Annotated in this window: 23 protein-coding genes, 1 rRNA gene and 1 pseudogene; 20 read left to right on the forward strand and 5 right to left on the reverse strand. The window is 54.8% G+C overall.

Going from position 1 to position 42028, the window contains the following annotated elements:
• Window positions 1–810 precede the first annotated feature (810 nt).
• The 13 genes from lepA (at window position 811) to MXE41_RS10755 (ending at window position 23183) form a co-directional block, all read left to right on the forward strand.
• A complete protein-coding gene (gene lepA / locus MXE41_RS10695; RefSeq protein WP_246978855.1) occupies window positions 811–2622 on the forward strand; it encodes a translation elongation factor 4 in 1812 nt (603 codons plus the stop codon).
• A gap of 460 nt (window positions 2623–3082) precedes the next feature.
• Window positions 3083–4039, forward strand: coding sequence for a signal peptidase I (gene lepB, locus MXE41_RS10700; protein WP_246978842.1), 957 nt, complete (start codon window positions 3083–3085; stop codon window positions 4037–4039).
• A 342-nt stretch (window positions 4040–4381) separates the two neighbouring features.
• A complete protein-coding gene (rnc, locus tag MXE41_RS10705) occupies window positions 4382–5086 on the forward strand; it encodes a ribonuclease III (RefSeq protein WP_246978843.1) in 705 nt (234 codons plus the stop codon).
• A gap of 242 nt (window positions 5087–5328) precedes the next feature.
• Window positions 5329–6234, forward strand: a complete 906-nt coding sequence (era, locus tag MXE41_RS10710) for a GTPase Era (RefSeq protein ID WP_247100483.1) — start codon at window positions 5329–5331, stop codon at window positions 6232–6234.
• 560 nt (window positions 6235–6794) lie between these two features.
• Entirely contained in the window at window positions 6795–9743 is a 2949-nt protein-coding gene (recO, locus tag MXE41_RS10715; protein WP_247100484.1) for a DNA repair protein RecO, read from the forward strand.
• A 294-nt stretch (window positions 9744–10037) separates the two neighbouring features.
• Window positions 10038–11591: a 23S rRNA (uracil(1939)-C(5))-methyltransferase RlmD gene (gene rlmD, locus MXE41_RS10720; protein WP_247100485.1), complete on the forward strand. Its 1554-nt coding sequence runs from the start codon at window positions 10038–10040 to the stop codon at window positions 11589–11591.
• Between the two features lie 333 nt (window positions 11592–11924).
• A complete protein-coding gene (gene relA, locus MXE41_RS10725) occupies window positions 11925–14303 on the forward strand; it encodes a GTP diphosphokinase (RefSeq protein ID WP_247100486.1) in 2379 nt (792 codons plus the stop codon).
• A 386-nt stretch (window positions 14304–14689) separates the two neighbouring features.
• Window positions 14690–16336: a CTP synthase gene (locus MXE41_RS10730; RefSeq protein WP_246978848.1), complete on the forward strand. Its 1647-nt coding sequence runs from the start codon at window positions 14690–14692 to the stop codon at window positions 16334–16336.
• A 401-nt stretch (window positions 16337–16737) separates the two neighbouring features.
• Window positions 16738–17040, forward strand: coding sequence for a septum formation initiator family protein (locus tag MXE41_RS10735; RefSeq protein ID WP_246978849.1), 303 nt, complete (start codon window positions 16738–16740; stop codon window positions 17038–17040).
• Window positions 17041–17725: 685 nt separating this feature from the next.
• A complete protein-coding gene (locus MXE41_RS10740; protein ID WP_247100487.1) occupies window positions 17726–19213 on the forward strand; it encodes a 2-C-methyl-D-erythritol 4-phosphate cytidylyltransferase in 1488 nt (495 codons plus the stop codon).
• A 252-nt stretch (window positions 19214–19465) separates the two neighbouring features.
• Window positions 19466–19942: a 2-C-methyl-D-erythritol 2,4-cyclodiphosphate synthase gene (gene ispF / locus MXE41_RS10745; protein WP_247100488.1), complete on the forward strand. Its 477-nt coding sequence runs from the start codon at window positions 19466–19468 to the stop codon at window positions 19940–19942.
• Window positions 19943–20221: 279 nt separating this feature from the next.
• Window positions 20222–20851, forward strand: coding sequence for a YqaA family protein (locus MXE41_RS10750; RefSeq protein ID WP_246978852.1), 630 nt, complete (start codon window positions 20222–20224; stop codon window positions 20849–20851).
• A gap of 778 nt (window positions 20852–21629) precedes the next feature.
• A complete protein-coding gene (locus MXE41_RS10755; RefSeq protein WP_247100489.1) occupies window positions 21630–23183 on the forward strand; it encodes a peptidoglycan DD-metalloendopeptidase family protein in 1554 nt (517 codons plus the stop codon).
• Between the two features lie 262 nt (window positions 23184–23445).
• Here MXE41_RS10755 and mutS read toward each other — a convergent pair whose 3' ends face one another.
• From mutS to MXE41_RS10780, 5 genes are all read right to left on the reverse strand, one after another.
• Window positions 23446–26742, reverse strand: a complete 3297-nt coding sequence (gene mutS, locus MXE41_RS10760; protein WP_247100490.1) for a DNA mismatch repair protein MutS — start codon at window positions 26740–26742, stop codon at window positions 23446–23448.
• 548 nt (window positions 26743–27290) lie between these two features.
• Window positions 27291–28286, reverse strand: a complete 996-nt coding sequence (locus MXE41_RS10765; RefSeq protein WP_247100491.1) for a flagellin — start codon at window positions 28284–28286, stop codon at window positions 27291–27293.
• 199 nt (window positions 28287–28485) lie between these two features.
• Window positions 28486–29481, reverse strand: a complete 996-nt coding sequence (locus MXE41_RS10770) for a flagellin (protein WP_247100492.1) — start codon at window positions 29479–29481, stop codon at window positions 28486–28488.
• A gap of 181 nt (window positions 29482–29662) precedes the next feature.
• Window positions 29663–30634 (reverse strand): flagellin, encoded by a 972-nt coding sequence (locus MXE41_RS10775; protein ID WP_247100493.1) that lies wholly within the window; start codon window positions 30632–30634, stop codon window positions 29663–29665.
• 194 nt (window positions 30635–30828) lie between these two features.
• Window positions 30829–31803 carry a flagellin gene (locus tag MXE41_RS10780; RefSeq protein WP_247100494.1) on the reverse strand — a complete coding sequence of 325 codons (975 nt, stop codon included), beginning with the start codon at window positions 31801–31803 and terminating at the stop codon, window positions 30829–30831.
• 401 nt (window positions 31804–32204) lie between these two features.
• Between MXE41_RS10780 and MXE41_RS10785 the strand changes: the two genes are divergently transcribed.
• The 7 genes and pseudogenes from MXE41_RS10785 to MXE41_RS10815 all read left to right on the forward strand — a co-directional run.
• The gene (locus tag MXE41_RS10785) at window positions 32205–32747 is read left to right on the forward strand and encodes a CinA family protein (protein ID WP_247100495.1); all 543 of its coding nucleotides are present in this window, start codon (window positions 32205–32207) and stop codon (window positions 32745–32747) included.
• Window positions 32748–33394: 647 nt separating this feature from the next.
• Window positions 33395–34600, forward strand: a complete 1206-nt coding sequence (gene recA, locus MXE41_RS10790) for a recombinase RecA (RefSeq protein ID WP_281503596.1) — start codon at window positions 33395–33397, stop codon at window positions 34598–34600.
• 307 nt (window positions 34601–34907) lie between these two features.
• Window positions 34908–35423 (forward strand): regulatory protein RecX, encoded by a 516-nt coding sequence (locus MXE41_RS10795; protein WP_247100496.1) that lies wholly within the window; start codon window positions 34908–34910, stop codon window positions 35421–35423.
• A 461-nt stretch (window positions 35424–35884) separates the two neighbouring features.
• Window positions 35885–36856: a 23S rRNA pseudouridine(1911/1915/1917) synthase RluD gene (gene rluD, locus MXE41_RS10800; protein WP_246978995.1), complete on the forward strand. Its 972-nt coding sequence runs from the start codon at window positions 35885–35887 to the stop codon at window positions 36854–36856.
• A 22-nt stretch (window positions 36857–36878) separates the two neighbouring features.
• Window positions 36879–37742 (forward strand): peptidoglycan editing factor PgeF, encoded by an 864-nt coding sequence (gene pgeF, locus MXE41_RS10805; RefSeq protein WP_246978994.1) that lies wholly within the window; start codon window positions 36879–36881, stop codon window positions 37740–37742.
• An 846-nt stretch (window positions 37743–38588) separates the two neighbouring features.
• Window positions 38589–41132, forward strand: a pseudogene (gene clpB / locus MXE41_RS10810) (ATP-dependent chaperone ClpB); the annotation flags it as partial.
• 808 nt (window positions 41133–41940) lie between these two features.
• Window positions 41941–42028, forward strand: a 16S ribosomal RNA gene (locus tag MXE41_RS10815); the annotation flags it as partial.

The raw sequence follows: 42028 nt of genomic DNA on the forward strand, positions 1-42028 counted from the left end.
CAGCCTCAAGCAGCTGATTAATAGAATCTTTGTTTAAAGTGACCTGAATCTGGTTTGCCATAAGGTTCCTCCGTTCAGGTCATTATACTTAAGAAATACAAATCATTTTAATTACCTACAGTTCCTAACCATCTGCGTACCTTTGCAGCATGGCCTCAGGGCCATTACTACAAGCAAGGCGGATTTGAGTCCACCATAGGCGCAGGCGCATATCGCCCATCGCACAGTATTACAAGAATCAGGAAGGGCAGCTCATAACAGCTCATGACTCTGTCCTGATAGCACTGGCCCCGCTGGCGGGCCTGACTGAGGCTCCCGCATGGGGGCCTTTATTGTCTGGAAGCGGCCTGGTCAGCTGTGGCGATCGTCCGGGTAAATCGGTTAAAATAAAGGGTTGAGTAATTTTTTGGCATATGCCTGCTCTCACCGCAGCTTAAGGGCAGTACAGCTCATCACTCCCTGAGATGCCCCGGGCCTCCGCCATAGCTCATCATGGCGACCTGCCTCAACAGAGGCCCCGGCCCTGATGTCGGCCCCTGCCACGACAGTGGCACAGGCCCGGTGGTGGCTCCAGCCACGTCAGAGGTGCCTGCCGCCATGGCTGTGCCTGCAGCAGTGGCGGAGCCACTGTGACGGCGCCGGCCGACACCGGCAGGGTCAGGGCGCAAAGCATGACAGCAGTGAAAGCTTTGAGAGCAGAGACAGAGATCTCATCACAGGACCGGCAAGGTTCCGGTCAGAGTGCCGCTGAGGCAGTCATTGAGGGCCCGGCCAGAAGCCCGCTTATATCTGGAAATTTTGAATCTTATTATGGCTGATACTTTCGACCAATCTTTAGTGCGCAATTTCTCCATTATTGCTCATATTGACCACGGCAAGTCCACCCTGTCTGACCGTTTCATTCAGGTATGCGGCGGCCTTACTGACCGTGAGATGCAGGCCCAGGTGCTTGACTCCATGGATATTGAGCGTGAGCGCGGCATTACCATCAAGGCTCAGGCTGTTACCCTTAAATACAAGGCTCAGGATGGCAAAATCTATGAGCTTAACTTCATTGATACCCCAGGCCATGTTGACTTCTCCTACGAGGTGTCCCGTTCCCTGTTTGCCTGTGAAGGTGCTCTGCTGGTAGTTGACGCCGGTCAGGGCGTAGAGGCTCAGACTCTGGCCAACTGCTATCAGGCCATTGAGCTCGACCTTGAGGTTATCCCTGTTTTAAACAAGATTGATCTGCCAGCTGCCGATCCGGAAAAAGTTATTTTCGAGATCGAGGATATCGTGGGTCTTGATGCCCATGATGCCTGCCGCTGCTCAGCCAAGACCGGCATTGGCGTTGAGGATGTGCTTGAGCGTCTGGTGCAGTCCATTCCAGCTCCAAACGGCGATCCTGATGCCCCTCTGCAGGCCCTGATCATCGACTCCTATTTCGATGACTATCTGGGCGTAGTATCTCTGGTACGTGTCAAGAACGGCACTCTGCGCAAGGGTGACAAGATCAAGGTTATGAGTACCGGTCAGACCTGGGATGTGGAGCGTCTTGGTATCTCCACTCCAAAGCGTGTCGATGTACCGGTTCTCAACTGCGGTGAAGTAGGCTGGGTTATCTGCGGCATCAAGACCATTCACGGTGCCCCGGTAGGCGATACCATTACCCATGCCCGCCGTGAGGCCCCTGAGGCCCTGCCTGGTTTCCATAAGGCCAAGCCACAGGTTTATGCCGGCATGTTCCCTGTAGACACCGAAGACTATAACGCCTTCCGTGATGCCCTGGACAAGCTGTCACTCAACGACGCCTCCCTGTTCTTCGAGCCTGAAAACTCCACAGCTCTGGGCTTTGGTTTCCGCTGCGGCTTCCTTGGCATGCTGCACATGGAAATCATCCAGGAGCGTCTTGAGCGTGAGTACAATCTCAACCTCATCACCACTGCTCCTACCGTAATTTACGAAATCGTACTGACCTCAGGTGAAATCGTTCACATTGACTCTCCTGCAGCTCTGCCACCGGTAAGCAATATCTCCGAAATCCGTGAGCCTATTGCCGAGTGCCGTATGCTCATGCCATCAGAGTATGTCGGTGCTGTTATGACCCTGTGTCAGGAAAAGCGTGGTGTGCAGACCTCCATGGTTTACCACCATGACCAGGTTGCCCTGACCTATGAGCTGCCAATGAGCGAGGTAGTGCTCGACTTCTTTGACCGTCTCAAGTCAGTATCACGCGGCTATGCCTCTCTTGACTACAGCTTCAAGCGCTTTGAGCGCGGCGATCTGGTACGTGTGGACATTCTGATTGCCTCCGAGCGCGTAGACGCCCTGGCCATCATTGTTCACCGCTCCATTTCCCAGTCACGTGGCCGTGCCCTGGTGGAGAAGATGAAGGAACTTATTCCTCGTCAGATGTTCGATATCGCCATTCAGGCTGCCATTGGCGGACAGATTATTGCCCGCTGTACCGTAAAAGCCATGCGTAAGGACGTGCTTGCCAAGTGCTACGGTGGTGATATCACCCGTAAGCGCAAGCTGCTTGAAAAGCAGAAAGCCGGTAAGAAGCGCATGAAACAGCTTGGCCGCGTAGAGGTTCCACAGGAGGCCTTCCTTGCTATCCTCAAGGTAGGCAAGGAATAGCAGGCCAGCTCAGGCCCACTGCCCCTCGGGATCTGGCCTCATGGCTGCCCGCCGGCCCTGCAGACCAGCCGGCCCTGCAGGCCAGCCCGCCTACCATGGCATATGCCATGGCGCGAGCATGGGCCCGCCATGCTCTGCCCCGTCCCTCCATGGTATGCTCTGCCTGACAGGGCCTTGCCGGTCCGGTTTTACAGTCTCATGAAGTGGGACTGTGCAGGACCTAATAATGCTGAGGCATAATCTTCTGACATGAACTCATCATGAGGGCCTCATATTGAGCCCCCCGTTATGAGCCCCGTCATGAGGGGCATTGTCAGGGGCAGGACCTTTTTTCAGGCTGACATGCTTTCAGACCTGTGAGCGTGCAGGCTGATGGGCTTTCGGGGCTGACAGGCCCAGTCACTTAAAAATACAGACGCAGCAGAGCCGCCGAGCTCTGCCAGTGCTGCAGATTGATTTTATGAATACTTTTTCCCTAATCCTGGTCATAGCCACGGTAATCACAGGTATTGCCTATGCTTATGACTACCGCAAGCTGCGTCCGGGACGCCTTGAGGCTCTTAAAAACGCCCTTGAGGCCTGTCCGCAGCTGTCCCGCAAGGATCAGCGCCGCATCAAGGAAGGTACAGGTGCCGTTACCTCAATAGGATCACTGTTTCCGGTAATACTCTTTGTTTTCCTCTTCCGTGCCTTTGTTTTTGAGCCTTTCCGCATTCCGTCAGGCTCCATGGAGCCAACCCTGCTGCCAGGCGATTTCATTGCCGTGTCCAAGTGGTCCTATGGCATCCGCAATCCTCTGACCAATGGAGTATGGATTGAGACCTCCAAACCTGAGCGTGGTGATGTGGCCGTGTTCAAATACCCTGAAGATCCGTCCATCGATTACATCAAGCGTATCGTTGGTATGCCAGGCGACGAGGTTATCTTTGACAACAAGCGTGTCTACATCCGCAAGGCCTGCAATATTGCCTCAGTAAGCCCTTCAGAGGTGCGCTCTGGTGAGGGCGGCACAGCCTGTGAGGACCCTCAGCCTCTGGAGCTCACTCCGGCTGGCACCCTTACTGTGGACGGCGGCACTTTCCAGGAGGAATACCTGGTCTTTGACGAAAAGCTCGGTCAGGAAGCTCACAGAATTCAGATCAACCCTCGTGTACCTGATCTGTCTCAGTATTTCTACCGCCAGAAGGGCACCATGAGAGGCTCATGGGTAGTTCCAGAGGGCCATTACTTTGTTATGGGTGATAACCGTGACAACAGTAAGGACAGCCGTTTCTGGGGCTTTGTGCCTGAGGAGAACCTTGTGGGCAAGACAGTGGCCGTCTGGCTGTCTCTTGAGTTTGACAGAGATGAAAGCAGCGCCCTGCCATCATTCATTCCGTCAGCCGTACGTTTCTCCCGTGTAGGCGGACTTAAATAACAGGACGGTTATACCGTCACCGCTGCGCCCGCATGTGCCCCAGACCGGGAACATGCGGGCGCGGCCATAACAGCGTCCATCCCGGGCCGGCCAGCAGCTGCTGCCGCTGCCACTGGCAGCGTCAGCCGCCGCAGGATTACAGCCCGGGATGAACGTCTTAGCTCACCTTTTGACAGTATCAGTGGGCACCCTATAGTCACTCTACCCATAATCCTGACAGGGGCACGATTTACCTGCCCTTGCACAGCCTCAGACTGATGAGCACAGCATGGGGCAGATCAGGGGGCATTATGGTCACAGGGGTGGTTATAGGGTGGGCACTTTTTGCAAACAGGCAAAGAGATGACAACAGACATAAATTTTGTTTACCGCATCCAGCACCTGGAACAGACCATTGGTTATGCCTTCCAGGATATTTCCCTGCTGGAGCAGGCTCTTACTCACCGCTCCTTTGGACCTCATCACAATGAGCGTCTTGAATTTCTGGGCGACTCTATCCTGGGCATGATCATAGCCAAAGAGCTTTTTGCTCTTTTCCCTGACAGTCCTGAGGGTGATCTGACCCGCATGCGCTCAGTACTGGTACGTGAGACCACCCTTGCCGAGATGGCCCGTGAATTTAAGATAGGTGACTGTCTGCTGCTGGGCCCGGGTGAGCTCAAGTCTGGCGGTTCCCGTCGTGACTCCCTGCTTGCCGATGCCGTAGAGTCCATCATTGGCGCTATCTTCATCGACAGCAATGAGCAGTTTGAAATTGTCCGTCACCTGGTGCTCAGATGGTTCGACAGGAGACTGCAGGCCATCAACCCTAATGTCTCCCAGAAGGACCCAAAGTCTGCGCTCCAGGAGCTGCTGCAGTCCCAGCACAAGGAGCTGCCGGTCTACCGCATTGAGAACATTGTGGGCAGTGATAACAACCAGGTATTTGAAGTATCAGTTACCGTTCAGGACATCAAAATGGTATTCAGAGGCAAGGGTTCTTCACGCCGCCGCGCAGAGCAGAAGGCAGCCAGTTCCGTGCTTGAATACCTGGCAGCACACAAGTAGCAGTATTCAGGCTGACCGCATTCGACTGGCCGTATTCAGCTGACCGCACTGAGCTGACCTTATTCAGCTGACCGCATTCGCCTGGCCGTTATCAGCTGACCTTATTCAGGCTGACCGTAACCGCCCAGGGCCCGGCAGGGCCGGGCAGACACCAGGGCTGTGCCGTGCTGCGGCACAGCCCTGGTATTGAGCCGCAAGTGAAAGTAGCGGCTGAAACTTTTGATTATTTCCGGAGAGGAAGTTTGGAACAGAGCAAGTTTGGCTTCGTAGCTATTGTCGGACGCCCTAATGTTGGCAAATCTACCCTGATGAATCACCTTATTGGTCAGAAGATTTCCATCACCTCCCGCAAGCCTCAGACTACCCGTAACCGCGTTCTGGGTATTGATACTGACGGCATCTACCAGACTGTGTACGTGGATACTCCAGGTCTGCACAAGGTAGAAAAAAGGGCCATTAACCGTCTGATGAACAGGGCTGCCGAGTCATCCCTTGGTGATGTTGAGCTTATCTTATGGGTTATCGATGCCACCTTCTGGACTGATGATGACGAAATGGTGCGCACAAAGCTCGAGGGCTCTTCAGCTCCTGTGGTCCTGGTCATCAACAAGGTGGACAAGCTTGACGACAAGGAAAAGCTGCTGCCTCTGATTGAGCGTCTCAAGGACAGCCTCAGCTTCAGGGAAATCGTTCCGGTATCAGCTCTTAAGGGCAGCAATCTTGAGGTGCTCAAGGACATGATCCGTCAGGCTCTGCCTGAGGGACCTCACTGCTACAGCGAGGACAGCATTACTGATCGTTCCACCCGCTTCATGGTTGCCGAAATCATCAGAGAAAAGCTGATGCGCCAGATGGGCGATGAGCTGCCTTACTCAGTAAGTGTTGAGATTGAGGAGTTCAAGGAAGATGAGCATGGTACCACCCGCATCAGTGCCGCTATCCTGGTAGAGCGCACCGGTCAGAAGAAAATGGTCATTGGCGCCGGCGGCAGCCGCATCAAGCTTATCGGCTCCGAGGCCCGCCACGACATAGAAAAGCTCATCGAAGGCAAGGTCTTCCTGTCACTGTTCGTCAAGGTCAAGGCCGGCTGGGCCGACGACGAGCGTGCCCTCAAGAGCCTTGGTTACGCCGACTTCGAGCAGCACTGATCACCGCGACAGCTGCCCGGCCCGCCCGGCTGCGCCGCGCTGCAGCTGCCACGGCAGCCAGCCAGGCCGCAGCAGCGTCCTTAGCCAGACAAAGCCAGACCAGGAGTCTGGCTTTGTCATTAATGGCAGCAGCCAAAGCATCCAGGCATCCGGCCCTTGCCTGGCACGTTCCAGGTGCCCATGAGCCAGGGACAATACTGATAAAATAGCGAAAAAACTGCCCGGCGCAGCTCTTTGTGGTTATCATATGCCCCTGAGTCTGGCAGTCCTTGCTGCAGCCGTGCAGCCTGGCGCTCAGGGCCACACGGCACAGCCCATGGAGGAACATCACAGGGATGAACGGACCCGGGCGGCCCAGCCCAGCCCAGGGCCACCTGAGGCCAGACAAGGCCTCCCTCAGGCGCGGGCGCTGCAGGAGCAGCTGGCAGGGGCGGCAGTGAACTGCGCAGCGGACGGGCCGGTAAGGCCGGGGCGCAATAGACAGGTGGTGCTTTAGCGGCACCGGGATCGGGGACCACAGCGGTCAGCACAAGGCATGAAGAAAGGCAGGAACTGGAGTTATGGCCACAATAATTGAAAATGAGCCCTGTTATATCTTCAACAGCAGGGAATATCAGGAGAGCAGCCTCATAGTAGAGGCCATTTCCCCTAATTATGGCGCCATGACTGTTATTGCCCGTGGTGCGGCTAACAAAAACTCTCCGCTCAAGGGCGTGCTTCAGCCTTTTGTGCCTCTGAATCTGACCCTGGTGCAGGGCCGGGGCGACATGTATTTTCTGCGGGACTATGAGCGCAGCAATGAGGGCTTTTCCTACCCTATGCCGCTGATGTTCTGCGCCATGTATGTCAACGAGCTGCTCCATCATCTGTACCGCTCCCGTGACGGTGACGTCAAATTCTTTGGTACCTACATTGGCACTCTGGAGGCCATTTCCCAGCGTAAGGCCGTGGAGAGCAGCCTGCGCCGCTTTGAGTTTGAGCTGCTGGCACAGCTGGGCTACTCACTGAGCCTCTGGGATGATCAGGGCCGCATGCTCAAAACCCGCGAGACCTACCGTTTCTGCTTTGGATCGGGCTTTGTCCGCTACAATGAATACCTTTTTGAAAAGGCCATGAACATGGGCCGTAATGGCAGCCGCAGCTCATCGTCTTTTTCCTCATCCCCATCCTCCTGGAATGATGATTCATCGGGCTATGACGGCTACGACAGCCATGCTGACGACAGCGATGACGGTCTGATGTTCTCCAAGTCCCGTGTCAGGGGCCGTCGCATGGAGAGCACTCCACGCAATATGAGCTATGGCCATGCAGGCCACATGGGCTATGAAAACAGGGCCGCTGCAGTAAACACAGAGCAGGACGAGCTGCTGCAGAAGTACTACACCTGTGCCGGTGATTTCATGGGCCCGGTATTAACCGGCGATGAGATTCAGGACATCATCAGCTTTGCCCACAAATTTCCAGACTCCTCCAAAAATGCCAAGGCTCTGACCTCTGCCATTATCAACCGTCTGCTCAATGGCCGCGAAGTGGTGAGCCGCCGCATGTACCGCGAATACAATCAGCTGCGCGCCAGCAAGGCCGCCGCCAAAGCTGCAGCTGATGCCGCCGCAGCAGCGGCACAGCCAGTCTGCGTCGCCTGCGCCCCGCAGCCTCAGCAGACCACGGCCCAGGCTCCGGCCGCTGACAGCTCCGCACCTGCAGCTGCCTTACAGCCTGCAGCCGCTCCGGCAGCTGCAGAACCGGCAGCCCTGACGCCGGCCTCGCAGCCGGTGCCACCAGCTGCTTCCGCATCAGCTGCAGCACCTGCTCCGGCACCGGCTGCCGACCAGGTGCCACCGCCTGCCTGGAGCCTTGCTCTTAATGCCCCAGGTGCAGCTGACGTACCGCCTCCTGCCTGGAGTCTGGCGCTGCACACTCCTGCACAGCCACAGCAGCAGGAGCCACAGGCACCAGCACCAGCTGCAGCACTGGCACCAGAATCAGAACCAGCTGCAGCTGCCCAGGGCTCTCAGATCGCTGAGCGCGGCCCGGCAGCCAATCCTGTAATTCAGGCCGCCATGAACTTTGCCAGCGGCCAGAGCAATCCGTATTTTGAGCAGGGAGGCGAGGGGGCCCGTCTGATGGAGGACATTGTGCCTTCCGGTGGTCCACGCTATGTCTCCCAGTTTGCCTCCCGGGCAGCCCAGTCAGATGATGACTATGAGGACATCCCTGAGTTTGAAAAAGGTCAGGCGCACTCACCGCAGCTCAATATCGACCAGGGCCAGGAAGCGTCAGCAGTCACTGCCTCTCAGGACAGCAGCCTGAACCTGAGCGATCCGGCCCAGGCCGCCTCCCAGGACAACGATAAGGACAACAGCCAGGCACCAGCTGACTCCCAGACTGACAGCTCAGCTGCACAGAGCAGCACAACAGCCATACTGGACATGGACGCCAGCCCTGCCGTTGTCGACCTGTCAGCAGATGAGCCGTCTTCATTGCAGGTAACCCCGGTCACAGGCGCATCCAGTGTCCAGGACGAACCACTGCCAGAGCCAGCTGCCGCAGCATCCGATGAAGCTGCATCTGAAAGTGCTGAGCTGGATGAACCAAAGCCAGAGTCTGCTGCCGAGGCTGCCGCAGAAGACACTGAGTCGGATGAGCCACAGCCAGAACCAGCTGCCGAAGCAGCAGCCGACAGCACCTATCCGGACGAGCCTCAGCCAGAGCCAGCTGCCAAAGCAGCAGCCGACAGCACTGAGCAGGACGAACCTCATCCAGATCCAGCTGTCGAAGTAACAGCCGACAGCTCTGAGCCGGATGAGCCACAACCAGAGCCAGCTGCCGAAGTAACAGCCGACAGCACTGAGCTGGATGAACTACAGCCAGAGCCAGCTGCCGAAGCAGCAGCCGACAGCACTGAGCAGGATGAGCCACAGCCAGATCCTGCTGCCGAAGCATCCGACGAAGCAGCATCTGACAGTGCTGCGCAGGACGAACCACAGCTTGAGCCTGCTGCCGACGCTGCAGCTCATGGCACTGGTCAGGATGGGGACCTTCCTGAGGTGCCGGTCAAAAAGGTCGCTGGCAGTCGTGCGCGCAGGAAGACAGCTCAGTCGTCTGCTGCTGCAGGACGCAGTCGTAAGAGCTCTGCGGGTACTGGTCGACGCGTTGCTGGCGGACGTGGTGCCGGTGCGGGCGCTGAGGACAGAATTGCCAAATCCTATGGCGATGTGTCAGGTGGTGACGGCTTCAGTGCCGTCGATGGCGTAATGGACATGCTTGAGGATATCAGTACGGGCGGTGATATGCCCGGTTCCATGATCTCAGGCCAGGACAGTTTTGGCGATGTGTTTGCCGGAACTCTCTTTGAGGTGGAACAGTATTCTGCCGACGACTCCGTTAGCAGCTCTGACAGTGCAGCAGGGGCTGACGCCGGGTCTGCAAGTGGCAGCTCAGCCCGTAAGGCAAGGAGTGCCGGTGGCCGTACTGGACGTGGAGCTGCACGCAGGGCAGGCGACAGGTAGGCATGGCGCCTTGGGCCTTGCGCCCTGGGGCCGGGGCCTGGCGTTTGCCGGGTCTGCAGGTGACGCGCTGGGCCACTGGGCCGGGGATGGCGGGACGGGGATGATTTGGTGTGAGCGGCGCGGGCCGTTACAATAGACGGGCAATTTTGCCTGAAGACTTTGATTTACAGGCCTGAGACAGTGGGTTTCGGGTCGGGCCGTCTGCAGGGCCGGATGTTCCGGAGGCAGGAGCGGGCGGGCGGACTGCAGACTGTGCTGCAGCCTGATTAAGATTTATTTTTGATTGAGCACGTTATGGTTAGTTTTTATAAAGCAGAAAAGAAGACTGGTGCAGCCAAAGCTCTGGAGCTTAAGTGCGAAAGCCTTGATATCCAGGGTCGCGGTGTCTGTAAAAAGGATGGCATGGTCTATTTTGTTGATAACCTCATGCCCGGTGAAAGCGCCCGTGTAGTTCCTGAATCAGGCAATGCCATTATTGCCGGTTCCCTGGCCTCCAAAGACAAGTCCCGCTCCGGCCGTGTGTCCAAGTATCTTGAGACCTCACCCGAGCGCCGTGCTCAGTCCTGTCCGCTGCAGGATCAGTGCGGCGGCTGCCCTCTGGAGCATTTGCCTCCTGCCATGTCACTGCAGGCTAAGATTGAGGGTATTGGCTCTCTGCTCTCACGCAGTGTGGCTCAGGGTACCCTGACCTCCAGCTCAGCCAAGGCCAGCAAGTCTCAGGGTTCATCACGTCTGGGCCGCAACAGCACCATCAAGCAGGTTCTGGCTCAAAAGCAGGCTGCAGCCAAAAATGCCGCCCGTCTCAAGGAGCTCAACGAGCTCAGCCGTCAGGCAGCTGATGCCATTGCCAGACCAGTGTTCTGCATCAGCGGTGAGGAAACAGGCTATCGTCGTGCCTGCCGACTGGCCATACGTGCTGACCACGGCAAGATGCACCTTGGTTTCCGTGAGGGCCGTACTCAGGATCTGGTTCCTGTTACCTTCTGTGAAGTTCTGACTGAGCGCAACAACAGCCTGCTTGAGCCTTTAAAGGGCCTTGTAAACGCCATGACAGCCCGTAAGAACATTGGCCATGTTGAGCTGCTGGATACCGATGGTGCCGCAGGCGTACTGCTGCGCATGACCTGTGTGCTGGGCGCTGATGATGAGCAGCTGCTGCGTGACTTTGGCAAGGAGCATGGCACTGTCATGTCCGTGCTGGAGCCTTATAAGCAGCTTGATGACACTGAAGTAGTGCGCGAGCGTGTTATTTATGAGGATGAAGAGCATCAGCTTTATGTCATGTCCCATGACTGCCGCATTGCCTGCTCACCATCATCCTTCGTGCAGGTTAATGGCGCCATGAATCAGGCCATGGTAGAGCAGGTTCTCAAGGAGATTGCTCCAAATCCTGACATGAAGGTGCTCGACCTGTTCAGCGGTCTGGGCAATTTCTCCCTGCCAGTGGCCAAAGCAGGTGCTCAGGTAGCCGGTGTTGATATCGTCTCTGACATGGTGCGCCGTGCCAATGACAATGCCGCAGCCAACGGCATCGACCATGAGCGTGCCCGTTTTTACATTGCCGACCTTGAAGAAGCCTTTGAAACTCAGCTGTGGGCCAAAGAAAACTATGACGTGGTGGTCATGGATCCGGGCCGCATGGGCGCAAAGCGTGCCGTGGGCTACATGAGCAAGATTAAGCCTGGCAAGATTGTCATGATTTCCTGCAACCCACTGGCCGCCTCCCGCGACACCACCACTCTGGTCAGTGCCGGTTACACCTTGCAGTCATGGGGCGCTATCGACATGTTCCCACGCACCTCCCATCTGGAAATCATGCTGGTCTTTACCCGCAACGAGGGCAAGTAACAAAGCCCTGAGGCAGCCTGGTACCTGGAACGACTGCCAGCGGGCTGGCCTGCCCAGACATGGCCATGCCATGACGGATATGCACTACCATTGTGCCCGGACATGCCCTTTGAGGGGGCATGAGTGTTGCGTCCCGTCATGGTCAGGGCCGCTGGCGCCCTGATATGATAAGCTCATAGGCACTGGACGCCTGCGGCCACGGTGCGGCGGCCGCAGCAGCGCAGCAGCGACGCTGCCGCGCCAGTGCCCGGCCCCTGCAGCTGCAGCAGCGCGGCTGCGCACATCATCAGACATATGCTCATTTGACAACTGTCAGCTAACAGGAGTTTTCCCATGGTTGCTTTACGCGATACCCACGAGGCCTCTTTTGATTTTGAGCCCTGGGCTGCCGGCCTTAATCTGCCCCAGGAGCACAAGGAAAAGCTGGCCCACTGTCATGAGTATGTAATCAAATGTCTGGAGGCCCATAACAGCAAGGTGGCTCAGAGCCATGGCGGCAACGGAGGCAATGGTGCCGGCAGCGGCCAGGGCGGACGCGGCAGCGCCACGCAGCCTGATGACAGTGCTGCCTCTTTGCCTCAGGGCAATCTCAACGGACGTATGCGTTCTGGCATTATTGACCCTCGTTCGCTTACCAATCTGTCAGCTGAAATCATTTCCATTCTCATGACCTTGAATATGGATCTCGATTCGCTGATGGTGGCTTTCCTCTACCCTCCATTTGAATCCCGTGCTCTTGATCTTGATGATGTCGAGGAAGTTTTCGGTCCGGGCATACGCAAGCTGCTGCTTAAGGTCAAGGACATGGAGGCTATCCGTTTCCTGCAGAATTTCAACTCCAACAAGAGTGCTGAAACTCAGGTAGACCGTGTACGCCGCATGATGCTCTCCATGGTCGATGACGTACGTGCCGTGGTCATCAAGCTTGCTGAGCGTATTGCTGTTATCCGCGCAGCCAAGTATGCCGATGATGAGACCAAGCTGGCCATTGCCCGTGAGATTGCCAATATCTACGCTCCTCTGGCCAACCGTCTGGGTATTGGTCAGCTCAAGTGGGAACTTGAGGATCTGGCCTTCCGCTTCCTCCATCCTGAGGACTATAAGGAAATTGCCCGGGACCTTGGTGAAAAGCGTGTCGAGCGTGAGCGTTATATCGAGAATTTCGTAGCCGAGCTCAAGCAGCTTCTCAGTGACAACGGCATCAAAAATGCCGAGGTCTATGGCCGTCCAAAGCATATTTACAGTATCTGGCGCAAAATGCAGCGCAAGCATCTGCCTTATGAGGAGCTATATGATGTGCGCGCCGTGCGTGTCATGGTCGAGCGCATCGAGGACTGCTATGCTGCCCTGAGTATTATTCACTCCCGCTGGGAACACATTGAAAAGGAATTTGACGACTATATCGCCAATCCTAAGCCTAACGGCTATCAGTCCATTCACACCGTAGTCTATGGCGACGGCCATAAAGCTGTGGAAATTCAGATGCGTACCAACGACATGCATCAGATGGCTGAGCTTGGTGTGGCTGCGCACTGGAAGTACAAGGAAGGTGGCGGCCTTGGATCAGGTGTGGAGCAGCGCATCAACTGGCTGCGCAAGCTGCTGGCGTGGCGTGATGACATGGTCGAATCCGGTGCTCTGCTCGATGAGTTCCGCAAGCAGGTCTTTGAGGACCGTATCTACGTGTTTACTCCGCGCGGTGAGGTGGTGGATCTGCCTACCGGTGCCACTCCGCTGGATTTTGCCTATCAGGTGCACACCATGATTGGCCACCGCTGTATCGGTGCCAAGGTGGATGGCCGCATTGTGCCTTATACCTACAAGCTCAAGACCGGCGAGCAGGTGGAAATCATCACCCAGAAAGAGCCAAATCCAAGCCGCGACTGGATTAATGCTGATAATGGCTATCTCAAGACCTCACGAGCCCGTGCCAAGGTGGTTAACTGGTTCCGCAAGGTTGACTATGACAAAAATGTCCAGGCCGGTGACGATATCATCGAGCGTGAGGTCACCCGTCATGGTATTGGTCTGAACAAGGATCAGGTAGCAGCTTTCCTCAAGGAAAAGATTGCCCGCTTCAATGTCAGAACAGTAAATGACATTTATGCCGGCGTTGGTGCCGGTGACATCAAGGTCAATCAGATCATCTCCTTCCTTGAAGAACGTGTCTTCAAGCGCAATGAGGCTTCCAAAAATCTTGAGCTGACCTCGCTTATCACCGAAAAGACCAGCCAGCAGCTGCGTGAGCGTCATGCCAATAACAAGGGCCGTATTGTGGTCAACGGTATTGGTACCATGATGACCCATATAGCCAAATGCTGTCAGCCAATTCCTGGCGATGAAATCATTGGCTTTATTACCCAGGGACGCGGCATTTCCATTCACAAGGCCAACTGTGCTCAGCTGCGCGGCCTGATGAAGAAAAACCCTGAGCGTGTGGTTTCAAGCCAGTGGGGCGAGGAGGCCAGTGCCACTGGCTTTACCGTCACCATCAAGGTAGTGGCCTCAGATTACTCAGGTCTGCTGCGTGACGTCACCACTGTCATTGCCAATGAAAAGATCAATGTCACCGGCGTGCGCTCACACACCGACAGGGCCAAGGATCTTTCCATCATCGACATTGACCTCATGCTGGTTAATCTGCCAGCCCTGACCCGTGTGCTGACCAAATTAAACGAAATCAAGCAGGTACGCTCAGCCTCCCGCGTCTGATGGCCTCACCTGTAAGGCCATAGTCGCGTAAGGCAAGTCCCGGCCCCGGGCTCGTCAGCGCTGCTGCTGCGCCCGGGCTGCGACCGTCCTGCCCATGTCAGTCAAACAAACGCACCGCCCCAGGTGCGTTTTTTATTGGCGCAGCGCAAGGCCGGCGGCCCGGCGCGCGCCTTGCGGTGCCATGCAGAGCCTGAGGCGGCCGTGGCCGGGGACCGGCAGGTGCGCCGCCATGTGTGGCAGGGGCGCCGCCGGGGCGCATGCCGGGTGCGTGCACCGGTGCCGGACCTTTGGCAGTGGCGGGTATTAAGGCCGAAAAATAAGCAATTTTACGGGGGCCGGTATGCTATAATGACCGGTCAAATTTTGCATCTACTTTGGAGCGATTCATGTCAGCTAATTCTTCTTCTGCCAAGCTTATATTCGTTACCGGAGGCGTAGTTTCTTCCCTTGGTAAGGGCATTGCAGCTGCATCTCTGGCAGCAGTACTGGAGGCTCGTGGTCTTAAGGTGACCATGATGAAGCTGGATCCTTACATCAATGTTGATCCGGGCACCATGAGCCCAATTCAGCATGGTGAGGTATTCGTTACCGAAGATGGTGCCGAGACCGATCTTGACCTTGGTCACTATGAGCGCTTCATCCGTACCAAGATGTCTCACCGTAACAACTTCACCACCGGTCGTATCTACTCTGACGTGATCCGCAAGGAGCGCCGTGGTGACTATCTGGGTGCTACCATCCAGGTAATTCCACACATCACTAATGCCATCAAGGAGCGTATCCTTGCCGGCGCTGAGGGCAATCAGATTGCCATTGTGGAAATTGGCGGTACTGTAGGTGACATCGAATCTCTGCCATTCCTCGAGGCTATCCGTCAGCTGGCTGTGGAAATCGGCCGTGAAAACGCTCTGTTCATGCATCTGACCCTGGTTCCTTATCTGGAGACTTCAGGTGAGGTCAAGACCAAGCCTACCCAGCACTCTGTAAAGGAGCTGCTGTCCATCGGTATTCAGCCTGATATCCTGATCTGCCGCTCTGACCGTATCATTCCTGCTCACGAGCGTCACAAGATTGCCATGTTCTGTAATGTTCAGGAGCGTGCTGTAATCTCCCTCAAGGACGTGGACTCTATCTACAAGATTCCAGCCCTGCTCAAGAGCCAGTACCTCGATCAGCTGGTAGTGGATCGCTTCCACATCGACTGTCAGGAAGCCGATTTAAGCTCCTGGGAGAATGTGCTTTATCAGCAGGCCAATACCGTGGGTGAAGTTACCATTGGTATGGTGGGCAAGTACATTGAACTGCCTGATGCCTACAAGTCCATTAACGAGGCCTTAAAGCATGGCGGTCTGAAGAATCAGCTGTCAGTTAACATCAAGTACATCGACTCTGAGGACGTAGAGTCCCGTGGTGAGGAGCTGCTGCAGGATGTAGATGCTATCCTGGTTCCAGGCGGCTTTGGCAGCCGTGGTGTTGAGGGCAAGATCATTGCTGCCCGCTATGCCCGTGAGAACAAAATCCCATACCTTGGTATCTGCCTTGGTATGCAGGTGGCCATTATCGAGTATGCCCGTAATGTTGCCCACATGGACAAGGCCAACTCCACCGAGTTCGATACAACCACTCCATACCCTGTAGTAGGCCTTATCACCGAGTGGATTGATGAGGACGGCAATGTTGAGGTTCGCTCTGACAAGTCCGACCTTGGTGGCACCATGCGCCTTGGCGGTCAGTTATGCCATCTCAAGGCCGGTACCCGTGTCCGTGAGCTCTATGGCAAGGATGATATTGTCGAGCGTCACCGTCACCGCTATGAGGTTAACAACAAGCTGGTTTCCCAGCTTACCGATGCCGGTCTGCAGGTAGCCGGTCTGTCTACCGATAACAAGCTGGTCGAGATTATTGAAATCCCTGACCACCCATGGTTCATCGGTGTTCAGTTCCACCCTGAGTTCACCTCCAATCCTCGCGACGGCCACCCATTATTCCGTGGCTTTATCGCCGCTGCCCGCAAGCATCAGGAGCAGAACTGATATCCTGATGGCAGGTAGCCGCAGCGCCCCTGCCCCGGACCAAAAAAAACGCAGCTTCGGCTGCGTTTTTTATGCCCGTCCGACAGGCAGCCATGGTCCGCCAGCCCGCAGCTGTCGGCCTTGTGGTAAAAATGCTGTGCAGGGCGTAATCTGCAGTGCAGGTCGTGGCATAATATGCGCGCACAGAGCGTGGAGTATTTAGCTCTGAAAAGTCTCAGGCTGCCCGCCAAAAAATGAAAGGCCGGCCAGCCCGGACGGCACATCATCTGCCCGGCATGCGCCCCTGCGCACACGCAACCGCGTGCCTGTGCGCCCCTGCGCACGTGCAACCGCGCACGCCTGCGCGCCCTTGCGCACGTTCACGCCCACAGGCAGTGTCTGCTCATTTTCCGGAGGTCCCTGTGAAAGTCATAGCCTGTGTTCTGGCTCTGGTAGGCTGTTTTCTGGTCTACGATCTGTTCTTTGGCCACAATGGCATCAAGCAGTACAAGACTGTAGCCATGCAGCTGGAAAAAGAGCAGGAAAAAGCCCTTTATCTGCAAAAGCGCAATCAGGCCGTAGCTGATCAGATTAACGATCTCAAGCAGGGCTCCATAGCTGTCGAGGAGCTGGCCCGCTCCGAGCTGGGCCTTATCCGTCCTAATGAGCGCTTCTACCGCGTTCTTGCCAGCGAAGAAAAGATTCGCTCCATGCCGCTGCGCTAATCACCTCCCAGTTACACACGGCTGAGCACAGCTGAGCTGTGCCGCCGCGCCGCGCTGCAGCCTCCCGCCGCTGCGCGCCCGCGCGCATCCTGCCGCCCCGTCTCCTGCAAAGTCTGCCCGCAATCATCCCAGGCCCCTGGCCTTTGCCCATCTCAACCCGCCCCATTCCCGCCTGACCTGCAGGTCACCCATACGCTCACATATTTTTACTTGCACATCAGCCCCAGCCACAGTGCCAGCACATATGGTAACGGGGCCTTTTAAGGCCACATTATGGTAAATATGAGCATACACAGTGGCCATACCTCAGTGAAGCATGTTATTTTGATGATACTGTGCCCTTATGAGGCATGAGCCGTCTGTCCTGGCGGGCGCTGTCGCATGCCCGGCTCACGGCCTGCCTGTGCCACGGGCTACTGTTGCCACTGGCCATCAGGGGCCATGAGCTTTGGCTACGGGGCGGCAGCGGCAAGCAGCTGTGGACATGGGACGGCAGCGGCAAGCAGCTGTGGACATGGGCTGGCAGCGATCAGTGGACGTAGCCCGTGGCACGGCGCCATGATTGTGGCCAGGGGCTGCACTTCACACGCAGGTTGGAGAGGATGCCGACCTGGCTTAGTTTTCACATTGTCTTTCAGGCTCAGACAGTTGAGTTTAATGCCCTCAGGGGCTGACAGGGGGTGCCATGGGTATCATTACCAGATTTCACCGCAACGACGACCGTACTTACGAATTTTCCGCCTGGTATGCTACCGACGATGAGGCTGAGATGGAGACCTGTCCTCCAGGACGCCCTTATATCATGCGCAAAACCGGCCTGAGCGATGAGCAGGTCGACTCCATGATCACGAGGCTGACCCGCAACGGACAGATGAGCCTATTTACCGGTGACTGTCTGAAAATGGACCAGGCCCTGCGCAATCTGACCTCGACCTCACCATACGGGGGCTCTTCAGGCCCGGTGATAGGTGAGCTGCCCAGGGCCATGACCAGCCTGCCCCCAGCAGTCCAGAAAAAGCTCTGGAATTTCTACGCCCTTGAGTCCGTGCCCGGCACCGAGTCTGATCCCGGCACTAAGAGCGATGCCGCCCAGCCAGCCGCTGACTCCCGGCCATCTGACACAGCCCCGGACGCAGCACCGGACGCGGCTGCGGAGACTTCCGCCCCGGCAGATTCAGCTGCACCTGCCCCTGAGGGCAGTGCTGCAGCTGACAGCGCCGATGGCGCAGCCAGTGCCAGCAGCGCTGACCAGGCAGTGCCTGAGGTCCTTGATAAGGATGATTTGAGCGATGAGCTCATCATGCCGGCCAATACTCTGTACCCTTTCTTCTATCACTACGGCATGATTGATGTGGTGGTGGCTGCAGCCGGTGTGGGGGCGCGCATGAATGCGGGCATGCCCAAGCAGTACATGATGCTGGGCTCACGCAGCGTGCTTGAGCATACTGTGCTCAGACTGCTGTGCTGGCCGCTGGTACGCAATGTTATCCTGGTGGTCTCACCTGAAGATGAGTACATCAAAAGCTCACTGCTGACCAGCCTTGACCGTCTGCGCATTGTCCATGGCGGCAAGGAGCGCTCCGACTCGGTTCTCTGCGGCCTTAAGGCTGTAAGCTCCCGCTGGTGCATGGTTCATGATGCCGCTCGTCCTTTCTTTACCTGTCACGATCTGGAAAATATGCTTATTCAGACCATGCAGGTCATTGAAGACTGCAGACTGTCAGGCATGAGTGCTGAGCAGACCGTATGCGGATCAGTGCTGGCCTGCCGGGTGGCCGACACCATCAAGCACAGCCAGCCGGTGCAGCCTGCATCGTCCCCGGCAGCTGACGCCGCCGACGGCGCCGCCGCTGCCGCCTCAGCCGCTGCCGCCTCAGCCGCTGCGGCGGGCGCTGCAGCCAGTGCCCTTGCTGTGGAGCGCACCGTTGATCGCAGCGTGCTGTGGCGAGCCCAGACTCCGCAGCTGTTCCTGACAGCTGATCTCATTGAAGCCATTGAAAGCTGCAATGAGCAGGGTCTTGCCATTACCGATGAGGCCTCAGCCATGGAAAATACCGGTCACCGCGTGCTGCTGGTCGAAGGCTCCTCCCTGAACTTCAAGCTCACCGAGCCATCCGACTTTGTCATGGCTCAGGCCCTGATTAATATCTGTCTGCCTCAGCAGCAAAGCTGATGGCAGCAGGGGCAATGCAGCTCTGTTCCAAGCAGGGCCAGGCGCGGCCATGGCCTTCCCAGGTACATACCAGGGCCCGGCCTTGCGTCACAGGGCGGCCCCAGGGCGCCCCGTAACGGGATGATAAAACGGCAGAGTCGCTCTGCCTGACCGCCCCGCTGCTGTGCGGGGCTTTATTTTGCCTGGCAGGTGCTGCACACCGGGTGGCGCAGTCAGGCTCACGTAATCACATGCTCAGATAAGGAACTGTTTATGAGAATTGGACATGGATTTGATGTGCATCGCTTTGGCGGTGAGGGCCCATGCATGCTCGGTGGCGTAGCTGTGCCTCATGAGCAGGGTCTGATTGCCCATTCTGATGGTGATGTGGTGCTCCATGCTCTTTGCGATGCCCTGCTCGGCGCTCTGGCTCTGGGCGACATTGGTCAGCTCTATCCTGACAATGATGAAAAGTTTGAAAATATCGACAGTCGTATTCTGCTGCGTGATGTGTACAAGCGTGTTACCGACATGGGCTATGTGGTGGGCAATATCGACATTACCATCATTGCCCAGGTGCCAAAGATGCTTCCTTACGAGCCGCAGATGCGCGCCAATATTGCCTCGGATCTGAGCGTTGATATGAGCAAGGTCAGCGTCAAGGCCACTACCACCGAAAAGCTGGGTTTTGTCGGCCGCAAGGAAGGCATTGCCTGTGAGGCTGTAGTACTGCTCGATAAAAAGCGCTGATCGCCAGCCTCAGGCAAGTCCGCCGGCGCGCATGCTGCAGCCGACGGCCTGGCCAGGTCCGGCATGCCCGGCGCCACAGACAGGCCCGTCCTGGCAGAATATACTGCCCGGCCGGGCCTGACTGTTTTAAGGGCTATGGCTGAGCGAATTGAAAAATGGCGGACATGCTCATATTCAACTGGGTTTTATGATTTAGAATAGGTGCGCTGTCGGGCCTGCAGTTGTGGCTGGCCTGCCATATCTGGTTAGCATTTCTGACTGTGCTCGTAGGTATATCCCGTGAAGTTGAATCTTTTTTCCGGCCTTTACGAAATCTGTATCAAACTTGCCAAGCATCGTAAAGCTCCGCTCTTTCTTGGCTTGAACAGCTTTATTGAATCCATTTTCTGGCCTATCCCTCCTGATGTCATGCTGGCACCAATGTGCCTTGCCCGTCCTGAGCGTTCCCTGTATTACGCAGCCATTACTGTTATCACCTCAGTGCTTGGTGCGGTAGTGGGCTATTACCTTGGCTACTTCATTTATGATCCGTGGATTGCCGACTTTATCAGATGGCTCAACTACGAGGCCTCCATGGAAAAGGTTCGTGAATGGTTCACGATGGAGTACGGTATTCTGATGATCTTCATCGGGGCCTTTACCCCTGTGCCTTACAAGGTCATTGCCGTCACCACAGGTGTGGTTGCCGCCGAAAGCGTGGCCAGCACCGGCTCCGTCGGCATGCTTACCATTATCAATTTCGTCCTTATCTCCCTGGTGGGCCGTGGTCTGCGCTTCTTCCTTGAAGCCGGTATCATCATGTACGGCGGTGAGAAGATGGAGCACGCCATTCGCCGCTATATCGATTACATCGGCTGGGCCTGCGTCATCCTGCTGGTGGGCTATATCGGCTACAAGATGATGATTTAGGCACACTGGTCTGAGATGAGACCATAATAATTTGTACAGTATCAGCAGCCGGCAGCAGCCGGTGCCCGGGCGGCCCTCAAGGCCGCCCTTTTTCATGTCCGCAGCTGCCTTGCCTGATCCACGCGGCCGCTGCTGCAGCCACGGGATCGGCCTGGCTGCCGCTGCCACCGGCATATCCCGGCTGCGGCGACGGCGCGTGGCGCACGCCGGAGCTGTCAGTGTGGACCGGAGCGCGCCCGGGCTGTGATTGCTGATGGGGCATTGGGGCTGATATGGACAGCTAAATAGCGATAATTGTATAAAGTAGGGGTGCTATCTTGATATACTGATCAGATCGCACAAGATCAACAGCGGTAATTCATCAGTATGAATAGCTGCCAGGCTGTCCGGATGACATGGGAGTATGCCCGGTCAGGCTGCTGCCAGGGTGCTGAGCATGAGGTTTAATGCCCGGTACCTGCAAAGCGGGAAGATCTGCGATATTTCCTGGAGAGCATGGGGAGTTTGTGAACATATGCAGGCGTATTGCACCCTGTTCATGGACCGTCAGGTTCTCTGCACCTGGTGTTGAACAGGACCAGCATAAAGGCCCGGCTGTCTTGGGGCAGCTGACAGGCCATTGCTGCATATAATCAGCACAGGTGCTGCCAGGCTGCAGCACAGCGCCTCCGGCTCTGACCGTAATGCTGTGTGCAGATTTTTGATGGAAAATGTCCTGACCTGTATCCGAAGAGTTGCAAGGAGAGGGCCGATAAAGTTGATGAAAACAATGATTAGCATGACCTTACTTTCTGTATTAGTGTCTTTAGTCACAGGATGCGAGACCTCTAATCAGAATTACAGCCAGGGCCGCGTCGTTGATGTGACCCGCGCTCAGGCCACAGTGAACTCTGCTGCCCAGCAGGCACAGCGTGCTGTTAACAACACTGCCCCTGTGCTCACCGATGTTCCTTTAGAAACCCCAGTTGAGTCTCCGGCTGTATCAGCCCTCCCTTCTCAGTCCACAGGCTATGACACAGTCATGCCTGTAGAGGACAACATTGTTACCTACACTGGCAACAGCCTTGCCGGTTACGATGATGTCCAGGGCGGCTCCCTTATCGGTGGCGTACCTGATGGTCCTCTGCCAGAGGTAACCGCTGGCACCGCCACCGCTGGTACCGCCTCCAGCGCTCTGCCACAGGGTGACCTCATTGCCCAGAACAGTACCCCGGCTGCCGCTGCCGGAGCTGCAGGCACCGGCTCCCCTTCTCAGCTGGCATCAGCTGCCCAGCCATCTGACTCTTCAGGCAACTGGCTGCTTGTTGACAGCGCTGAGGCCTCAAAGGACGTATCCAATTCAGCCGCCATGCAGCGCTCCATCGAGACCCGTGCTGCCGCTCCAGCTGCCTCCACCACTGCCGTGGGTGCTCCTGAGGCCCGTGCTGGACAGGTCAAGGCTCTGGGCCCTCTGCCTGAGCGCTATGTAGTTATCAAGGGCGATACCCTGTATTCCATCGCTTTCCGCTATGGCCTTGATTACCACGCTCTTGCCCGTATCAACAATATCGAGCCACCATACAATCTGGCCCTTGGTCAGGTACTGCTGTTAAAGCTGCAGTCCCAGCGTGCTCCAAGCTATGTAGTACAGAAGGGTGATACCCTCTACTCCATTGCCCGCAAGAACAATCAGTCTGTATCTTTCCTTGCAGGTGTTAACAATCTTGAGCCTCCATACAATCTCACTGTAGGTCAGAGAATTCTGCTCAGCCGTGAGAACTCTCAGGACACCAGCCGTCCTCAGCCAGCCCGCCCGGCTGAAGTACCGGTAGCAGGTCAGCAGTCTCAGATTGCCCAGACCACTCCTCAGAAGGCTCCATCCGCCACCCAGCCTGGCAAGCCTGCAGCTCAGGCTCCGGCTGTTAACAAGGTTCCACCTGTAGCCCAGACTCCTGTTGTTAATTCCAAGACCCGCAAGGTAGCCGGTGTTACCTGGTCATGGCCAACATCAGGCAAGGTTATCGAGCAGTTCTCCACTGCCGAGCAGGGCAACAAGGGTATCGATATTGCCGGTAACCGTGGCCAGGCCATTCTGTCTGCAGCTGACGGTCAGGTAGTTTATTCAGGCAACGCTCTGCGTGGCTTTGGTAACCTCATTATCATCAATCACAATAATGAGTACCTGTCAGCCTATGCCCACAATGACGTCATGCTGGTCAAGGAAGGTCAGAAGGTAAAGCGCGGTCAGCACATTGCCCGCATGGGTAATACCGATGCCGCCTCACCACGTCTGCACTTTGAAATCCGCTACCGTGGTCAGTCCGTAAATCCGGTCAGCTACCTGCCAAAATAGCCCAAGTAAGCACGTCCCTTGCGGGGCCGTGCTTCCAGCTTCGGCACAACAAAAAAGCTCCTGCCACCGCAAGGTGACAGGAGCTTTTTTGTTGCCCGGTTCCAGGCGTAGCCCTATGGCCCAGTTGCCCGGCCCCAGGCTGCGCCCGGTGCCGGTCCAGGCTCAGGGCCATCGCAGAGCCACGGCCATGGATACGGCTCCAGGCCGCGCCCGGTGCCGGACAGACCTGCGGCCATGGCAGAGCCACGGAATGGATATGGCCTTATTCCTCGCGTGAGCGCAGGCTCTCCTTGAGGCGGCTTAAGGTATTAAGAGCCTCAAGCGGGGTAAGGCTGTTGAGGTCGATGGTGGCAATGACATTGCGCAGCTCATGTGAGGCCTTGAGCTCATGCTCAAGAGTGGCTTTGGCAGCCTCGCTTTCAAACACGCGAGCCTCGAGGCTGGCAATGTGAGCATTGGCATTGCGCAGTGCTTCAGCCAGCTGAGCTCCCTGGGTATCGCCGGCAGCCTGACCATTGTCACTTTCCTGAGCTCCGCTTTCCAGAGCGTCCTCGGAGAGATTGAGCAGCGGAGCGGTAAATATGTCAGCTGACTCAAGCTCCTTGGTGCGGGCGTTATAAAAGCCAATGGCACTTTTGGTAATGGCTGGCGGAACACCGGCCAGGCGGGCTACCTCAATACCGTAGGAGCGGGACTGACGGCCTGGCTGAGCGGTATAGAAGAACACCATGCGCCCATTGAACTCACGGGCATTAAAGCACAGGTTGAAGGCATTGGCGTAATTCTCCACCAGAGCTGTAACCTCGGTGTAGTGAGTGGCAAACATGGTCAGAGGACGCACCTTGCGGCTCAGGAACTGCACAATGGCCTCTGCTATGGCTGCACCTTCAGCACCTGAAGTGCCACGGCCTACCTCGTCCATAATCACCAGACTGTGGGCGGTAGCGTTATTGACAATAGTGGCAGTCTCCTCCATTTCCACCATGAAGGTAGAACGGCCTGAAGCCAGGTCATCAGAGGCGCCGATACGGGTAAAGATACGGTCAATATCGCCAATTACAGCCTCAGAAGCCGGCACAAAGGAGCCTATGCGGGCCATGATGGCAATCAGAGCAGTCTGGCGCATAAAGGTGGATTTACCACCCATGTTAGGACCGGAAATGACGGCAAGCGACTTCTGGGAGTTAAGCTCGAGGCTGTTGACTATGAACTGGCTGTCGCTGATAGCCTCAACCACAGGATGACGGCCTTCAACAATTTTGATATGGCTGTCAGTGCTCAGCTGCGGTCTGACATAGTGGCGCTTGAGAGCCACGCGCGCAAGCGACAGGGAAACGTCGAGCATGGCAATGTTATGAGCAAAAGCGCTCAGACGTGGCAGGGCTAAAATGAGCTCCTCAATGAGGCGGTCATAAAGCTCCTTTTCCAGCTGCAGGCAGCGGGTCCTGGCAGACAGGGTTTTTTCCTCAAGTACCTTGAGCTCAGGGGTGATATAGCGCTCACTGTTTTTGAGGGTCTGACGGCGTACATACTCGGCAGGCACCTTGTCGGCACTCAGGCGTGAGACCTCAATGTAGTAGCCGTGCACATTGTTAAAGCGCACCTTGAGGGTATTGATACCGGTGCGGGCCTTTTCTCTTTCTTCAATGGCCAGCAGCACATTCTCTGAGCCGTTCTGCAGATCACGCAGCTCATCGAGCTCCTGATTGAAGCCCTCGGCAATCACTCCGCCATCGCGAATCATCAGAGCCGGAAATTCAGCTACGGCCCTACGCAGCAGCGTACCCATGTCCCCAAGGTCAGGGAGCATGCCGGCCTTTTCAGCCAGCAGCAGCTTCATGCGACCGGTTATCTCCCCGGCAGCCACCAGCTCCTCAGGTCTCTGGCTGTCAGCCCCGTCAAGCTCATCATCCCAGTCATCGCCAGCATCACCAGCATCAGCAGAATCAGAACCTGCATCAGCCACATCGCCAGCGTCACCACCAGCTGCAGCTCCGGCTGCAGCATCATCTGCCTCATCCCACTCGTCCACTGGCACATCATCATTGAGCTCAGTAACGGCAGCCCCATCAGCAGCATCGGCAGCAGCCTCAGCTGATTCCTGAAGCTGTGCAGCCACATCGGCAGGGCCAGGACCCTCAGCTCCAGTGACTTTGAACAGTGGCTCATCAAAACTCTCAGAGTCACTGCCGGCACCATCAGCTTTACCTGCTGCGGCCTTGCCAGGGGCAGCTTTCTTTTTGCTTCTGGTGGCCCTGACAGCCTTGCCAGACTTGCGGCCCTTGTCAGACGAAGCTGCGCCATCTGTGCCAGCGGCACCAGCAGCACCAGCAACAGCGGCCTCATCATCGCCGACCTCCGGCTTAATGCCGGCATCAAGCTGCTCTGGGGTGATGCCGGTACCTTCGAGCAGCAGGGAGCGGAACTGCGGAAGCAGTTCAATGGCATCACGCAGCTTGGAAAGGTCACGAGGCTTGGCTGAGCGCAGACCAATACGGGCCACAATGCGCTCAAGGTCGCCCATGGAGGAGAGCAGCTCGGTAAGCTCTACTGAGCGAGGGGCATGTTGCAGGGCTTCAACCAGATCAAGGCGGCTGTTGATCTGCTCGTTATTGCGCAGCGGATTGACCAGCATGGAGCGCAGCAGACGGGTACCCATAGGAGTACGGGTCTCATCAAGTACACCCAGCACCGATGCCCTGTCATTGCCATTGAGATTGTCGACCAGCTCCAGATTCTTCTGGGCGGTGCGGTCAATAATCACCATGCCTGAAAGGCTGTCATTGCCAATGGAGGTGACATGCTCAATGTCTACATTCTGGGTGCTCTTGACGTAGTTGAGCAAAGCACCGGCAGCGCGTATGCCCAGCTTCATGGAGGCAATACCAAAGCCGCTCAGGGAACGGGTCTTGAACTGAGTGCACAGCTGCTTTAAGGCACCGTCATAGTTGAAGTCCCACAGTGGCAGAGCCTTGCGGCAGGTGACATTCTGTATATCCTGGAAATAGCGGAAGCGCTCAGGATAGAGCAGCTCGGCAGGATTGAGCTTGGAGAGTAAAATGCCCAGCTCAGCCATGGAATCAAGCTCGGTAACAAGAAACTGTCCGGTACTGATATTGAGCCTGGCAAGAGCAAAGCGATCCTTTTCCTCAAAGACGCAGCACAGTACATTGTCCTGATTGTCAGGGACCATGCCCTCATCGGTAACAGTACCAGGGGTAATGATGCGGGTTACCTTGCGGGTAATCATGGCACCTTTGGTGCGGTCACCTACCTGCTCGCAGATAACTACTGAGCGGCCCATCTTGATAAGACGGCCAATGTAGTTGTCGGCGGCATGGTAGGGAACACCGGCCATAGGGACAGGAGCGCCGCCCTGATTGCCTCTGCGGGTCAGGGTGATATCCAGCAGATTGGATACGGTGCGGGCATCATCAAAGAAGAGTTCGTAGAAGTCACCCAGGCGGTAGAACACCAGGGTATCAGGATAGTTCTTCTTAACCTCGAAGTACTGACGCATCATAGGCGTCAGCTCATCAACATTGATTCCTTCAGTCATGCAAACCTCGCTACCTGCCGCCACAGGACAGTTAAGTGCCACAGCAGAACGCCCGCAGCATCACAGCAGCGGCATCCTGTCCCCTGCAGCCGACACCAGGCCAGCGCGCAACCGCGCGCCGCCCGGCCCAGCCACAGCGCCAGCCCCGGCACACCTGCATCTGTATGCAGGAAAGCCCGAAGCTGACCACAAAATTCGCCCCACATCACAAGCCACAGACTCATAACGGGGACGGCACTGAATTATACGCGATTGCAGGCTCAACCCCGTTCAAATGGTCAGGGAAAATACAAAGCTGTAACCCTCCCGCCACATCAGGGAAGTTCCTGCAATAGTCAGTGCCCTTATGATGGCACGAAATGCCGCCCTGTAACGCAAATGAGGGTTGCAATTAGCGCCATCCAGACCATCAAAACAAATAAACGGTAAACACCAGACACCAGACACAAAACAGCAAAAAAGCAAAAAGCAAAAAGCAAAAAGCAAAAAGCAGAAAACAAAAAGGCGGGATAATCCCGCCTTGATGATAAAGAGAGAAAGAAATCTGACTACTGACCTAACAGGCTCAGAGCGATAGTTGGACGCTGGTTTGCCTGGGCCAGAACAGTCTGGGAAGCCTGCTGAATGATGTTGTTCTGAGTCAGCGCAGCGGTCTCAGAGGCGAAGTCTGTGTCACGAATTCTGCTGCGGGCATCAGCCTCATTCTCGGAAATGGAAGCCTGATTGCGAATAGTGCTTTCCATACGATTTTGGAGAGCACCAAGACCAGCACGCTTGGAATCAACAACCTGGATTATCTTATCGATATTAGCAAGTGTGTACTGAGCTAATGATGCGGCAGAAATAGTCCAGCGCACTTCGGCCTTATTGCCTGCATCAGTAACAATGCCGTTCTTTGCATCAGGCTTATTACCACCAGCAGCAGGAATATCCACGGCTGCTGCAAAGCCAGCCATCTTAGCCAGGCCAGACATGGTGAATGCAGCAGACCAGTTCAGGGATAAAGTGTCATTGGCATTAGCGCCCACCTGGAAAACAATCTTACCGGCATTTGCTGCACCCACACTTGGTATAAGACTATTTGTGTTCTTAAGATGTGCAGTCTGATTAGTATTATCTCTTGGACCATTAAGAATGGTAGCACCTGCAAAGGTGGTCTGACGAGCAATACGGTTGATTTCCTGGGAGAGCTGGGTAACTTCTTCCTGAAGGGCCTTACGGTCAGAAGCAGAGTTGGTGCCGTTAGCGGACTGGACTGCCAGCACGCGGATGCGCTGGAGCATGTTGGTGGTTTCGTCCAGGGCGCCTTCGATGGTCTGGGCAAGGGCAATACCGTCATTGGTGTTACGGTTACCCTGGTTGAGGCCGTTAATCTGGGAAGTCAGGCGGTCGGAGATCTGAAGGCCGGCGGCGTCATCCTTTGCAGAGTTGATACGCAGGCCTGAGGAGAGTCTCTGGTATGAGGTATTTAAGCTCAGAGTGGCATTGCTCAGCTTGCGCTGGGCATTGATGGATGAAACATTCGTATTAACGTAAAGAGCCATATTCAAACTCCCCTGCAGCCCTGAATAATGGCCGCTACATAATCTTCTCTTATCGTTCGCATGTCATGGACATGTGCATAGTTATCTTCTCTGTCTGCAATGGCTATGCCATGCAGCAGCGGGCCGGATAAGGCAAAATCCAGAAAGCAAAAAGGCGGGATAAGCCCGCCTTGATGATAAGAGAGAAAGAAAAATCTGATTACTGACCTAACAGGCTTAGAGCGATAGTAGGACGCTGGTTAGCCTGGGCCAGAACAGTCTGGGAAGCCTGCTGGATGATGTTGTTCTGGGTCAGAGCTGCAGTTTCAGAGGCGAAGTCTGTGTCACGAATTCTGCTACGGGCATCAGCCTCATTCTCAGAAATGGAAGCCTGATTTCTAATGGTGCTTTCCATACGATTTTGGATTGCGCCCAGCTCAGCACGGCGTGAGTCTACAGCCTGAATTACAGCATCGATGTTTGCAAGTGTGTTGGTTGCTAAAGATGCAGTTGAGATTGTCCATCTAACTTCAGAAAGTAGATTGTTGTCTACAACGAGACCCTTTTGAGCATTAACAGGGGCATTACCAGGGTTGTTAGTTGCCTGCGGTAAGCCGGCCATCTTTGCCAGGCCTGATAATGTGAAAGCATCAGCCCAGTTAAGAGTAAGTGTATCGCCTGCATTAGCGCCTACCTGGAAAATAATCTTGCCTGCATTATTACCAGTGCCAGGAATAAGGCTGTTAGGGTTGTTCAGGTGTTTGTTGTTTGCGGCATTATTACCTGTAACTGCTTTGCCATTGATGACAGTTGCACCAGCAAAGGTAGTCTGACGGGCGATACGGTTGATTTCCTGGGAGAGCTGCGTGACTTCTTCCTGGAGAGCCTTGCGGTCAGCAGATGAATTGGTGCCGTTGGCAGCCTGAACAGCCAGCACACGGATGCGCTGGAGCATGTTGGTGGTTTCGTCCAGGGCGCCTTCGATGGTCTGGGCAAGGGCGATACCGTCATTGGTGTTACGGTTGCCCTGGTTGAGACCGTTAATCTGGGAGGTCAGGCGGTCGGAGATCTGAAGACCGGCGGCGTCGTCCTTGGCGGAGTTGATTCGCAGGCCTGAGGAGAGTCTCTGGTATGAGGTATTTAAGCTCAGAGTGGCATTGCTCAGCTTGCGCTGGGCATTGATGGATGAGACATTCGTATTAACGTAAAGAGCCATATTCAAACTCCCCTTACAGCCTGCATTCGGCCGCTAAATAATCTTCTCTTATCGTTCGCATGTCCTGGACATGGGCACAGTTTCTAATGATCAGGCTGCAATGCCTATGCCACGCAACCACGTGCGATACAAAGCAAAAAGGCGGGATAAACCCGCCTCGATGATAAGAGAAAAAATCTGATTACTGACCTAACAGGCTCAGAGCAATGGTAGGGCGCTGGTTAGCCTGGGCCAGAACGGTCTGGGAAGCCTGCTGGATGATGTTGTTCTGAGTCAGCGCAGCGGTCTCAGAGGCGAAGTCTGTGTCACGAATTCTGCTGCGGGCATCAGCCTCATTCTCGGAAATGGAAGCCTGGTTGCGAATGGTACTTTCCATACGATTCTGGAGAGCGCCAAGGCCTGCACGCTTGGAGTCAACAGCCTGGATTACCTTGTCGATATTTGCAAGGGTGTTTGTAGCAAAATCAGCTGTAGAAATGGTCCAACGTACCTTGGATTTACCGTTGGTTCCATCACTGAGATACAGGCCGTTTTTACCTTTATCTGCACCTGTATCAGCCTTACCTATGTTGGCCATAACTGCCAGGCCAGACATTGTGAATGGTTGGTCCCATAAAAGGGATAAAGTGTCATTAGCATTAGCACCAACCTGGAAAACGATCTTGCCGTTATCAGGAATAAGGCTGTTAGTTTCTTTTAAATGGTTACCACCTTGAGGATTAGGGTTGTTCTTACCATTAAGAACCTTAGCACCAGCAAATGTTGTCTGGCGAGCAATACGGTTGATTTCCTCAGACAGCTGGGTTACTTCTTCCTGGAGAGCCTTACGATCGGCTTCGGAGTTGGTACCGTTAGCTGACTGTACTGCCAGTACGCGGATGCGCTGGAGCATGTTGGTGGTCTCGTCCAGAGCACCTTCAATGGTCTGGGCAAGGGCAATACCGTCGTTGGTGTTACGGTTGCCCTGGTTGAGGCCGTTAATCTGGGAGGTAAGACGGTCGGAGATCTGAAGGCCGGCGGCGTCATCCTTGGCGGAGTTGATACGCAGGCCTGAGGAGAGTCTCTGGTATGAGGTATTTAAGCTCAGAGTGGCATTGCTCAGCTTGCGCTGGGCATTGATGGATGAAACATTCGTATTAACGTAAAGAGCCATATTCAAACTCCCCTTACAGCCTAAATTCGGCCGCTACATAATCTTCTCTTATCGTTCGCATGTCATGGACATGGGCATAGTTTTATAAGTCCAGTTGCAATGGACATGCCATACATATAAATCCGTGTAAAAGTAAAAAGGCGGGTTTTGCAACCCGCCCTGGAAGATATAGAGAGAGAAATTACTATTCCAAATTACTGTCCCAACAGGCTCAGAGCGATAGTAGGACGCTGATTGGCCTGGGCCAGAACGGTCTGGGAAGCCTGCTGGATGATGTTGTTCTGAGTCAGAGCGGCGGTCTCAGCGGCGAAGTCTGTGTCACGAATTCTGCTGCGTGCATCAGCCTCATTTTCAGAAATGGAAGCCTGATTTCTAATGGTGCTTTCCATGCGGTTCTGGAGAGCGCCAAGGCCTGCACGCTTGGAGTCAACAGCCTGGATAACCTTGTCGATATTAGCAAGTGTATTAGTTGCTAAATCTGCAGTCGAAATGGTCCAGCGTACTTTTGACTTGCCGTTATTTGCATCACTTAGCCACAGTCCGTTTTTACCAGCATTTTGACCAGCACCTTCAGCTTTACCGATCTGAGCCATTACGGCTAAGCCTGACAATGTAAACGGCTCTCCCCAGTTCAGTGAAAGAGTATCATTTGCATTAGCACCTACCTGAAAGACAATCTTTCCGTTATCAGGAATAAGGCTGTTAGTTTCTTTTAAGTGGTTACCACCTTGAGGATTAGGATTGTTCTTACCATTAAGTACTTTTGCACCAGCAAAAGTAGTCTGGCGGGCGATACGGTTAATCTCCTCAGAGAGCTGAGTAACCTCCTCCTGGAGGGCCTTACGATCGGCTTCGGAGTTGGTGCCGTTAGCGGACTGTACTGCCAGTACACGGATGCGCTGGAGCATGTTGGTTGTTTCGTCCAGCGCGCCTTCGATGGTCTGGGCAAGGGCGATACCGTCATTGGTGTTGCGGTTGCCCTGGTTCAGGCCGTTAATCTGGGAGGTCAGGCGGTCGGAGATCTGCAGACCGGCTGCGTCATCCTTGGCGGAGTTGATGCGCAGGCCCGAGGACAGCCTCTGGTATGAGGTGTTTAAGCTCAGAGTGCTGTTAGCCAGCTTGCGCTGGGCATTAATGGACGAGACATTCGTGTTTACGTACAGGGCCATAGTTAATCTCCCTTATGGCCTTATACGGCCGCTAACTCATTGTTTGCCCTTTAGGCTTGTTCTCACATGGTGCTATTAGGTTTGTCTAAAGCAATATGAGTGCCATGTATTCATATATGTTAAATGTTGAAACTATGAGTAATGCTGCACGATGATTTAGACAGGGCAGTGCAAAATGCCGTTTCGGCATATGCTTGCCTTAAACCCTGTCTTATATGGTCCTGTATTGCCTGTGTTGTGGCACGGCTTTGCTCTTGAGGGCAGGTTGTTGCCCTGGCGGCACAGGGAGGGTTGCAATTAGGAGTTGTTTACAGGGCAAAATCGCTGTAATTGCTGTCAGAGTGATATTAGCTGTGTATGATCGGTACCAGTTACGAGACTGTTAATGAGAGGAATAACCAATGGACATGAACGCTCTTGAGGAAACTGCAGCCCGTTTTGCTCAGGACTATGAGCAGCACAGTCATGTTTTTGCTACTGCTGAATCCTGCACTGGCGGTCTGATAGGAGCAGCCATTACAGAGATTGCCGGTTCATCTGCATGGTTTGACCGTGGCTTTATCACCTACACCAATGAGGCCAAGCAGCAGCTTCTTGGGGTAAGTGAGCAGGTACTCGTTCAATGGGGAGCCGTGAGTGTTCAGACTGCATGTCAGATGGTCAGCGGGGCTCTTAATCACTCCAGTGCTGACATTGCAGTGGCGGTAACAGGTATTGCCGGTCCTGGTGGCGGCACAGAGCTTAAGCCTGTGGGCACTGTGTGCATTGCATTTAAGCGTCGCAGCGATGACAGCTGCCATGTAAAGTGCCATCATTTCCCTGGCAACCGCTCAGAGGTACGTAAAGCTACTGTCCTTGAGGCGCTCAATGGTCTGCTGACACTGAGCAGTGGTAAAAGCCTTGAGGGCTATGAGCAGCGACAGACCAGCGGCGAGCCCCTGTAGTACTGTGGTACAACTGTGAGGCAGCTTTGCAGCTTTGCATCTTTACAGTTGTGTAGCTTTGTAGATGTGGCGGGACTGCGCTCCGCTCTCTGTGCTGTCAATGGCTCAGTTCCTGGGCATGACAGGCGGATGGGACGGAGACAGGTGCAGGGCATTGATCCTTGCTATGGCTTATAATTGCGAAGAGGCGAACAATTTTTTCTCAAACGAACTGCAGAGGTTTTTTTGCAGGGTACGCTTCGCTATCATTATCTGGCTCAAAGGGCATCAGTGTATATGGAAGCTGCCCGGGACTTGAGCTGTTATCAGGTCGAATATATCCGGAGCGGGCGCTGACAGCCGACTGGTCCTCTGGTTTTATGCCGGTTCATGACATGTCTTTTGCATGAGCATGACGGCCCGATGAGGCAGGGCAGGAGAAGCCCTGGCTGTCGATATTGGCTGCCGACTGATAGTTAACCCTGGTGCGGGGTAAGAGCACCACAGATTTCCTGCATGCTTTGCACAGCTGCACTGGCGGCGGCAAAGCATGGTATCAATTGAGATTTCATGCTGGCGATAATTTAGCTGTCGTTAATATGCGACGGGCTGATAAATCCGCTACAATTTCAGCAGAAGATTTTTTAACCCCTAAATGGTGATGTTCTATGGCAGGTGCAAATAAAGCAAAAAAAGATACTGGCAGCTCAGCAGGCTCAGGCAGCAAGCTCGCTTCCAATCTTACAACTGATCCAAAAAAGCAAAAGGCCATTGAAGCTGCGATGGAACACATCGAGCGTCAGTTTGGCAAGGGCGCCATTATGCGCCTTGGTCAGGGTGAGATGGTAGAAATTGAGTCCATCCCAACCGGTTCCCTGACTCTCGATATCGCCCTTGGTGTGGGCGGTCTGCCAATGGGCCGTATTATCGAAATCTACGGTCCTGAGTCCTCTGGTAAGACCACTTTAACTCTCGAACTGATTGCTCAGGCTCAAAAGCGCGGCAAGGTCTGTGCTTTCGTGGACGCCGAGCACGCTCTGGACACCATTTATGCTCAGAAGCTGGGTGTTCAGGTCAACAATCTGCTGCTCTCCCAGCCAGATACCGGTGAGCAGGCTCTGGACATTGTTGAGACTCTGGTCCGTTCCGGCGGTATCGACGTTATCATCGTGGACTCCGTAGCTGCCCTGGTACCAAAGGCAGAAATTGAAGGCGACATGGGTGACAATCACGTAGGTCTGCAGGCTCGTCTGATGTCCCAGGCCTTACGTAAGCTTACCGGTACCATCAAGCAGGCTAACTGCATGGTTGTGTTCATCAACCAGCTGCGTATGAAGATCGGTGTGATGTTCGGCAGCCCTGAGACCACCACCGGCGGTAACGCTCTGAAGTACTACGCCTCTGTACGTCTTGATATCCGCAAGGCAACTCCAATCAAGGAGAAGGACACCGTCATCGGTAACGAGACCCGCGTAAAGGTTGTAAAGAACAAGGTTGCCCCGCCATTCAAGCAGGCCAACTTCCAGATTCTCTTCAACTACGGTATTTCCAAGAACGGCGAGCTCATCGACCTTGGTGTCCAGCTCAAGTTTGTGGACAAGACCGGCGCCTGGTTTGCCTACAACGGCACCAAGATTGGCCAGGGCAAGACCAATGCTATCCGCTACCTGGACGAGCATCCTGAGGTTGCTGATGAGCTTGAGGCCAAGATCCGTGACTTCTTCAAGCAGAACTCCGATTACTCCAGCTCTGCTGAGCTCGGTGCTGCCGATGATGCTGAGCCATCCATGGGGGGTTCAGATGATGAGGATATGCCACCTCTTGAGGATGTCGAAGATGAGGAGCTCGTAAGCGAGATCCCTGAGGACCTCTAACTTACAGCAGCTATCTGCAGCCATGGGGCTCATGACTGTCATGAAACCCTGTGGTAACTGTACAATGACGCAGGCTTTGCCCTCCATAAGTGGAGGCCCGGAGCCTGCGTCATTTGTTTAGGGGCGCAGCACGATCATCTGAGCAGGTGCGCGGTCTGGGCATGGACAGGCGCAGTCGGGACCATGAAGTGCAGAGCAGGACAGCCGCGCAGGCCAGTATGCGGCACAGCAGCTGAGGCGGCTGCTGCGTCAGGTACTGCCGGGGCCGGGCATGATTAACTTTTGAGTGTGTACAGGAGAGCCTTAGATGTGGGCCAGAAAATCCTATAAGAAGCGTTCTTACTCATCTGAGCCGCGTGAGCTCAGCGAGAGCATTCCTGACGCGGTCAATTTCATGGTGGGACTGCTGTCCAAAAGAGAGTATTCAGCTAAGGAGCTCAGGGAAAAGACCCTGAAGCGCTATACCGAAATAGCCACAGATGAGGCCTTGCTTATCTGCCAGCAAAGAGGCTATCAGAGTGAGCAGCGCTATGCCGAAATGCTGGTCCGTCATATGGAATTTGCCCTGTACGGTCCGATGAAGCTTCAGTTTGAAGCCCGCCGTAAGGGCGTGGACCTGGAGCTGGTCAGAGAGGCCGCTGCCGAGGTCAACTGGGAAGAGCTGGCTTACGATGCCCTGGTCAAGAAGTATGGTGAGCAGGAGCTTGAGTATGAACAGCGCCAGAAAGCGCTGGCATATCTGGCCCGACGTGGCTTTGCCGCCGGTACCTGCATCAAGGCCATGGAAGAGCTCAAGCGCCGCCTTGATGAGGCCGAAGAGTAGCCATGGAGCATGGGCTTGCCGCTCTGCCTTGTAAGGACGGCAGCTGCAATGGCCTGCATGAGCGTCAGCCAGGACTGCAAGGCAGCAGCATGGGCAGCTCATGGTCATCTTAGCTGTCTCATCCATGGGGCCAGCATAAGTGTGGCTGAACGGCCCTGGCTGGCATGCAGTTGCATTCCGGTCTGACAATACGGCAGCGGTAAGGCAGCAGCGGCTAATGCGGCAGGGGCAGCAGCGGCTGGCTACACTGGCAGTGAGGTCTGCCAGTGCGGGGGATGCGGGTCAGGTGCTGGTGCAGGTGCTGTGGGCTGGGCTGGGCTGACAGGGTAAATTTTCGCTGTCAGGCCTAAAGTGATAGTATGGAATCAGCAATATAGTTTCCGGCTGTGGCGGGTTCAGGCAGAGCTGATGGTCAGTCTGAGCCAGGTCAGGTCCGGTCAGCAGTTAAGAGAATTTTATTAATGAGTGATGTAATTACACTGCAGGTTTCTGATGAATTTCATGGCAAGCGTCTTGATGCCATTCTTGGCGGCATGATTGACAGCCATTCGCGCAGTGCCTTACGCACCCTGATTGATGAGGGTAAAGTTCTGGTTGACGGCAAGGTGCTCAATAAGGCCAGCATCAAGCTCAATGCCGGTCAGAACATTGAGGTTCACATGGATGAGCCTGAAAGTCTTGAGGCTGTTCCTGAGGATATTCCTCTGAACATTGTCTATCAGGACGATGATCTGATTGTCATTAACAAGCCAATCAACTTTGTGGTTCACCCTGGCGCCGGTGTAAAGAACGGCACAGTGATGAATGCCATGCTCTATCATTTCCCTCAGACTGCCGTGCTGGCCCGTGCCGGTATTGTTCACCGTCTGGACAAGGATACATCCGGTCTTATGGTCATTGCTCTTAGCCAGACAGCTCAGCATCACCTCATCAAGGCTATCAGCAAGCATCTGGTAGTTCGTGAGTATGAGGCCATTGTTGAAGGAGAGCTTACTGCAGGCGGTACCGTGGATGCACCAATCGGCCGTGATCTGCACAACCGTACCCGTATGGCTGTTATGCCTGATGGCATGGGCCGTGAGGCTGTTACCCATTACCGTGTAATGGAGCGCTATCGTGCCCACACCCGTCTTAAGCTGCGCCTTGAGACTGGCCGTACCCACCAGATTCGTGTTCACATGGCCTCGCTGCACCATCCGCTGCTGGGTGATACCCAGTATGGCGGCCGCCGTATCAAACATATTGCCGGTGCCAGTGCCGAGCTTGATCAGGCTCTCAATGCCTACCGCCATCAGGCCCTGCACGCCAGTCATATCGAATTTGAGCATCCGGTAACCGGAGAGACCCTGTCCTTTGACGCTCCGATACCTGAGGAAATGAAGAACCTCATGGATCTGCTCAGAGAAGATTACAAACTCAATGGCCTGTACTAAAGACAGAGCCTAAGGAGCTGTTATGACACGTACAGTTGATGGAATTGAAGTTCCTCCTTTTGATGCCTGGAAGGAGCAGCACAAAAACTATGTGCTCAACAATCTCAGGCAGTCCCTGTATAAGGGGCGCTACATGATCATTGACTGCTTTGAAAACGATGTGACCGCGTTCTACACCACCCGTTTTGATGGTGTGAGCAAGGCTCCTTATGACAGTTTCAACATGGCTTTGCATGTCGGTGATAACGAAGCTGACGTGCTGGCCAACCGCAAGACCATGAATGAGGACTTTGGCCTCGAGCATACCTGTTTTATGAACCAGACTCATTCAGCTGATGTCATTGTGGTTGATGAAAGCAACAGGCATCAGGACTGCTTTGACTGTGATGCCCTGGTAACCAGTCAGAAAAAGACTGCCATTGCAGTTATGACAGCCGACTGTCTTCCTCTGATCCTCTGTGACGAGGAGAACAATGTCTGTGCCGCTATCCACTGCGGCTGGCGCGGTATTGCCGGAGGTATTATCGAAAACAGCGTCCATGCCATGGAAAAGCTCGGAGCCAGCACTCAAAGCATTCGCGGCTTTCTGGGACCGGCCATTGGACCACACTCCTTTGAAATAGGCGCTGAGGTAAGAGAGCAGTTCCTTAAAAAGGATGAGGGTTACCAGGACTGTTTTATGGTGCTGGATCATACTGATGACAAGGGCAATCCCAAGTATCTGTGCCACATCTACCGTCTGGCAGTGAACACCCTGCGCTCACTGGGCGTAGACGGCCCAATCTTTGGCGGCCGTGCTGACACCTTCATGCAGACCTCAGTGTTCTACTCCTATCGCAAGGCCAGTGTCACCGGCCGCATGGCCTCAGTCATCTGTCTGAACTGACCGGCCTGCCATCCAGCAGCACCACCTCCCAGGCGGCGGCAGCTGCTGCCCGTCCGGCTGGACGGCCTGGCCTGAACAACAGGGGGCATGATCGAACCATTTGATATGGTCGGTCATGCCCCCTGTGTTATTTCAGCGTCGTAGATTTCAACCGCCGTGGCGGGCAGGCGACGCTGCCCGGCCCGTTGCAGTATGCTGATGGCCGCTGCCAGCTGTCAGCTTCACTGCTGTGTCTGACCTGCGGTCAGGGGACGGCCATGGAGCTGCCAGGGGCCGGCCACAGTACCGCCTGGCTGCCAGCTGGCAATGGCGGCCGGGCTGCGGCACGGCCAGCTGCGGCTCATGAGCTTTTGCAGTGGCTGCGGTGTTGGACAAGCAGGTCTTTGGGGTGGCACGGGGAGAAAAGGTACTTTTGGTTTTAGCTTGTGTTTGATGGTGGCGGTAAGTTAGCGGGTTAATGGTATTTTTAGAAAAATATTTTGACTCAGGACTTTAATTATTTGTCCCCTGTCCCCAAGTAAAATGGTGTAGGAGCTATAAGCACAACCCGCAAAAGCTCAGCTGATAAACAGCATGTTTATCAGTCTTGGCGATGGTCTATAGATATCATGAGTCTGGCTCTGGTATCACGGGTTCAGTACAGGAGATCACCTGCGGTTACCTGCTGCCTCCGGCTGCTGCCAGCTGATGTGTTTTCAGTCATGGTTGTAGTGGAAGCGGTGGTTGCCAGGGGAAGGGTGGTCCGGTAGAAGTGAAAAGCTGTCCATGGCCCGGGTTAAAGTGTTTAGGCCTGAGGACAGGCAGATGCTGTAGCCAAAGAGTAGATTTTATTTTTGGAGGAACGATATGCGTTTGGATCGTTTTACAGTCAAGTTTCAAGAAGCCTTATCTGACGCACAATCGTTAGCAGTTGGACACGATAACCAGTTTATCGAGCCAGTTCATATCATGTCTGCCCTGGTAGCCCAGGAAGACGGCTCAATCCGTCCGCTGTTAACCTTAGCTGGTTCCGACCCTCAGGCTGTAAAAATTCTGGTCGACAAGGCCGTAGACAACCTGCCACGCGTTCAGGGCGTAGGAGGTGATCTGCAGCTGTCCCCACAGACAGGCAGAATCTTAAATTTATGTGACAAGCTCTCCCAGAAAGCCAAGGACTCCTTTATCTCATCAGAGATTTTCGTCATGGCTGCCATGGAGACAGAGGGCGACCTCAAGCGTATTCTCGAGCAGTGCAACCTCTCCCGCGAGAAGCTGCTTAAGGCTTTTGAGACTGTGCGTGCCGGCAATAATGTAGATGATGAAAATGCCGAAAGCTCACGTGGCGCTCTGGGTAAATATACAGTTGACCTTACTGAGCGTGCCGAGCAGGGCAAGCTTGATCCTGTTATTGGCCGTGATGAGGAAATCCGCCGTACCATTCAGGTTCTGCAGCGTCGTACCAAGAACAATCCTGTGCTCATTGGTGAGCCTGGTGTTGGTAAGACTGCCATTGTCGAGGGTCTTGCTCAGCGTATTGTTAAGGGCGAAGTACCTGAGGGTCTGCGTAACAAGAAAGTGCTGACCCTGGACCTGGGCGCTCTGATTGCCGGTGCCAAATACCGTGGTGAGTTTGAAGAACGTCTTAAGGGCGTGCTCAATGAGCTTGCCAAGCAGGGCGGCAAGGTAATTCTCTTCATTGATGAGCTGCACACCATGGTTGGTGCCGGCAAGGCCGATGGTGCCATGGATGCGGGCAATATGTTAAAGCCTGCCCTTGCCCGTGGTGAGCTGCACTGCGTAGGCGCTACTACTCTTGATGAGTACCGTGAGTACATCGAAAAGGATGCCGCTCTGGAGCGTCGTTTCCAGAAGGTACTGGTAGAAGAGCCAAGTGTTGAGAGCACCATTGCCATTCTGCGTGGTCTGAAGGAGCGTTATGAGCTGCATCACCATGTGCAGATTACCGATCCGGCCATTGTGGCAGCAGCCACTCTGTCAAACCGTTACATTACCGATCGTCAGCTGCCAGATAAGGCCATTGACCTTATTGATGAGGCCGCTGCCAGCATCCGTCTGCAGATTGATTCCAAGCCTGAGCCTCTTGATCGTATCGATCACCGTCTGATTCAGCTCAAGATGGAGCGTCAGGCCATTGCCCGTGAGCAGGATGAGGCCAGCAAGAAGCGTCTTGCCGCCATTGATGCTGACATTAAGGAAAATGAAGCTGAGTACCAGCGTCTGGATGAAATCTGGAAGGCTGAAAAGCTCATGCTTGAGGGCACCCAGAAGTACAAGGTTGAGCTTGATAATGCCCGTCATGAGTATGATGTGGCCAAGCGTAACGGCGACCTCAACCGTATGAGTGAGCTGCAGTACGGCATCATTCCTGAGCTCGAGCAGAAGATTAAGGCAGCATCAGCTGCTGAGGGTCAGAAGACCGATCTGCTTAAGAACAAGGTAACTGATACTGAGATTGCTGATGTAGTCTCACGTGCTACTGGTATTCCGGTATCGCGCATGATGGAAGGTGAGCGTCAGAAGCTGCTGCGCATGGAGGACAATCTCCATCAGCGTGTGATTGGCCAGGATGAGGCAGTAGCTGCCATTTCCTCAGCAATCAGACGTTCCCGTGCCGGTCTTTCTGATCCAAACCGTCCAATCGGCTCCTTCTTATTCCTTGGTCCTACTGGTGTAGGTAAGACTGAGCTGTGTAAGGCTGTAGCCGAGTTCATGTTCGACTCCACCAAAGCCATGGTGCGTATTGACATGTCCGAGTACATGGAAAAGCACACAGTGGCCCGTCTGGTCGGTGCCCCTCCGGGCTATGTAGGTTATGAGCAGGGCGGTTACCTTACAGAGGCTGTACGCCGCAGACCATATTCAGTAATTCTGCTCGACGAGATTGAGAAAGCTCATCCTGATGTCTTCAATATCCTGCTGCAGGTACTGGACGATGGTCGTCTGACCGATGGTCAGGGCCGTACTGTGGACTTCAAGAACACAGTAATCATCATGACCTCCAATCTTGGCTCTTCCATGATTCAGGAGGAGGCCGGACGCTCAAGCTATGATCAGATCAAGACCATGCTCTTTGGTGTGCTCGAGAAGAACTTCAAGCCTGAGTTCCTCAACCGTATTGATGAGACTGTGGTCTTCCATCCATTAAGCCATGAGAACATCAAGGACATTGCCCGCATCCAGTTAAGCGCCCTGTCAAAGCGCCTTAAGGATGCCAGCATTGAAGTTTCCATCAATGATCATCTGTACGACTACGTGGCCAATGTGGGCTTTGACCCTGTATTTGGTGCCCGTCCATTGCGTCGTGCCATTCAGAGTGAGGTTGAAGATCCGCTCTCCAGAATCATTCTGCAGGGTGAGCTTATGCCTGAGGTCCACTATGAGCTCAATGTCGATGAAAATGGCAAGCTGACCTGCAAACCGGTAAAGATGATGCCGAGTACAGGATCAGCAGTAAACACAACCCGCACAGCCCAGCAGGGTGTGCTGCCAGGCTCACGCCCTGGCGCCATTAACGGTGCTTCCCGTCCGGCAGGTCACCCGGGTGCCCCGGGTAACCAGCCTGCTCTCGGCACCCCTGGCATCCAGGGCGCCCAGTAGCATCCTGAGCCTGCCACCAGGCACATAAGGACCTGCGCCAGCCGGTAACGGCTTAACGGTAGATAAGAATCCCCCGCCATAATGACGGGGGATTTTTTTTGGCTGCAGGGCCGCGCAGGCCGCGCGGCCGTCAGGCCAGGCCGCGCCGGGCCGGCCGTGACCGCAGGCACGGCTGGCCCGAACGGGCAGCGCCAGGTAAATGGGGGAACACTTTTTGTCCCGGCTGCGGACAAAACAGTGGGACAGATCACACTATTGAGGGCAAAATAGGCCGGTTTATGGCGCCAAAACCATAATCGGTGAATTAACTGTAACCCCGGGCAAAAGAAATTTTCGGCTCGTAAAGCTGATATAAATCATGTTTTTGTAAAAATGTTAAAAAAATTTTAAATTTTTTGTGAAAAAAGTGTTGACCAGGGGATGAAAATCATTAAAATACGTTCCCGCTGTGACGCACTGAGCAAGCAGCTGCAAAGGCCAAGCGCCTCCAAGTTCTTTAAAAATCAGGTACAGACAATCTGTGTGGGTTCTTTAAGTTAAGAACTTTGAGTTTTGCCAACATACTGGCAACTGGTTACAGTTGCACTTCAAACGAATCATTAAAGTGAAGAGTTTGATCATGGCTCAGATTGAACGCTGGCGGCAGGCCTAATACATGCAAGTCGAACGGTAACAGCAGAGGAGCTTGC

It is taken from the genome of Anaerobiospirillum sp. NML120449 (assembly GCF_023051105.1).
Lineage (GTDB): Bacteria > Pseudomonadota > Gammaproteobacteria > Enterobacterales > Succinivibrionaceae > Anaerobiospirillum.

Bases quoted from the DNA above. Each gene is read 5' to 3' on its own strand.
- recO (WP_247100484.1), top strand. From the start codon at position 6,795: ATGGCCACAATAATTGAAAATGAGCCCTGTTATATCTTCAACAGCAGG.
- relA (WP_247100486.1), top strand. From the start codon at position 11,925: ATGGTTGCTTTACGCGATACCCACGAGGCCTCTTTTGATTTTGAGCCC.
- ispF (WP_247100488.1), top strand. From the start codon at position 19,466: ATGAGAATTGGACATGGATTTGATGTGCATCGCTTTGGCGGTGAGGGC.
- lepA (WP_246978855.1), top strand. From the start codon at position 811: ATGGCTGATACTTTCGACCAATCTTTAGTGCGCAATTTCTCCATTATT.
- lepB (WP_246978842.1), top strand. From the start codon at position 3,083: ATGAATACTTTTTCCCTAATCCTGGTCATAGCCACGGTAATCACAGGT.
- MXE41_RS10770 (WP_247100492.1), bottom strand. From the start codon at position 29,481: ATGGCTCTTTACGTTAATACGAATGTCTCATCCATCAATGCCCAGCGC.
- MXE41_RS10730 (WP_246978848.1), top strand. From the start codon at position 14,690: ATGTCAGCTAATTCTTCTTCTGCCAAGCTTATATTCGTTACCGGAGGC.
- MXE41_RS10795 (WP_247100496.1), top strand. From the start codon at position 34,908: ATGTGGGCCAGAAAATCCTATAAGAAGCGTTCTTACTCATCTGAGCCG.
- rlmD (WP_247100485.1), top strand. From the start codon at position 10,038: ATGGTTAGTTTTTATAAAGCAGAAAAGAAGACTGGTGCAGCCAAAGCT.
- rnc (WP_246978843.1), top strand. From the start codon at position 4,382: ATGACAACAGACATAAATTTTGTTTACCGCATCCAGCACCTGGAACAG.
- pgeF (WP_246978994.1), top strand. From the start codon at position 36,879: ATGACACGTACAGTTGATGGAATTGAAGTTCCTCCTTTTGATGCCTGG.
- MXE41_RS10740 (WP_247100487.1), top strand. From the start codon at position 17,726: ATGGGTATCATTACCAGATTTCACCGCAACGACGACCGTACTTACGAA.
- recA (WP_281503596.1), top strand. From the start codon at position 33,395: ATGGCAGGTGCAAATAAAGCAAAAAAAGATACTGGCAGCTCAGCAGGC.
- MXE41_RS10765 (WP_247100491.1), bottom strand. From the start codon at position 28,286: ATGGCTCTTTACGTTAATACGAATGTTTCATCCATCAATGCCCAGCGC.
- MXE41_RS10785 (WP_247100495.1), top strand. From the start codon at position 32,205: ATGGACATGAACGCTCTTGAGGAAACTGCAGCCCGTTTTGCTCAGGAC.
- mutS (WP_247100490.1), bottom strand. From the start codon at position 26,742: ATGACTGAAGGAATCAATGTTGATGAGCTGACGCCTATGATGCGTCAG.
- rluD (WP_246978995.1), top strand. From the start codon at position 35,885: ATGAGTGATGTAATTACACTGCAGGTTTCTGATGAATTTCATGGCAAG.
- MXE41_RS10780 (WP_247100494.1), bottom strand. From the start codon at position 31,803: ATGGCCCTGTACGTAAACACGAATGTCTCGTCCATTAATGCCCAGCGC.
- MXE41_RS10755 (WP_247100489.1), top strand. From the start codon at position 21,630: ATGACCTTACTTTCTGTATTAGTGTCTTTAGTCACAGGATGCGAGACC.
- MXE41_RS10775 (WP_247100493.1), bottom strand. From the start codon at position 30,634: ATGGCTCTTTACGTTAATACGAATGTTTCATCCATCAATGCCCAGCGC.